This window comes from Gemmata palustris (assembly GCF_017939745.1).
In the GTDB taxonomy this organism is placed as follows: domain Bacteria; phylum Planctomycetota; class Planctomycetia; order Gemmatales; family Gemmataceae; genus Gemmata; species Gemmata palustris.
The window spans coordinates 5,694,420-5,751,417 of record NZ_JAGKQQ010000001.1 but is presented as its reverse complement, the minus strand read 5'-3'; the positions used below and the strand labels follow the sequence as shown (position 1 = coordinate 5,751,417).

Below are 56,998 nucleotides of genomic sequence, written 5' to 3'. Positions count from 1 at the left end.
TGCTGGTCGGCCCGAACGGGAGCGGGAAGACGAGCGTGCTGCAGGGGCTGGAAATTGTCTGTCGAGTTGTTTCAGGTGGCGGTGACGGCTCACTTCCACACCCGCCACGTCCCGGAGGAGTGTTCAGCTCTTCGACATCAATGCCCCAAGTCGGAATCGAAAATCTCACGGAACTGGCCGCTTGTCGGTCCAGTAGTCTCCGTGAGTTTAACTTGACGTTGGGGTGTTGGATGCGTGACGGTCGAGGGGCTGAGGTAACAGCGGGAATCGAATGTTCAAGGAACTCGTCACGGGATGAAGTGCAAAAGAGATTTGTCAACCCGTCGAAACAAGGCGAGATGTTCAGCCGCGCGCTGCTCCTTCGCCTTGATCCCGCGCTACTTGCTTCCCCTTCTATCGTAACCTCAAACCCGCCACTCATGCACCCGAGTGGCGCGGGCCTTCCTTCAACGCTCGCCTACACCGCTCTGAACCAACCCGATGATTTCAAACTCATTTCCGACGCTCTTCGAGTCGTGATCCCCGCAATTGATCGCATTCGCTTTGACAAGAAATTGACCGGCGGCAGCTACGGCGGCAGCTACGGTGACAGCATCATTTTTGACTTCCGGGGAGCACCGAGTATTGGAGCCGCCCACGCGAGTAACGGTACCCTCTGCGCTTTAGGGTTATTGACTAGCATTCTCGGTCCCGATCGCCCGCGCCTCGTGTTACTTGACGACCTCGACCACGGCTTGCACCCGAAAGCGCAAATGGAACTCATCGGGGTTTTACGGGCGTTACTGGCTCGATTCCCTGATCTCCAGATCATCGCGACTTCGCACTCGCCGTACATCTTGAACCAACTTGCGTGGAACGAAGTGCGGGTGACGGGACTGCGCGATGACGGCTCGGCTATTTGTGCGCGGCTCGAAGACCACCCCGAAGTCGAACGGTGGCGGGAAGCGATGACGCCCGGCGAGTTCTGGAGTCACATTGGCGATGATTGGGTGAAGAAACTCGACAAGCCTCAAGTTGAACAGCCACAACCCGCGCCGGTCGCGTTATGAGTTGGTCCATCGCCCTAGTTTGCGAAGCACCGGCCGATCGCCAAACGGCCGCCGCGCTCACGACCCGCGTCGCGTGCAACGCGGTGGACTGGATGGAGCCGGAGTACCTTCAGTTTCGCGGGTACAAGCCGGATGATCCACAACTGCTCTGGCGCGAGGTGAAAACTACGGCCGTCGCGAACAACGTCTCCGTCGTCGGCTTCATCAACGGCCTTCCGGCGTCGCCCGATGCGCACAACGCGATGCGGGCGCTCATCCTCTTCAATCGCCTCGATCCCAAGCCGGATGCGGTGTTGCTCATTCGCGATTCGGATAACGACCTCGACCGGCGCGACGGGCTTCACCAAGCCCGCTCTGCGGAACCGTGGCCGTTTCCCGTCGTCATCGGGTTGGCCCACACCAAGCGCGAGTGCTGGCACATTGCGGGTTTCGAGCCAAAGGACGAGGAAGAGCGCGAGCGATTTGAAAAAGAAAGGCTGTTTCTCGGATTCGATCCGAGAGCGCGCTCGCACGAGTTGACCGCCAAACACGACGAGAACAATGACAAGCGCAGCGCGAAGCGGGTGTTGCGCGTGTTAATCGCTGACGACTTTGTGCGAGAAGCAGAGTGTCTCACTGTGCTCACGATACTCCACGAACGCGGTGAGGAAAATGGGCTTCGAGAGTTCCTCCGAGAGATCGAGGACGCTCTCGTACCCATTTTCACTCGTTGATACTTCGCAGATTACTCTCCACCGGTCCAGCGGCACATGATGTCGGTGTGCATCACGTGCTTGCGCCGCGTCCGGTACCCCGCTGCGATCCGTGCGCCGCGGGAACACGCTTCGCTCACCCCAAGATCAGTTCACCTCGACCATCGCTTTGACGACGCCGGTTTCCGGCTTCAACCACGTCGGGAAGACGCCGATCAGTTCGCTCATCGGGGCGCGGTGCGTGATCCACGGCTGCGTGTCCAGCATCCCGCCCTCAATGAGGCGAATGATCCGCGTGAACTCGTGGCTCAGGGCATTGCGGCTCGCCATGAACGTCATCTCGCGCCGGTGCATCAGCGGTTGCGTGAGCGTTAATGGGTCTTGGGTGATGCCGACCCACACCAGCCGACCGGTGAAGCCGACGAAATTGTACGCGCTCACCATGCTCCGCGCGCTGCCCGTCGCGTCCACCACCACGTTGCCGAGCTTCCCATCGGTCAGGTCGGTGAACGTCTTCACGTCGTCTTCGAGAACGCCCTTCGACAGGATCGTTTCGGTGACGCCCATCTTCTCGCGCACGAACGCGAGCCGCTGTTCGTTCAAATCCATCACGATAATGCGGGCGCCGGCCAGTTTCGCGAACTCGATCACGGAGAGGCCGATCGGACCGGCGCCGATCACGAACACGGTTTCGTCCGCACGCGGGTTCGAGCGGTTGATGGCGTGCAGCCCGATCCCCAACGTTTCCACCAGTGCGAGCTGCTCGAACGTGAGCTTCGTGGAGACGTGCAGCTTCCGAGCCGGCACCGTGAACAGCGGGCGCAATCCGCCGTCCACGTGGACGCCGAGCGTCAGGTGGTTCTCGCAGCAGTTGGTGTGGCCGCGCGCGCACGAATAACACCGCTGGCAGTTGATGTACGGCTCGACGGCGGCCTTATCGCCAGGTTTCACGTTAGTTACGCCGTCGCCCACCGCGACCACTTCGACGCCGAGTTCGTGCCCCGGGATGCGCGGGTAGCTGAAGAACGGCATTTTGCCGAGGTAGCCGCTGTAATCGGTACCGCACACGCCGACGCGGAACACGCGGACGACCGCGTCGCCCGGTCCGGGGTGCGCCGGCTCGGGCAGGTCGATTTCGCGGAAGGCTTTGGGCTGTTCGAGTTGAATGGCTTTCATGTTGGCGGGGGTCGCTGGGAGGGGTGAATGGGCCGCACGGTGCGTGCAGAACAAAGTGGTCCGAATCATAGAGATGATAAGAAAAAAGGCCGGCCCGCAATCGGGTCGGCCTTCGTTCGGGCGCGATTCTCGGTCCCGGCGCGATCAGCCGAACCGCCCGGTGATGTAGTCCTCGGTCTGCTTCTCGCGCGGCTTGCGGAACATCTGCTCCGTCGGGCCGCTCTCGACCAGCTTCCCCTCGAAGAAGAACGCGGTCTGGTCCGAAACGCGGGCCGCCTGCTGCATGTTGTGGGTGACGATGAGGATCGTGTACTCGCGCTTCAGCTCGGCGATCAGGTCTTCGATGGCCTGAGTGCTCTTGGGGTCCAGTGCGCTGGCCGGTTCGTCCATGAGCAGCACTTCGGGATCGGTCGCCAGCGCCCGGGCGATGCACAGGCGCTGCTGCTGCCCGCCGGACAGTTCGAGGGCGCTGGCCCCCAACCGGTCCTTGACCTCGTTCCACAGCGCCGCACGCTTCAGGCACCGGGCCACGATCTCGTCCAGTCGCGCCCGATTCCGGTCCCCGGACACGCGCGGGCCGTAGGCCACGTTCTCGTAGATCGACTTCGGGAACGGGTTCGATTTCTGGAACACCATTCCCACCCGCCGACGGAGTGCTGACACGTCGTGCCCGGAGGCGTTAATGTCCTCTCCGTCGAGCAGAATATTGCCGGTGCGCTGCGTTCCCTCGATCAGGTCGTTCATCCGGTTCACGAGCCGCAGCAGCGTGCTCTTACCGCACCCGCTCGGCCCGATGAGCGCCGTGACCGACCGCTCTGGTACGCTCAGGTTGATGTCGAACAGGGCCTGCTTCGCGCCGTACCAGAAGTTCACCCCGCGGACCGCGAGCTTTTCCGACACGGAGTCGGCCGCCGGGAAGTCCGAATCGTTTGTAACGTGCGGGAGGGCCAAACCGGGAAGTGTCATAGTCACGCTCGGCCCTCGTTCGGCAACGACGGTCATCATGCCAGAGTTCTACCGAACAATTGTGAAGACCGAGAGTAGATGAAGTGAAGACCCGGAGTTTCGTTCTCCGGCCATTCGCCCGAATTGAAGTGGTCGCGCGCATCCCGATACGGCGCCATATGATCGGCGCCCGGTACGCTATCGCAAGTCCGCGCGCAATATCCGCTCGATGTGTGATTTTAGAGCGGCGATCAGCACCCGGGCCTCCTGATCGCGGTACCGTAGTGCGAACACTGCGAGTTTAATGGTGTCACTTGCTTTCAACTCACCCGCAACATCCGTGGTGTCGTAGGACGTGCCACAGTGAACGAGCCAGTGCTGTCGGAACCGCTGCAAGAGCGCGACGTGCTTCTCCTGTAGGTCCGACACGGCGATCTCAAAATACGGCGTGCCCCCGGAGAACGCGGTAATGTCGCGATCGGGGTAGCCGACGGTAGTGAGATAACCCACGTGCGCGCCGCGATCGTGAACGGCGGTGCGCACGCGAACCGGATCGCCCCAAGCCATGTGTGGACCGAGGAACAAAGCGCCGCGGATCAACGCAGATAACACGGATCAAGACAATAGATGATAAGAGAAGGAGGTCGCACCCGAAATAGGGTAAGCGTTCCTGACTTCACTCGATCTTGTCTTGATCTGTGTTATCTGCGTTCATCCGCGGCGGCTTTTCTCTGTCTTCTCCGCTTACTTCAAAATATCCTTGACCACGGTGCCCGCGACGTCCGTGAGGCGGAAGTCGCGCCCGCTGTAGCGGTACGTCAGTTTCTCGTGGTCGATGCCCATCAGATGGAGAATGGTCGCGTGCAGGTCGTGGATGTGGACCTTCTTGTCTACTGCGGCGAACCCGAACTCGTCGGTCGCGCCGTAGGTCATCCCGCCCTTCACCCCACCGCCGGCCATCCACACACTGAACCCGTGGTTGTTGTGGTCGCGCCCACTCGCGCCCTCGCTCGTCGGGGTGCGCCCGAACTCGCCGCCCCACAGCACGAGGGTTTCGTCGAGTAGCCCGGTCTGCTTCAGGTCGCGGAGCAGTGCGGCCACGGCCTTGTCGCTGTCCTTCGCCTTCGCGCGGTGCCCCTTCTCGATCTCGCCGTGGTCGTCCCACGGTTGCCCGCTGCCGTAGAAGACCTGCACCATCCGCACGCCGCGCTCGACCAGGCGCCGGGCCGTGAGGCAGGCGTCCGCAAAATACCCCTTACCGTAGGCGTCGCGGACTTTCACCGGCTCGCGGTTCACGTCGAACGCTTCCTGCGCCTCGGTCTGCATCCGGTACGCGATCTCGAGCGACTGGATGCGCGCTTCGAGCTGGTCGTCGCTGCCGCGCTTGTCCTTGTGCAGCCCGTTGAGCTGGTTGAGGAGGTCGAGCTGCTCGCGCTGGGTGCCCGCCGACACGCTCGTGTTGCGGATGTGCTCGATGACCTTTTTGGGGTCGAGGTTCTGGATGTGGCACCCCTGGAACACGCCGGGCAGGAAGCTGTTGTTCCACAGCGCGGGGCCGACGACGGGCTTCCCGGGGCACATGACCACGAACCCGGGCAGGTTCTGGTTCTCGGTGCCGAGGCCGTAGGTGAGCCAGCTCCCCATACTCGGGCGGATGGGCTGCGTGTTCCCGCACGTCATGAGCAGGAGGCCCGGCTCGTGGTTCGGGATGTTCGTGTGCATCGACCGGACGACGCAGATGTCATCGATGCACGAGCCGACCTCGGGGAAGATCTCGCTGACCTCGATCCCGGACTGGCCGTACTTCTTGAAACTGAACGGAGACTTGTACAGCGGGCCGGTCTTGCGCTCGGTCTTCAGGCCGGCCGCACCGGGCTGCTTGCCGTGCTGCTTGGTGAGTTCGGGCTTGGGGTCGAACGTGTCCACCTGCGACGGGCCGCCGTTCATGAACAGGTGGATGACGTGCTTGGCCTTCGCCGGGAAGTGCGCCACCTTCGGCGCGAGCGGGTTCGCGCTCGCGGCGGGCGCGGACCGGGCCTCGTTCGCGAGAACCCCCGCGAGGCCGAGTACCCCGAGCCCGGTGCCGCTGCTCTTGAGCATGTCGCGGCGCGAAATCCCGAAATCACGCATCGGCGGAATCCTCGGTACCTTCGGTGTCGTCTTCTTCGATCTCGTACAGAAACACTTCGGAGTCCACGAGCGCCTGCTCGAAATACTGCAGGTACTCGGTGCCCGCGAACTCGGCCCGGGTCGCGGCCCGGTGCTCGATCACTTCCGCGACGTACCACCCGTGCTCGGCAATGTTGCCGGCGGCGATGTGCATCGCGTTCCCCTGGGTCTGGTCCTTGATCCAACAGTGGACTTCTGCGGTGCTCCCGTCGGGCTCGTCGCTGTTCGGGGCCGGCACCTTGTTCTCGTCGCCCTCGGGGGCGAAGTCGAGGCGCTCGGCCGCGAGCCGCAGGTACTGCATGGGCAGTCGCACCCAGTCGTTCTCGACCGGGTCTTCGCCCCCGGCCCGCGCCGCGGCCTCGAAAATGCGGCTCGCGAGCTCCTGCGCCTGATCGGAGGTCAGGGTCGCTCCGCCGGCGGGCGCCTTCAGTGTCACCTTGTCACCGTCTTGCGAAACTTCCACGTCGGCCCGGTGGTGGGGAGAGGCTTCCGGTTGACTGCTCATTCGACACCCGCTGGTTGAGATGGTCCCGCCTCCTACGGACGGTCCACCTCAGTCTACGCACACCGGCGGGAGTGTCCGCACCGCTCGGTCGCCCCGCCTAGTGGGAGCGCCCACTCAGGCCCGGTACACTTCGCTCCTTAATCGACGTACAGCAGTTCGTTACTGGCCAGAAGCACCTGGGCGTACTGCTGCCAGCGCGTGAGCTTGTCATCGGCTTTCGGCGGGAGCTTCAGGAACCGGAGCGCCAGCTCCCGTTCGGCTTTCTCCGGGGCGCGGCCGAAGATGGTGCGGTACGCGCCCGTCACGCGCTCCTCGTCCGTCGTGCCGAGCTTCTCGACGCGCGTGGCGAACGCTTTGGCCTGCGAAACCATGAAGTCGCTGTTTAGCGCGAACAACTGTTGCTGCGGGACGGTGGTCACGGTGCGCTTGTCCGCGGTCACGTTCGCGTCGGGGAAGTCGAACAGCCGCAGCAGCCCGTCGAGTTCGTGGCGGCTCACCTTCGCGTAGAGGGTCCGGCGCTTCGCGTTCGCGTCGCGCAGGTCGAACGTCGGGCCGCCGAGCTTCGGGTCGAGGGTTCCGCTAACGGCGAGCAGCGAGTCGCGCCAGTCCTCGATTTCCAGCCGCTTGCGGGTTCCGCGCCACAGGTACACGTTCGCCGCGTCTTCCGAACGCGGATCGCGGGACGCGGAGCGCGGAACGGAAAACCAGAACCATTTCTCCGGTTCCGCGCTCCCCGATCCGGGCTCCGCGTTCGACGAGAGTTGGTACGTAGCCGCGGTCATGATCTGTTTGTGGAGCCACTTCATCGACCAGCCGTTTTTGACGAAGTTCACCGCGAGCCAGTCGAGCAGTTCCGGGTGACTGGGCTTGTCGCCGAGGTTCCCGAAGTTGGACGGCGTGCTCACCAGCCCGCGGCCGAAGTGCCACGCCCAGACGCGGTTCACGATCACGCGCGCGGTCAGCGGGTTGTCCTTCGAGCCGATCGCGTTCGCGAGATCGAGGCGGGTAAAGGTGCTCCCCGCGGGTGTGGGCGAGGGCAGCACTTGCAAGAAGCCCTTGGGCGCGTTTTCGCCGGGGGTCGCGGGGTTCCCGCGAATGTACACTTTCATACCGCTGCCGTTACCGCTGATGACGTGTGCGACCTGCGGGGCCGGCGGCATGTTCTTCTTGATCTTCGCGAGCTCTTCTGACGTCGCTTTTAGCGCGATTAGTTTCGCGACCTGCGTGGCCCACGGATCTTTCTTCGCTTTGAGTTCGGTCTGGGTCTTCTTGAACTTCTCGTTGACCTTCTTGAGTTCGGCTTGCGCCGCGGTGTACGCCTTCACCTCGTCGGGCGGACCGAGCGGGGCGTCGCTCATGGCCGTGCCCATGTAAATGCCGGCGATGGAGTAGTAGTCGCGCGTCGGGATGGGGTCGAACTTGTGGTCGTGGCACCGGGCGCACGAAACGGTGAGGCCGAGGAACCCGCGCGTGAGCGTATCGACGCGGTCGTCGAGTTCTTCCGCGATGGCCTGTGCCGCTGCGGTGTTCTTGTAGTATTCCGCACCCAACCCGAGGAACCCGAGGCCCGCGAACTTGGTGAACGGGTCGCTCGGCGCGTCCGGCAGCATGTCCCCGGCGATCTGGAGCTTCACGAACTTGTCGTAGGGCATGTCGGAGTTGAACGCAGCAACCACCCAATCGCGGTAGCGCCAAGCTTGGGCCTTGGGCTTCACCTCGAACGTGTGGGCCTGGTCTTCCGCGAAGCGGGCGACGTCGAGCCAGTGCCGCGCCCACTTTTCGCCGTATTGCGGCGACGCGAGCAGCGCGTCAATGACCTTCTCGAATGCGTCCGGTGCGGTATCCGCAACGAATGCGTCCACGACTTCCGGCGCGGGGGGCAACCCGGTGAGGTCGTAGTACGCGCGGCGAATCAGCGTGTGCTTGTCGGCTTGGGCAACGGGCTTCAGCCCCTTCTCGGCCCACTTCGCCCGAATGAATCCGTCGATCGCCTGCTTCGCGTTCCCCGGAACCGGCGGTTCTTTGGGTTGCTGGAGCGACCAGAACTGCTTCCCCTTCTCGATGTCGATGCCGGCGGCCTTCGCGATATCGCCCCCGCGCGGATCGGTGGCGCCGTCGGCGATCCACTGCTCGAAGTCCTTGATGACCGCGTCCGGCAATTTGCCCTTCGGCGGCATCTTCAGTTCGTCGTCGTACTTCAGTGAGTGGAGCAGCGTGCCCTTATCGACTTTACCCGGCACCAGTGCGGCGCCGGTTTCGCCACCGGCGAACAAACCGGCCTTCGTATCGAGCTTCAAGCCGCCCTTGAGTTTCTTGTCTTTTGCGGCCTCTTCGGAGTGGCACTTGTAGCACTGCTCGATCAGCACCGGCCGGATCTTCGTCTCGAAGAACTCGACCTTCTTCGCATCGAGCGGTGCGGGGTCCGCGGCCAGCGCGACCGACGGCGCAACGAGCGTGACGACGAGTGCGATTCGCAGCATAGGTAAACTCAGAACGAAGTCCGAACGCGGGTTCGTGACGTTTGGCGGGGTTCTGCGCGGGGCGGGCGGGGAGAGGCCATTCAGCCGTGAATAATATTACCAGAGCCGGACGAATGGAGCTAGCAGGAAATTACTCCCGCGAACCGGCGCGCGGTCCTTTTCGCTTGCTCGCGCCGATGACATCACCTAAACTCAAGTGGATTACCGCTCGCTGCCCGCCTCACTCGGGGTTCGTTCCCCGCTCGCCAACTCATCCGTGAGTTCCCTATGCCCCGGTTCTCGTACCTGCTCACCGCAGCGCTCGTCGGCGTTTCACCCGCCGCGTCGGTTGCGGGAGAAGTACCCTCGTTTACCGCAGATGTAATGCCTCTGCTGACGAAGGCCGGGTGCAACCAGGGCGCGTGCCACGGAAAAGGGGCCGGCCAGAACGGGTTCCGGCTGTCGCTCCGCGGGTTCGCGCCGGACCAGGACTACAAGTGGATCACGCGCGAGTTCAGCGGCCGCCGGCTCGACCGCACGCACCCGGAAGAGAGCTTGCTCCTGCGCAAAGCGACCGCGGAGACGCCGCACGAGGGCGGGCGCCTCTTCTCTACCACGAGCCGCGAATACAAACTCCTGCTCGACTGGCTCCGGGCCGGCTACCCCGGTCCGGACAAGAACGAAGCGAAAATCAGCAAACTCGAACTCACTCCATCGGCCCAGGTACTCAAGCCGGGGGAGGCGGTACAACTCGTCGCGACCGCCACGTTCACCGATGGCACCACCCGCGACGTGACCTGGCTCACCAAGTTCGATTCCAACGATCCGGCTTATCTCGAAGTATCGGCGGCGGGGCGAGCGAAGGCGGTCCGAAACGGCGCGAGCGCGGTGCGCGCGATGTACCTCACCGAAGTGGCCGTCACGGTGTTCAGCATGCCGTTCGATCGCCCCATCGACGAGAAACGGTTCGCCGCGGGCAACAACTTCGTCGATACGCACGTCGCGGCCAAACTCAAGGAACTCCGCATCGAACCGAGCGATCTCTGCACCGACGATGAGTTCATCCGGCGCGCGTTTCTTGACGCGCTGGGCGCCTTGCCCACACCGGCCGAAGTGACCGCGTTCGGCGCGGACCCGGACCCGAAGAAGCGCGAAAAGCTGGTGGACGCGATCCTCGCGCGCTCGGAATTCAACGACTACTGGGCACTGCAACTGGGCGACCTGTTTCAGAACCGCAAGGAGCGCGACCACGACGTGCGCGGAACGAAGGGCGTGCGGCAGTTCCACGACTGGCTGCGGAAGCAGGTCGCGGCGAACCGGGCCTGGGACGATATCGCGCGCGACATCCTGACTGCGACCGGCTCGAACGTCGACAACCCCGCGGTCGGGTACTTCATCGTCACGGTCGGCGAGCAGCGGCACGGCGAAAACTCGGAAGCGCCCGAATCGATCGCCCAAGCGTTCCTCGGGACGCGCATCGGCTGCGCGAAGTGCCACAACCACCCGCTCGAACGGTACACGCAGGACGATTTCTTTCACTTCGCCGCGTACTTCAGTCGCGTGAAGCTCGACCGCACTGAGGCGAAGATGGGGCCGACGCGGTTGAACGTCAGCCACCCGGACCAGAACCAAAACAAGAACCCGGTCGGGGTGAGTCAGCCGCGGACGGGTGCGTTCATGCGCCCGCAACCGCTGGACCGTACCGCGGGCGATGTGAAACCCGGTGACGACCCGCGCGTCGCGCTCGCAAAGTGGATCACCGATCCGAACAACGAGTATTTCGCCGGCGCAATGGTGAACCGCGTCTGGCGGCACTACATGGGCGTGGGGTTAGTGGAGCCGGTTGATGACCTGCGCGCGACCAACCCGCCGACGAACCCGGCGCTGTGGAAGGCGCTCAACAAGGAGTTCGTGGGGAAGAAGTTCGATCTGCGTGCGCTGATGCGCGTGATCCTCACGTCGCGCACCTACCAGCTCTCCAGTTCGACGCGCCCGGGGAACGAAACGGATGCGCGGTTCTATTCCCACTACTACGCCCGCCGGTTGCCCGCAGAGGTACTGCTCGACGCGATCAGCGACGCGACCGGCGTACCCGAGCGCTTCGACGGTTACCCGATCGGCGTGCGAGCCGCACAAGTGCCCGATCCCGGTTCGACATCATACTTCCTCCGCGCGTTCGGGCGGAGTGAGCGCGTGACCGCGTGCGCGTGCGAGCGCGTGGGTGACGTGAACCTGCCGAACGTGCTGCACCTGATTTGCGGTGAAACCGTGACCAACAAGGTGGGCAACGGTAACGGGTGGCTCGCGAAGCGTCTGAAGGATGAGAAGGATGACGCGAAGCTGCTCGACGAACTCTTTCTGCGTGCCTACGCGCGCAAGGCGAGCGCAGAGGAAACAGCGAAGGTCACCGAACTCTTGAAGGACAAGGACACTTCCCGCGACGAACTCTACCGCGACGTGTTCTGGGCGCTGCTCAACAGCAAAGAGTTCTTGTTCAACCGGTGATGGTGAGGTTACGGAAGTTCCCAGTCCTCAAGAGCCAGTCCCTGTATCCGCGCGAAATCGGTCGTGTTGTGGGTTACGAGCGTTAACCCGTTGACGAGGGCGATTGCCGCGATCATCAGGTCGAGGTCCGCAATCGGCAGCCCTTGCGCTTCAAGAATCGCACGGAGTTCGGCGTAGCGGCGAGCTGTGGTGTCATCGAAGGGCAAGCTCTGGTACGGCCCCAAGAACGCATCGACGCGGCTCACTTCCGCAGCGGGATTGCGGCTCTTGGCCGCACCGTAACACAATTCTCCCACAACGATCGAGCAAACTACCACATCGGACGGTGGGTGAGTGCCGAGCCGATGCTTAACAAGCAGACTCCCCTTGGCCCGCAGACACTGGACGCAAGCGTTCGTGTCGAGAAGATACTTCATTCTTGGTCCAGGGCTGAAATCGACTTGGCCGGTTGCCGCGGTGGAGCCGCGAACGTCTCGTCCTCGATCGAACCAACGACTTCATCGAAGTAGTTCGGCGGCCACCCGAGCTCTTCGGATGTTTTTGGTTTTGTGCCGTTCGCGGTCGGTTTCGGAGACACGACAACGGCGACCTCGAAATCGCCCGGTGCCCCGACCGGGATCGTGAGGTGCAGCACCCCGTCGGGTCCGGACGTCGCGGAAAGACGGATCACGTTCACGTGTTCGCTCCGAGGAATCGTGGGCACGTGTGATTCTAGCCTCCCCGACCGCGGCCCGAAATCCCGCTCGGCACAACGAAACACGAATTGGTGTCCGCTTCAAACCGCGATGCCGCTCTCGGTCGGAGCGGGTGCGGTCAAGTAGCCCGCGATGGTGGTCGCGAGGCTCTTGCCGATCCCCGGCACGCGCTCGAGTTCGCGGGGACCGCCGCTCGCGAGGAGCTCGGTCACGTCCGCGGGTAGGCCGAGAACGGCCATCGCTGCCGAGCGGAATGCACGCACGCGGTAGAGGTTGTTCCCCGCCCGCGCCAGTTCGTTGGCGTGTTCGCGCAGTCGTTGGGCAATGTCCTGGTTGGTTAACATCACAATACACCTCCTGTTATAAATATCCCTCAAGGGACATCCGTACACAAGGTCAGTGGCGGATTCGCGACCGGCACGCGCGACACGACTGGACCGCGGCCCCCGGGAGGTGTTAAAAGGGCACTCCTTCACTGACGCACCGAGTTGGCCAAAGGAGGAGCCGTGGCCGGATTTCGCACACACATCACGGTGTCGAGCGCACTGGGCATCGCCTACGGCGGTATCGCCGTGCAGCCGGTGGGGTACACGACCGAGGCCGGTATTCTCGCCGCCGGTGTTACGGCCGTCGGCGGGATGCTGCCGGACCTCGACAGTGATTCGGGGATCCCGGTGCGCGAGATGTTCGGACTGATGGCGGCGGTCGTGCCGCTGATGCTCGTCCCGCGGCTCCTGCACGCGGGCGTCTCGCGCGAGGGCATCCTCGCGACGCTCCTCTTCGGCTACCTCTTCATCCGCTACTTCGTGGCGAACCTGTTCAAGCAGCTCACGGTTCACCGCGGGATGTACCACAGCATCCCGGCGATGCTCATCGCGGGCTTGTGCGCCTACCTCGCCTACCCGGATCGCGGCGTGCGCATCCTCCTGGGCCTCGGCGTGATGGTCGGGTTCCTGTCGCACCTGGTTCTGGACGAAATTTATTCGGTGGACTGGCGCGGGCTGAAGCCGAAGTTGAAGTCCTCGGCGGGAAGTGCCGTGAAGTTCGGCTCGTCGTCGATCCCCGCGACCGCGACGTGTTACCTCATCCTCGGCGGGCTGGTCTACCTCGCGTACCTCGACTTCCAGAAGAAGGGCGGCGACCTGGGGTGGTGAGAAGAGGTCGTTTTTGTAACGACCGGGCGTTGCACGGTCAGTCTTCCACCGCGACCACTTTACCGACCACGGCGGAGCGCGGTACCCAGCCGTTGATCTTGCCGACGTTGTTGCCGATCAACAGTTGATCGCCCTTCGCGTCTTTCACGATGTGCAAGAGGAAGCCGCCGCGCCAGGCGACCAGTACCGCATCGTCAACGTTCACTGCGAGCGGATCGATCGGGGCAATCGTGACGAGTTGGCCGCTCTCGATGCGCCCGCGCATCGACCCGCCGGTGGGTCGCACTTGCACCGTTCGGCCCTCGGCGAGACCGCCGCGCGCATCGTTCACCCAGCCCATTCAGTACCCTCTGCACAAGTACCCCGGCCAGGAATTGAACCCGGAACGTCTCGTTAGAAGCGAGATGTGATGTCCGTTTCACCAACGGGGCAAATAGCGGAAGGGACAGGATTTGAACCTGCAAGGGCTCGCGCCTCGTCCGCTTTCCAAGTGGGTGCCTTCGCCAATTGGCTCGCCCTTCCATGCTCTGTGGGTGTAGACAAGCGAGGCGCGCGAAAGGTTCGCTCGGGCGGAAATGCGCGTGGCGCGGGCCGAATGGCGGCGCCGGCGTTAAAGCATCTCGCGCACGGTCACCTCGCCGCCCGACACCCAGTCGAAGAGCATCAGGGACGCGGGCTGTCCCGCTTCGATTTTCGTTACCGGTAGCCCGAGGAGCTTTCGCGGCTGAGCGGATGCCAGGTCGATCGCGTCCTTCAGGCTCATGCCGGTCATACGAATCACGTTAGACACGCACACGTCGGTGAAGTGCCCGCTGCCGGCCAGGAACGGCGTCCCGGCGACCACGATTTTGCCCGACGGGAGCACTTCCAGGTCCGTGCCCCACTCGCGGTACTTCCCGGGGGGCATCCCGGCCAAACTACCCACATCGGACGTAATCAGTAACCGGTCCGCGCCCTTTACGCGGCTGAAGCACTTCACCAGCGTCGCGGGCAGGTGGTGGCCGTCCGTAATCATGCTCGCCCACAAGTCGTCACACGCGAGCTGTTCCCAGATGTAGTTATCGTGCCGCGGGAGAACCGCGTGGCACCCGTTGCCGAGGTGCGTGCTCGTGCGCGCACCCGCGTTTACTGCATCGCGGATTTGCTGGCCGGACGCGGCCGTGTGGCCGATCGCGACGACCACGTCCGCCGCGGCGAGTTTCTCGATGAGCGCGAGTGCCCCCGCGCGCTCGGGCGCGAGCGTGACCATGCGAATCCGCCCGCCGGCCGCGTCCTGCCAGCGGCGGAACTCGTCCCAGTCCGGGTCGCGTGTGTGCTCCCGGGGGTGCGCGCCGCGCGGGCCGTCTTCGCCGGACAGGTACGGCCCTTCCAGGTGGAAACACGGCATGATTCGCGCGAGTTCGGGGTCCGTGTCGAGTGCCCCGGCGAGGGTGGCGAACCCGTGGTGCAGCGCCTCGAAGCTGTTCGTGACGAGCGTGGGCGCGAACGCGCCGATGCCGTGCTCGCGGCACACGGTCGCCACCGTGCGCACCTGTTCGGGCGCGAGCGCGGGCGAGTTAAAGCTGATGCCGAGGCACCCGTTGATTTGCGGGTCGAAGAGCGCGGGGGCGATCCACGAACTCGGCTCCCGGTCGGACGCACTCACGCCCGCGATGCACCCGCGGGCGACCGTTACGGCGACCGGCTCGTTCGTGGCGTAATGGCGGGCGTGAAGGATCATCGATTTTGCCATTGGTGCGGGCGGACGGGCGCAGGTAGATTAAAAACTTATCGTTCCACACTTCACCACACATCCCGGGTGAACGCCATGCCCCGATGCGCGCTTCCAGTGTCTACAATCGCGATCCTGTTCGCGGTTCCACTGTTCGCTGCGCCGGTGCCGCCGACGAAGGGAGAAGACCCCGTTGTACCGTCCGCCGTCAAGCTCCTCCAGCACCGCAAGGTGCAGAAGGAGCTGAAGATGACGGCCGAACAGCGCATCGTCGTCCTTGACGGCCTGGCCGACCTCGAAGAAGAACACGAAAAGAAAATCGAGCAACTGTCGCGGTCGCCGAACGTGGCCGAGGACGCATACGAAAAGCTGGACAAGGAGCGCAAAAAGGGGATCGACCGGTTGCTCACGGACACGGTCGCGAAGAGCTTGACCAGCGCCCAGAGGAAGCGACTCGCCCAACTCGATCGGCGCGTCCAGGGCATCGGCGCGTTCGGCGACCCCCGGGTACAAGGCGTGCTCCAACTCACCGACGCGCAAAAGAAGAAAGCGGCGGAACTGGTGGAGCGTCAGAAGGGCGAATTGAACCGCTACTTTGAAAACGCCGGCAACGAGGACGACGTGAAGCGGAAGGCCGATCTGATCGCGTTCCGCAAGGACGTGTTGAAACAGATGGAAGACGCGCTGACCGCGGACCAAAAGACCGGTTGGGCCGTGCTGCTCGGCGACGCGGTCACCGGGCTCGCACCCGACGATCTCTGGCTCCGCATCGAGGACGAAATGGATCTGACCTTGCCGGGGCTCGGGAAATAGGCAAAGGCGAAATTCCCGGCGCCCCGCACGATCTCACTTCTCTTCTTCCGTCGGCTCCGATTTCCGGCGAAGCGCGCGGGCCAGACCGTAGCCGATCCCGACCGCGGACAGCACCCCCGTCGCCCCCGCAGCGAGCATGATCCAGTCGCGTCGGTCCGGTTGCCAGAGCGGGCGCACGGGAGGGACCGGCACGGGCCGCGCGAGGGGCGCCCCCATCGGCTCTGTCACGAGTTCGACATCGACTTCTTCAACCGCCGGGATGGGGATAGGAACGGGCAGCGGCAGTGGTGCCGGCACGGGCACGGGGGCCGGGCGCGCGGGAGCGGGCTTGGCCGGAAGCGATGTCGTACCACTCTTGGGAGCGGGTACGGCTTTACCGGGGGACGACTTTGAGGTAGCACTTATTGCGGGGCCGGCGGCTTTCGCGGGGACCGCTGCGTGGGGCCTTACGATCGTGTCCTGAAGAATCTCTTTCGGCATTTCCAATTGCGATTCGCTCGCCAGCCAGTCCTTGTAAGCGGGCGCGATCTTCGACGGTGCGGCCGGGGCGCCGCCGGTGTCGAACGGCTTCAATGCCGCGGCCGCTTCCGCCGGAGTTTGGAACCGCTCGTTCGGCGCTTTGGCCATGAACCGGTCGACCACCTGCTGGAACCCGGCGGGCAGATCGGGCACGATCGAGCCGAGCGGCGCCGGCTTCTCGGTCGCGTGCTTGAGGATCTGCGCCATGATGTTCGCATCGGGGAACGGCGTCCGCCCGGTGACGCAGTGGTACAGCACGCACCCGGCGCTGTAAATGTCCGCCCGGATGTCGGCCGAGCGCGCGTCCTTCGCCTGCTCCGGCGCGAGGTAGTCCGGCGTGCCCAGAACCGACCCTTCTTGTGTGAGTTGCGTATCGATCTGCCCTTCCGGTATCTCGTCGTCGAACAGTTCGCGCCCGAGCCCGACGTCCAGAATCTTCGCGGTCGCGTCCCAGGTGGTGTCGGGCTTCCCCTTCACCGGCTCCGGGACGAGCATAATGTTGGTGGGCTTCAGGTCGCGGTGGACCGTGCGCCGGTCGTGCAAGTGCTGGAGCCCGTCGAGCACCTGGCGCATCAGCCGCGCGGCCTCGGCCCACGGCAACTGTTTCCGGCGCTCCAGCGCCTCGCCGAGCGTCTCGCCCTCCAGGACCTCCATCGCGATGTAGTGAACGCCGGAGCTCTCGCCGACCTGGTAGGCGCGGACCACGTTGGGGTGATCGAGTTGCGTGAGCAGCCGGGCCTCGCGCTGGAACCGCCCCAGCGTGTGCGGGTTCTTCGCCTTCGACGCGGGCAGGATCTTGAGTGCGACGAGTTGCCCGAAGTTGTGAACGGCCTTGTACACGCCGCCCATCTGCCCCTTGCCGATGCGATCGAGGATCTTGTAGCCGCCCAGGAAGAACCCGTCCGAGCGCCCGCGCTGGAGGAGCGCCGCCTGGTAATCCGTGAGGCACTTCCGCGCGACGAGGAACCGGCGGAACGAGTCCACGCGGTCGTCCGATCCGGGGCGCTCCTGCTGCCACTGCCGGTACTGCGCCTCCACCTCCTCCGGCGGGAGCAATTTGCTCTTCGCGAGCAGCGTGCGGTACTCGCGGGCGGTCGTGGCGGGTGTGGCCATGAGTAGAGAGGTGAGTAGGGATCGGGAATCGGAATCGAGGACCGGGCGAAAAGGAGCAGAGATCGTGCCCCTCCGGGTTTCACGCTACCCCATTTTCACTTCTTCCGGGCGTCTTCGACCATCTGACGCACGACCGGGTCGCCCTCGGCGAGCGCGAGCAGCGCGTCCCGGATCGCACGGGCCTCCGCCCCGCGGCCCTGTGTGTCGAGCTCCTTCGCGCGTTCGAGCGCTGCGCGCACCGGCTCGCGGTCGAGCAGCTGGTGCGGCACTTGGGCGCCCGGTTGGGCCAGGAGCGCCAGCCCCGCACGGGCCAGTTCCACCCAGCGCGCCTCACTCTTCACCGGACCGAACGCGGTCACGACCCCGTCCCATGCGGCCCGCGCTTGTGCGTGCTCGCCGATCTGAGCGAGCCGCAACCCGCGCAGGTAGCCGCGTGCGGCATCCGTGCGCGGATCGGCCTTCGCGCCGTCGCCGATCGCGCGCCGGAGCTCGCGCCGGTCCTTGACCTTCCGCCGCGCGTCCGCGACCTCGTCCTTATACCGGTCGGGGTACTTCCGCGCAAGCGGTTCCAGGTACTTCTCCGCCGCGTCCCAGTCGTCCGGGTTCTCCGATTCGATTAGCGGTCGCGCGGAGCTGAACAGCTCGTCGGCCGACGGGGACGGCCACGCGAACGGCAGCACGAGGGCCGCGACCACCAGCAAGAACAACGGGATCACGATCGCCGGGCGCTTGAACAGCGGCCGCGTTTCCGGTTGCGCCTCCGCTCCCTCACCGACCCCGCCGAGGGCCGCGGGCAGTGCCGCCATTTCCGCGGTATCGGGCGTGAGCTTCATGGGCCACGTCAGCTTTTCGCCCTTGCGTTCCAATTTCCCGCGAATCCGCTCGAGTTCTTCGAGAAGTGCCCCCGCGGTACCGGGTCGGCGCGCCGGGTTCTTGTCCAACAGCGTGCAAATGAACTCGTCTACTTCCGGTGGCAGATCGTTCACGAGCAGCGCCGGGCGCTCGGGGAGCGTGTAACACTGCTTGTGCATCAGCTCGACAACGGACCCCGCGGAGAACGGCGGCCGACCGGTGGCGAGAGTGTAAAGCACGCCGCCGAGCGAATACAAATCGCTGCGCCGGGTCAGTGGCTTCCCGCTCGCGGCTTCGGGCGGCAGGTAAGCCGACGACCCGATCGCGGGACTGTGGCCGGGCGGAGGGGGGAACACCTTCGCGAGCCCGAACGCGAGAACCTTCAGCGTACCGTCGTCCGTTAGAACGAGGTGCGCGGGCTTGAGGTCGCGGTGCAACACGTTGCGGTTGTGAGCGTGTTTGAGGGCACGGGCCGCTTGCACCGCGACACTGAGCACCTCGCGCCACGGCAAGCGCCCGGATTCGAGGCGCTTCGCGCAGTCGGTGCCGTCGATGAACTCCGTGGCGACGAACGCCAACCCGCCGTGCGTCCCGCAATCGAGCGCCTTGGCAATGTTCGCGTGGTCCAGGCGCTGGAGCGGCAGCAATTCCGCCGAGATGCGCTGCACCGCGGCCGGGTCGCGGACCTCGGTAAACACCTTGACCGCGGCGAAGCGCTCGGGCTCGTCGAACCCGCGCGCGCGGTACACCACGCCGAGCGGCCCCCGCCCGATCTCCACTTCCACGAACCAGTTGCCGACGCGCGCTCCGAGCATGGGCCTAGTATAGAAGAGACCTATCGCCCCAACCCCTCTTCTAAAAATACGAGGGCCGGGCGCTCCGTTTCGCCCTCTTATTTGGAGAGAGTTCCGTGCCAACCGCGCTCTTACTCATCGCACACGGCAGCCGCCGGCCCGAGGCGAACGCCGATCTGGAGTTCGTCGCGTCCGCTCTGCGCGAGCGCGGGCGGTACCCCGTCGTTCGCGTGTCGTACCTGGAACTGGCCGAACCGAACATCGAAACCGGCGGCACGCACTGCGTGGAAGCCGGCGCAACAGACGTGATCTTGCTGCCGTATTTTCTTTCGCCCGGTATCCACGTCGCCGAAGACCTGACCGAAGCACGCGACACGTTGAGCGCGCGCTTCCCCGACGTGCGGTTCGTGCTCGCGGAACCGCTGGGCCGGCACCCGCTGCTGGTCGACGTGGTGGAACAGCGGGCGGGTGAATCGCTGGGCGGACGGCCGGCGTGAGCCGGCTGGCGGAATGAGGGGAACGACGAGTCGCGTTTGCGATTACCAGCCGACTCACGCCGGCCGTTCGCCCAGGCCGAACGCCCCCCGCACGTCTGCCGCACGCGGGTGCGCGAACCAATCCAACACGGTGCCGCTCGCTTCGCGCAGTTTGAGTGAGTCAATGAGCGGAGCGAACGTGCCGCCGCACAGCCCCTCGGCGATCAGCGCGGCGCCCTGCGCCGCGTGCTTCACCCACGCGCCGGGGAGATCGCCCGCGTAGTGGAATTTGAAAAAGCTTTGCGGCAATTCGCCGAGGGCCTGCTGCACGAGGTCCGAATCGCTGCGGAGCAGACTGCCGCTGTAGTACACGTCCTGACAGCCGTGGACGTTGAGTAGGCCGTACACCGCCTTGCAGAACGATTCGCGGAACGCGGCGCGGCCCGTTTCGCGGTCGGGCACATCAGCCACTCCCCCGCGGAAGAGGTCCGCTTTCTGGAGCGGCGCAAGGAGGTACGCGGTTTCGCCGTCCCACGCCCCACCGCTCCGCGCGCCGAGCGGCCCGCACGTTCCGCCCAGCCCGTCCACGATCTGCTTGCCCTTTAACACCATCAGTGCGGTGAACGCGGACCCGAACTCCACGACGAGGGCCGGCTCGTCGCGATTGTGTTGCGCGAGTGCCAGGGCTGCGACGCACAATTTGTCCGCGGTGCCGAGGTCGATCTTGTTCAATTTCCGGTGAGCGGGCACGGTCGGGAGGTGAATCACGCCGGGCAGGAACGTCACGGGCAGCCCGGAATCGCGCAGCGCGCGGACCATTGCGGAGAACCCGCCGACGCCCTTCGCGCCGCGCTCGTCGGGCCGCACCAGCGTCATCAAATCGAGTTGCGCGTCGGTGCAGTCCGCAGCGCGCACGAGTGGCAGCCCGTAACCCGACGGCCCCGCGATGAGATCGAACGGTCCCTCGGCACGGAGCCACTGGACGGGGACGGTCGGGTCGGCACGCAGTTCGTCCGGTTCGATGCTCACCTGGGCCACGACGCGCCCGCCCTCGAGCGCGATCATGTCGAGCGAGGACGTTCCAGGGTCGCAGCCGGCTACACGTGACATGAGGAGAGTTCTACCAGGTGCGCCGCAATCGGCGCAAACCGAGCGGCGCCAGGCCCAGAACCATGAGTGCGAACGTGCCGGGTTCCGGGGTGAGCGTGGCGGGCGGGTTCGCCCCGACCCAAACCGAGAGCGCCGGCAGTTCGGTCGTGTACAGTCCCTGGCTCCCCGGCCCCCAAATGGTGTAGTCGTTGCCGCCGAGCGTCACCTGTTGGACGCCCCCGAACCAGAAGTACGTCGTCCCGCTCCACTGGCCGTTGCCGTACACGTTGTACATGTGGGCGCGCCCCCACGCCGAGAACTCCGCGGACTCGCCGGAGGCCGCGTCCGTGAGGCTGTAATCGACGCGGAAGTAGCCGTCGTTGTTCCAGTGGGTCGTGCCGTCCGAGTGAACGTCGATCGGCGCCGGTTGCGCCAGCCGGGTGGGATCGTACCCGACCAGGGGTACGACCGACGGGGCACCGGTCGCGGGGTCGAACGTGTGGCACGTCCCGGACGGCAGGAGCGGGTAGAGCGCCGCGGAGATCGCGGGGGTTCCCGGTTGAACCTGCAGGCCGGTGGGGGCCAGTTGGAACTCGATCGGACCGGCCGTACCGAGCGCCGGCGCGCCGAGGAGCCCGAAGAGAACGAACGCGAAGCCTCGAACGCGCATCAGCCGCTCCTGGTGTGGTGGGCGGCAGATGATTCATAATCGGCGCGAACGAGTCAACCCGAATTGCGCACGTTACGGGAGTTGCAGCGCGAGACTGTACACCTCTTCAATGTCCAGCACCGCGTTGTTGGACTCGAAGAGCTTGTTGATCGCGGCGCGGTGGACCTTCATCTTGGTACCGCCGACCCCGAGCGCGCCGTAGCAAACGTGGCCGTCGCGATCCGCGCCCTTGTCCGGGAGTTCGACGCCCTCAATGCCCGCCGGCGGGACGCCGTTCAGGTCGATCGCCACCTTCAGTGACTTGCACGCGAGCCGGAGCTTTTTGGGGAGCAGCACCGCGCCCGCGGCGCCCGCAGCGACCACCAGGTTGCGCCCGTCGAGCGCGGTCGGGGCGTCGGAACTGGAGGCCACGCTCACGGCCTGAATGTCCGCCCCGGGGACGTGCGCGCGGATCACGGCGCACACCGCTTCCGCCCGCTCTTTCTGCCGCGAACCGAGGCGAACGTTCCCGCCCGCCCGCGCCAAAAGGCGCGCGACCCGCTGGCCGACCGGTCCCGTGCCGCCGAGAACGAGCGAACTCGCGCGGCTCAGATCGAGGTGCCGACCGGCCGCGCGCACGGCGGCCGCGGCGGTGGTGTTCGAGCCGTTGGAATCGAGCACCAGTGACACGCTCAGCCCGTACTGCGGGATGAGGTGCTTCTTGACCTCCGCGAGCACCGCTTCGCCCGCGGTCACGTCGGACCCGCCGACGAAGATCGCGGTCCGCCGGAGATCGGCCCCGCCGCGCGTGAAAATGCAGCCGTGAACGAGGGGCATCACGTTCTGTGGGGTCACCCCGCCGTAGCTAAAAATGTGCTGAACCCCCGCGTCCACCGCGACGACGCGGTCGAACACGCTCGGGAGCGGGTCGGTATCGAGTTGAACGAGGATCGTGGGTTTTTCGGACATGGCTGGTGCGAATTGGGGTTCGGCGAACGGCCGGTGTGAGCCGGCTGGTGAGAAGTTCGTGCCACAGGTGGCGCGGAGTTCTCACCAGCCGGCTCACACCGGCCGTTCGTTTGGTCGGGTTACTTCGGGCTGAACGGGTGCTTGACGGTGTCCTTCTTGGCGGTGATGTCGGCGACCTTCGGCTCGCCGGTCATCGCGCACTTGATGGCCAGCTTCGTGGCCTCGTAGTTGTACTGGAAGATCTTGTTGTCGTCGGCCGCGTCCCAGTGGATGAACACGCCGCAGACGATCACGTAGTCCTCGGCCTTGCTCGCGGGGATGACCCCTTCCGCGACGCTGTCCGCGACCGCGCGGGCGACGGCGGCCTGGGCCGGGCCGAACATCTGAACGGCCTGCTTCGCGCCCTTGATGGTCACCTTCGTGATCATCACCGTGGCCGGCTTGCAGATCAGGTTCGGGGCGATGACCGCCAGCAGGCTGGAGTGCCCCTGGCTCTGGGTCGCCAGCGCGTTCGCGAACGCGACGCCGACCGGACCGGTCTTCTCGCCGATCAGCAGGTCGATGTGCGCGATCTCGTTGCCGTCGCCGACCAGACCTTCGCCGATGAACATGGACATGGAAATGCCTCGGTGGTGAGAGAGTGTAATTCGTGGACCGACGGCGTAGATGGTAGCGGCCGAGCGCGCGAAGGCAACCATGAAGGCCGAAGAATGCGGGGGTTCGGCCGGTGCCGACGCGGGACACGGGTGCCGATTCGGGCAAGGAACACGTGCCCCACCCGAACGGCCGCGGCCGTGTTTACGCGAGCACCTCGCGGATGGGGTTCCCCCACGGGCACAGCACGAACGGCCGGGCGAGGCGGTCGCGCAGTTCCAGATCGTGCGGCACGCCGAGGCACTCGTACACCGTGGCGATCACGTCCGCGGGGGTGACCGGGTTGCGGCTCGGCTTCGCGCCGATCTTGTCGCTCGCGCCGTGAACGTACCCGCCCTTCACCCCTCCACCAGCCAGAACCAGCGAGTAGCAGAAGTTCCAGTGGTCGCGCCCGCCCCCGTTGGTGTTGATCTTCGGCGTGCGGCCGAAGTCCCCCACGACCACGACGAGCGTGCGCTCGAGCATCCCGCGTGCGTCGAGGTCGTCGAGCAGGGTCGAGAACGCGGAATCGAGTTGCGGGAGCAGTTCGCCCTTGAGCTTCGTGAAGTTGTTGCCGTGCGTGTCCCAGGTGGCGTTCGCGTCCGGTGCCCACGACACGCACGCGACACGGGTGCCGGCCTCAATCAGCCGGCGCGAGAGCAGAACGCTCTGGCCGTAAATGTTGCGCCCGTAAGCGTCACGGAGCTTGGCCGGTTCGCGATCGATGCGAACCGCCTCGCGCATCGCCGGCGCAGTGAGCAAGTCGTAAGCCTTCGCGCGGATACCTTCCAGGTCGGGGTCGGAATTCGTGGCGCGCGCGGCGCTCAACTTCTCCGAGAGCAACTTGCGTGCGTTGAACCGCGACGGATCGATGTCCGGCCCCAGCGTGAGTTCGGGGAGCGCAAAATCGGCCGCGTTCGGGTCGCGGAGGATGACGAGCGGGTCGCGCGTCTTGCCCAGCCAGCCGCCGAAGAAACCGGGTTGCGGCGGCCCCCCGGCACCTTCTTTCGTGATGTACGGCATGAGCACGTGGGGCGGGACCGCGTTCGCGGGCGGGCGCTGCGTCCCCACCACCGAGCCGATGCACGGGAAATCGTCGGGGCTCGCCCCGCCGCCGATTTCACCGCGATCGTGCCCCGTGAGGGCACAGTACACGGCCGCCGCGTGTGCGTTGTTCACGCTGTGGTGCGCGGAGCGGATGAGCGAACAGCGGTGCATCTGGCGCGCGAACTTGGGCAGGTGCTCGCCGAACATCACGCCGGGAACGCTCGTCTGGATCGGCTTGAACTCCCCTCGCACCTCGGCCGGCGCATCGGGCTTCGGGTCCCACATATCGAGGTGGCTCGGTCCGCCGTCCAGGAAGATCACGATGCACGCATCCGCGGTCGCCGAGGTGCTCTTCCGCGTGTCCTTCGCGCGAAGTAACTGGGGGAGCGAGAGCCCGAGGTACGATGCGGCCCCGGCCTGGATCATCTGGCGGCGGGAGATGCGCGGACCGGGGCAGCGCGATTGCATGATGGGCCTACTCTGGCGGAAGGAGATTTCGGCGGGTGCTTGAATTGTGCGGCAACGCAGGGCGAAACGCAAGCGCGAGGGCGTGGAAGAAATGAGTGCCCAAACTCGGGGCGAGCCACGGTCAGGAAGAAGTGCCGCCACCGGGGTCGTTCTTTCGACCGAGCCGCATGGCCCCGCCGAGGAGCACCACCACAGCCACGGCGCCCGTGTAGGCGGCTTCGCACACATTCCCACGCGCCGCGCTGAGGACCGCGACAAACGCGGCCCCCAACCCTCCGAATAACATCAACCCCGCGAGTGGTGAGCCGGATCGGGCTTCAGTGCCCTCCGAAATCGAACGGCCGGCCCCGATAGGCGGGGGCGGAGGGTCGTCGAGTCGCCTGTCACAACCGGGACAATATGCGTCAACGATCCAGGGCAATTTCTCTCCGCAGTGCGGGCAGACTTCAAGTTTCTCGCTCACCCGTGCTCACCGAAGTGGGGTATTCGGTCTCGATCTCGGTCATCGTCAAATACGGTTCGGCCGTGCGGCACCTCTGCAACCAGCATCTCACGTACCGGGACCGGGGCCGAGCGCCCGCGCCTACGGGATCTGCACTTCGGCCGGTTGCAGCACGAACTCGTCCGCGCCCTCGGCCGGGGCCGCGAGTTTCATCTCTTTCACGCGCCACCCCGGGTGCTGGATCGCGCCCTTAAACGGCGGTTCGCCGGTCACATTCCCAACCACGCGGATCGCCGACGGATCGAACCCCTTCGGCACGGTCACCTGGTCGTCTTCGTTGCCGGGCAGGACCGGTTCGAGAACCAGGTGCTGTTTCAGCGCCGCTTGTGCTTTCTTGTGAACTTCCCGGACCGCCTGACCGATTTGTTCGTCGCCCGCGCCCTGGATGTCTTCGAGCAGGAAGTCCACCAGCCGCGACTCCGCCTGCAGCAGCGCGAGCAACCGCAGCGGCGCGCCACTCGGTTTCACCGGCTTGGGCGGTTCCGCTGGCTTGATTTCCGCGCCGGTCTGAATCGCCTGCAACTTGGCCGCGAACGCCGCGTCCTGGTTCGCCCGCCCCGCGAGTGAGAGGCCCGCGATCGCCTTGCCCAAACTCCCCGCGCGCGCGATCGCGAGCCCCAGAGCGGCCAGGAACCCGACCGGCAAACCGATCGCTAACCCGATAATAATGTCCATTTTTCCCCTTCGTACTTCTGCGGAACGCGGACGTGTTCCGCCCGCATTCGTTTCAAAATTACAACGAGCAATCACTTGAGTGCGCAGGGCGAAAAGGCGCTCGCGGCCCCAAATGGTGCGAATCGCGGCTGTTATACGGATGGGTGAGCTAGGCGAACTGCGTCGGCGCCACCGGTTATTAAGGCGGGTCGGGAGGAACGAGGGGCCGTGCGGCGCTGGCGAACCGGACCGATAACACTAAAATGCCCGGATGGATTTGATGTGCCGGGTGTGCCGGAGACGATGAAAGGTGAACATGCGCCGGGACGTGCGCGGGCGGGTCGTACTGGTCACCGGGGCTTCGCGGGGCATCGGGCGCCGCGCCGCGGAACGGCTCGCAAAACTCGGCGCAATTCTCGCCCTGACCGCGCGATCAACGGACGATTTGGCCAAGCTCGTCGGCGAGCTCCGGGCGACCGGGGCGCGGGCCGAAGCGTTCGCGGGCGACATCACGAAGCCGGAAGACCGCGAGCGGATCGTCGCCGAGACCGTTGACCGTTTCGGCCAACTGGACGTGCTGATTAACTGCGCCGGAGTGTGCAGTTTCGGCGAATTCAGTTCGTCGAGCGAAGAAATCGTGCGGAAGGTGCTGGAGGTGAACTTTTTCGCCCCCATCGAGATGATCCGGGTGGCGGCCCCGCACCTCACGCGCAGTTTCGAGACCGCCCGCGGTGACTGGCGCCCGGCCATTGTGAACGTCGCGAGCATCTGCGGGCGGTGGGGCATCCCGTCGATGTCCGAACACTGCGCCAGCAAGCACGCATTCGTCGGGCTGACGGAATCCCTGCGCGGCGAGTTCGAGCGGTTCGGGATCGATGTGCTACTCGTGTTGCCCGGACTGGTGCGGAGCGACGATTTACAAAAACACTTGCTCCGAAACGAGGGGAAGATCCATCTCAACTTCGGGGGCGCTCAGCCGTCCGACGAAGTTGCCGATTCGGTGGTGCGGAGCCTGCTTAAGAACCGCGTGGAGGCGGCGGTCGGGTTCGCGTCGTGGTGGGTATGGTTCGGCAAGCGCATGTTCCCGCGCGGGGTGCGGTTCTTCATGCAGCGCAAGGTGTGGAAATACGCGAGGCGGGAGCGGGCCAAAACGGTGTAGTGCGATGGGAATGGGATTCGAGATCGTTGACGTCACGTTCACGGACCCCGCCTTCCTCGCGCTCACCGATGACGAGCGGGCGGACGTCGTGCGGCGGCTACTGGCCGATCCGGTGATGGCCGAGTTCAGCCGGGTGTCGAAACGGCGCGGCCGGCGGATTTTTTGGCGGAGTTTCGGTGTACTCCTGGCGCTGTTCTTCGGACTCGATTTCGTTCGCCGCGAGGTACCGTTCTCCTCAACGATCTATGCCGTGAGCGTACTCGGGCTCAGCACACTGTGGGCCGCGGGCGAGGTGGGTTTGTGGGTTCGGTGGATGAAACGGGAGTCGGCCCGGCGTATGCAGTCGCTCCTCCGGGTAGAACTCAGCCGGGTGCGTATCAAGAACCGACTGCCGAAGGACTAACAGCGAGGCGTTTTGCATGTGTGGGATCGCGGGGATGTTCGACCTGAGCGGCCAGCGGCCGGCGCCGGCGGGCGTTGTGCATGCCATGGCGCGGGCCATCTACCACCGCGGCCCGGACGAAGACGGATACCTCGAGCGCCCCGGGTTGCACATCGCGAACCGCCGGCTGTCGATCGTGGGGCTCGCGGACGGGCACCAGCCCATCGCGAACGAAGACCAGAGCGTGTGGACCGTTTTCAACGGCGAGTTCTTCGACTATAAGGAGAAGCGCGCGGCCCTCGAATCGAAGGGCCACGTTTTCCGCACGCACACCGACACGGAACTGATTCCGCACACCTGGGAGGATCACGGCGCGGACCTGCTGCAACACCTGAAGGGGCAGTTCGCGATCTGCGTGTGGGACAGTCGAACCAATGAGGTTTTACTCGCCCGCGATCGCAGCGGAATCTGCCCGCTGTTCTACACGGTGGTGAAGCACGACGGTTCCGACTGGCTCCTGTTCGCCTCCGAGATGAAGGGGCTGTTCGCCTCCGGTCTCGTCGAGCGCAAGGCGGATTTGCAGGGGCTGAACCACGTCTTCACGTTCATGGCGATGCCGGGACCGACCACGGTCTTTCAGGGCATCCAGTGCCTCGTGCCGGGCCGGTACCTGCACTTCAAGCTCGGTCAAACGACGGTCGAGCACGCGACGGCCCAGAAGACCTACTGGCAGATCACGTACCCGGACCGCGGGCACGAGGACTACGGCGCGGACGAGAAGAAGCTCGTGGACGGGTTCGAGGAAGTGCTGTTTAAGGCCGTGCAGCGCCGGGTGTGGGCCGACGTGCCCGTGGTGTCGTATCTCAGCGGCGGGGTCGATTCGAGCCTCGTCGTCGCGATGGCGAACAAGGTGATGGGGCGCCCCATCCCGACGTTCACCATCTCCGTGACCGACAAGAAGCTCAACGAGAAATCGGAAGCGCTGCAGGTCGCGAAACACCTCGGGTGCGAGCCGGTCGTGGTGGATTGCGGCCACGACGAGTTGCGCACGGGCTACCCGGAACTGATCGCGGCGGCCGAGTTCCCGGTCATCGACACGTCGTGCGTGGGGCTGCTCCACCTCGCGCGCTCGGTCCACCAACAGGGGTACAAGGTCGCGCTGACCGGCGAGGGCGCGGACGAGTGGCTCGCCGGGTACTCGTGGTTCAAGATCCGCAAACTCGTTGGCTGGATGGACAAGATCCCGGGCGTGCCGCTCGGGTTCGCGGTACGCCAGCTCTTCCAGATGGTGAACGGCCAGCCGCGGTTCCCGTACTCCTCGTACCGCAACACGATGCGGCACATGGGCGGCTCGAACGGCTGGCTCGACGTGTACGGACTCGTCAGCACGAACAAGTTGCGGTTCTTCACGGGCGCGGCGCGCGACGCGATCCTGGCGCGGTCCCCGCTCGACGACCTCGGAATTTCCCCGGACCTGAACCGGTGGCACCCGTTCAACCGACAAATGTACTTCGGCGGGCGCGTGATGCTGCCCGGTCACCTGCTCGCGAGCAAGGGCGACCGCATCGCGATGCACTCGTCCGTCGAGACGCGGTACGCCTTCCTTGATGAAGACGTGATCGCGTACATGGCGAAGATCCACCCGCGCTGGAAGCTCCGCGGCGTGATGAACGACAAGTACATCGAGCGCAAGGTCGCGGAGCGCTGGCTGCCCAAAGAGATCGCGTGGCGGCGCAAGAAGATGTTCCGGGCCCCGATGGACAGTTGGGCGGACAAGGGGCCGGGGGGCAACAACCAGCAGCCGAACGCGCGCCCCTCGGAATCGTGGATCGACCAGGTGCTCTCGCCGGAATCGGTCCGCAAGGCCGGGTACTTCGACCCGAACGCCGTCGCGAGTGCGCGGCAGAAGCTCGCGAAGCCCGGCGGCGGGTTCGCCCGCACCAGCGTCGAGATGGGGCTCACCGGGGTGCTCGCCACGCAGTTGTGGCACCACCTCTATCTCTCGGGCGATCTCTGCTCTTTGGAGTCGAAAATCGCAAGGTCGTAAAGCTCCCTCGCGGGACGACCGGCGGCCCGATTGCTTTTGACCTTACGACTTTTGACCTTACGACTTGTGACAGACTATGTCCTACGCCCTTCAAACCCTGTGGCACGAGCGCTCGCGGTACGCATCCGGCGTGCTGGCGGTGACGTTCTCGGCGGTGCTCATCGCGCTCCAGTGCGGGCTGCTCCTGGGTTTGTTCAAGGTCACCTCGACGCCGGTGGACAACACCAGAGCGGACCTGTGGGTCGGGTCCACGGAGGTGCCCAGCGTGGACCTGGGGAAACCGATCCCCGCCTCTTACGTGTCGCGCGTCGCGGGGGTTCCCGGGGTGACCGACGTCGAACTCTACATCGCCCACTTCGCGAACTTCACCAAGCCGGTCGGTGGTACCGAGTTGTGCTACCTGCTGGGCAGCAGTTTGGACGAGGGCGCGGTCGGGGCGCCCGGCGTTCTCACCCGCGAACAGCGCGACGCCCTGACCCTGCCGGACAGCATCATCGTGGACCAGTCCGACGTGGAGCGCCTCGGGCTCGATAATTCCGAGGGCAAAGCGAAGATCAACGGCAAGGAAGTGAAGCTGGTCGGCACCGTGCGCGGGCTGAAGAGCATCGCGGCGCCGTGGGTGCTGTGCAGCACCCACACCGCCCGGCACCTGCTCGGGTTCCTCATCCCCGCGGACAACGTGACGTACCTGTTGGCCAAGTGCGAGTCCCCGCAGCGCGCGAAGGAAGTGGCGGCCGAACTGCAGGCGCAGTACGGCTCCGAAATGGGCGCGTACACCTCCGAAGGGTTCTCGCTGCGGTCGCGGAAGTATTGGCTCATCCGCACGAAGGCCGGCATCGCCATCGGCTACGCGGCCCTGCTCGGGCTGTTCGTGGGGGCCGTCATCACGGCTCAAACGCTCTACTCCGCGACCACCGCCAGCGCCCGGGAGTTCGCCATCCTGTTGGCACTGGGCATCCCGCGGTGGCGGATCTCGCTGATGGTGCTGGCCCAATCGTTCTGGGTCGGGCTGATCGGTATCGTGCTGGCGTACCCGACGTGTCAGGGGTTGCGCTACGCGGCGCGCCAGGTCGGCGCGGAGGTGGACCTGCGCTGGGAAGTGCTCCTGGGGACCACGGTCGTAACGATCGGCATGGCCCTGCTCTCCGGCGTCTTCGCGCTCAGGAGCGTGCGGCAGATCGAGCCGATGACGTTGCTGCGTTAGTACGTGGCCCCGGTTCGCGGGGCGAGCCGGGGGCGCGCGTGACGCGCCCCAAAAAGGACGACGGGGTTGGTGACCAGTGACCGCGACGAGGACGCGCGATGCCCGGTTCCGGTAGCAGTGCGACGCCGAGCTTAAAAGGGGTGAACCTGGTTCGCACCTACGGCGACGGTACGGCCCGGCGCGCGGCCCTCCGGGAAGTGTCGATCGACCTGTTCCCCGGCCAAATCGTGCTGCTGATGGGGCCGTCGGGGAGCGGCAAATCGACGCTCCTCGCGATCCTGTCGGGGCTGCTCGAGCCGGACTCCGGGCAGGTGCTCGCGGACGACGACGGCGTGCTGCGCGACGTGTGGCAAATGACCGCCAAGGAGCGCGAACAGTACCGCCGCGGGCACACGGGGTTCATCTTCCAGGGGTATAATTTGTTCCCGGCCCTCACCGCGCGCCAGCAACTGGAGATCGTGCTGAAGTGGGGCGAGGGCGCTAGCCCCGGCGACGCCCGCCGGCGCGCCGACGAGATGCTCGACAAGCTCGGGCTGGCGAAGAACAAGCACAAGAAGCCGGCTCAGTTGTCCGGTGGGGAGAAACAGCGGGTCGCCATCGGGCGGGCGCTGGTGAAGAACCCGAGCTTCATGTTCGCCGACGAGCCGACGAGCGCGCTGGACTGGGAGAACGGCCAGAAGGTGATCGAGCTGCTCCGCGACGCGGCCCACCAGCGCGGCGCCTCGGTGCTGTGCGTGTCCCACGACTCCCGCATCCTGCCGTTCGTGGACGTGTACTACCACCTGGACGACGGGCACCTGGAGCGGCGGGAACTGCCGCGCGAATAGCGAATCGCTGTTGGCCGTTGGTCATCAGCCGAGCGACAGCCGAGGGGCACGCGGGTGCCGCCCGGCTGTCGACCAACGGCTCACACCGGAGGAACCCCATGAATTGGCTTCGCAAGGCACGGCCGGTATTAATCATCACCGGCCTGGCGCTGGTGATCGGTAGCCTGGTCGGTGCGCGCGAGTTGACTCACGGCGCCAGCACCGACGCGCCGGCCAAGGGCGACGCTCCGCGCGCGGCTGGCGGAACGATCGTCCTCGCGACGGTGGACACGGACCCGGGACCGGTTTCTTACGGCCTCCCGCCCGTGCTCCCGTCGGGCACGGTAATCAAGGTCTTTGTCAAGGACCGCGAGGAGGTGAAGGCCGATCAGCCACTCTACGCTTTCGACGCGACGCTTCCGCAAGCGACCGTCGAAAGCGCGAAGGCCGCCGTTGCTCTCGCCGAGACGAAGGTCGCCGAGGCCAAAGAGGGGAAGAAGCGGCACGCCAAGAGCATTGAGGTCATGAAGAAGGGCGTCGAGGCGCTCGATGATCGGGCCCGCGACGTGCTGGGGTACCGCAACCTCATCAAGAAGAATTTGGAGGACTCCTACAAGCGAAACGGGTTCCCGGCCGAAGAGTGGGAGGTGAAGTTGAGCATCGACCCGACCTACGCCGACGCCCAGATCAAGTACAGAGGGGCTTACAACGAACTGGAAGTGGAAAAAGCGAAACTCGGCGCGCTCGAAGCGGTCAACGCCCAACTCCCGATCGATCAGGCCGAGGCCGCTGTGAAGCAGGCCGAGGCGGAGAAGGCCAAAGCTCAGGTCGCAGTAGACATGTGCGTGGTGAAGGCGAAGACGGCCGGGACCGTGGAGCAGGTGTCGATCAGTCAAGGGACCACGCTCGGTATCAGCACGCGGGCACCGGCACTGTGGCTCATTCCGGCCGGTCCGCGTGTGGTTCGCGCCGAGGTGGAGGCCGAGTTCGCCCACCGCATCGGCAACGACCGCATCGGCAAGCAGGTCACCATTTCGGACCACAGCGACTCGAAGTTGACGTACACCGGGACCGTGCGCGGCATCGGGAGCACGTTCCTACCGAAGCGCTCCACCGCGGAGAACCTCCTCGGTAGTGACACGCGCGTGATCGAGGCCGTGATCGATGTGACCGACCCCGCCCCGGCCGGTAAGCCGCCGCTCCTCATCGGCCAGCGCGTCCGGGTGAACTTTGGCCAGTAACTCGGCACGGACGGCCGGAAGAACGAAGGGCCACGGATGAGGGATGAAACCGACACGTTTGAAGCCGGGCCGGGCGTTCTGGCTTCATCCCGCCCCCTTCCTCCCTCGTCCCTGCGAGCGTCTTTTGCCGCGTGCCGCGCGATCACGTCCGCGGCGAACAGTTCCTTTCCGTTCGCGTTTCGGCTACTCCCTCCGGCCAAGCGCGCCGCGATGTACGCTCTGTACGCCTACATGCGCGTGACGGACGACCTCGCGGACGAACCGGCCGACACCGCACAGAAGACCGGCGCGTGCTGTAAGCGGGCCGGCGCTGCAGCGCGAGGTAAGCTCGCGGCGTGGCGCGGGAGCCTGCGCGCCGCACTCGCGGGGCACTTCACGCACCCCATTCACCCGGCGCTCGTGCGGACCGTGGACCGGTTCGACATCCCGCCCCAATACTTGTTCGACGCCATTGACGGCATGGAGACCGACACCGAGCCGGTGCGGATGCGCACGTTCACAGAGCTGTACCCGTATTGTTACCGCGTCGCGTCGGCCGTCGGGTTGGCGTGCGTGCGCATTTGGGGGAACCGCCCCGGCGTGGCGCCCGTCGCGTCCGATCCGAGCGCGGAAGCGGCCGGGATCGCGTTCCAGCTCACGAACATTCTGCGCGACCTCGCCGAAGACGGCACCCGCGACCGCGTGTACCTGCCCGCCGACGAACTCGCGCGGTTCGGGTGCCCGCCGGACCGGTGGCGAGATCCTACGGCGGCCGAAAACTTCCGCGCGCTGATGCGGTTCCAAATCGCCCGCGCGCGCGACTACTACCGGCGCGGCGCGGGGCTCCTCCCGCTCCTCTCGACGGAGGGGCGCGCGATCTTCCACGTGATGCACGCCACGTACCGCGGACTGCTGGACGAGATCGAGCGGCACGACTACGACGTGTTCACCCGGCGGGTGCGCGTGCCCAAGTGGCGCAAGGTGCTCGTCTGCGGGTCCGGGTACTTCGTGAAATGGGGCTGGCTGTAATGGCGACAGCGTCCGCGGTGGTGGTGGGCGGCGGCCTCGCGGGTCTGGCCGCGGCCGTGGGACTGGCCGGGCAGGGGGTCCGGGTCACGGTGCTCGAGTCACGGGGGCGGCTCGGCGGGCGCGCCGGGTCGTTCACCGATCCGACGACCGGGCAGATGGTGGATGCGTGCCAGCACGTCAGCATGGGGTGCTGCACGAACCTCGCGCACTTCCTCCGCACCGCCGGCGTCGATCACCTGCTCGCGCCGCAACCGAAGCTCTACTTCGTCACGCCGGACCGCCGGACGAGCGTGTTCAAAGCGGACCCGTGGCCGGCCCCCTTTCACCTGGGCCGCGCGCTAATGGGCGCGCACTACCTCACGCCGCTGGACAAGCTCCGGGTGGGCTACGGTCTGGTGCGGATGCTCGCGGAGCACCCGGACGCGGACCCGCCGCTGTTGCCGTGGTTAAAAGCGCACCGCCAGAACGCGCGCACCATCGAGCGCTTCTGGGCGATCGTGCTGACGAGCGCGCTGAACGAAACGGTGGACCGCGTGGGCCTGAAGTACGCGCGGAAGGTGTTCCGCGACGGGTTCGTGCGCCACCGCGACGGCTTCACCGTCCACGTTCCGACGGTGCCGCTCGGCCGGCTCTACGGCGACGAACTGCGCGCGTGGCTGTCAGCGCATAATGTTGAAGTGCGCGAGAACGCGGGCGTGAAGCGCTTGGCGATGGGGGAAAAGGGGCTTCGGGGCGTCGAACTGCGCGACGGTTCCACGCTCTCCGCCGACTGGTACGTTCTGGCGGTGCCGTTCGATCGCGTGATTGATGTGCTGCCCGAAGAACTGGTCGCACGCGAGCCGTATTTCGCCAACGTGAAGAACCTCACGGCGTCCCCGATTACCAGCGTTCACCTGTGGTTCGACCGGCCCGTGATGAAGTTGCCGCACGCGGTCCTGATCGACTGCTTGGGGCAGTGGGTGTTCGATCGCGGAGAGGTCGCGCCGGGCGAGTTCTACTTGCAAGTCGTGGTGAGCGCCGCGCGCGACCTGAAGGGGCTCGGGCGCGACGAGATTCAACGGCGGATCGTGGACGAACTCGCGCGCGTGTTTCCACCGGTCGGGTTGGCGAAGTTACTTCGCGCGAAGGTGGTCACCGAGCACACCGCGACGTTCAGTGCGGTGCCGGGCATCGACCAGTGGCGGCCGGTACAGGCGTCCCCGGTGGCGAACCTCGCGGTGGCCGGCGACTGGACCGCGACCGGGTGGCCCGCGACGATGGAGGGCGCGGTGCGCAGCGGGTACCTCGCGGCGGAAGCGATCCTCGCGCGGGCCGGGCGGCCGGCAAAATTGGTACAGCCCGAACTCGGCGCATAACCGCTCGCGCGCCGGGGCGGGACCGAGAACCGAAGGCGCCACTCGGATTGGTTGTTTCGCAACTCCGGGGCCGAACCCACCGGGTCCGCGCGGGCAGTTCCGTTGACCCGCCCCCTTCGCGCCGGTTAAACTCACTGGGTACAAACCTTTGCACACGCCCCGCCGATGTCGCGGGTCAGGAGCTTCAGATGAGCTTCGGCGATGAAGCCAACGTAGAATTTGACACCGCGAAGGGCCGCAGTTGGCCGAGCGTGCGCCAGTTCAACGTGTTCCTCGCGAACCGCATGGGCGCGCTGCTCGATCTCGTTCGGCGCTTCGAGCAGACCGACGTGCGCGTCGTTTCGCTGACCGTGGTGGAAACGGCCGACTGCGCGATCATCCGGCTCGTGCCGAGTGACTACGAGCGCGGGTACGAGATCCTCACGTCCGCGAAGTTCGCGTTCACCGAGAGCGACCTGCTCGTGGTGAAACTGCCCGACGACGACCGCCCGCTGCTGACGATCACCAAAGCGCTCCTCAGCGCGGAGATCAACATCTGCTATATGTACCCGCTGCTCATCGGGGTCGGGCCGCTGGGCAACACGGCCATCGCGGTGTATGTGAACGATTTCGAGAGCGCGGCCCCCGCACTAGAGGGCCAGGGGTTCACGCTCTTCACCGAAGACGACTTGAGCGAGTAAGCTTCCCCCAAGACCGCGGGCGTCCCGCCCGCGGTCCCTGGAAAGGCCGTCCGTCACCACCCCATGCAGCACCCCGCGCCGCTCCCGCCCCCGATGAGCGGCAGAATGCGGCGCTCGAACGGCAGCTTCAGGTAGTCGGCGCGATCGTAGACGACCTTCCCGCGCATGATCGTCTGCGTGACGTGCGTCGCGTGCTCGAACGGGTCGCCGTCGTACAGCACCAGGTCCGCGACCTTCCCCACCTCGATGCTGCCGTACTCCTTCTCGATCCCGAGCAGTTTCGCCGCGTTGATGGTGATCGCACGCAGTGCCCGTTCTTCGCGCATCCCGGCGGCGACGGCCATCGCCGCTTCGTGACGCAGCACGCGCGTTTTGGGCACGTACCCCTCGAAGCCGGTGCAGATCGTGACCGGGACGCCCGCCTCCTCCAGCACGCGCGCGGTCCCGGTGTACGAGTGGAGCGTTTCCATGCTGCCGCCCGCGCGCTGCATCGTCGGGTGAACCACGACCGGCACGCCGGCCTTCTTGAGTTCTTCTACCATGCGGTAGCCCTCGGTGCCGAGCGCGATCACGGGTTTCAACTTGAACTCGGACGCGAGGCGCAGCGCGGTCTGGATGTCGTCCTTGCGGTGCGCGGCGAAGTACACGGGCACTTTGCCTTCGAGCGCGGGGATCAGTGCGTCGTGCTTCGCGTTCTTCACCGCTCCCGCTTGTTTCTGGTAGCTCTGAGCGTCCGCGAACGCCTTCCGCACGAGCGCCGCCACGCCCATGCGCGACGTCGGCGTCTTGCCCTTCGACGACTCGCCGAGGTTCACAACCAGTGAGCCGACCGGGACAATCGCCGCGCTATCGACCGTGGCGCCGTCCGCCCGGAACACCCCGCCGCGCCCGCCGATCGGGTTCTGCCGGCCCGGGGTCGCGTGAACGACCGTGGTGCCGTTCGCCTGGAGAAAGTCGAGCAGCGGTTCGCGCGGGTTGAAGCCGTCCAGCGCCCGGAGGTCGGACTGGTTGGGGTCGCTCGATTCGTCCTGGTCCTGGTCCGCCGGGATGTTCCACGCGCCGCTCAACCCGACCGAGCAGAACGGGTCGATCAACCCCGGCGTCACGTGCTTCGCCTTATACACCGGCATGTTCTTGAACGTGTGCTCGCCGCGGAGGACGTGCAGCACCTTCCCGTCTTTCGCGATGACCGTGCCCGCGAACGCGCCGACCGGCCCCGCGGTGTGGATGTGGTCCGCTTGGACTGCGATGGCGCCTTTCAGTTCGGCCGTGTTCCCGTCGAACGTGCGGTTCTCGGTTTTCGCAACGGGCCGGCGCCCCTCCCCGAAACGCACCCCCTCGGAGGGCAATTTCTCGCCCGCGGGCAGCGCGAATCCGCCGTCGCGGTAGGCCCGAGCGGTCGTTTCGTCGAACACCTTCTGACCGTCGATCCAGGTTTGCTGCACGCGCGTGTGGACGCTGAACGGGTCGCCGCTGAGGATCGCGAAGTCCGCGTCCTTGCCCTTTGTCAGCGAACCGAGCCGGTGGTCGAGGTGCAGTAACTTCGCCGCATTGATCGTGACGGCCTTGAGTGCCTCCGCTTCGCTCATCCCACCGCGAAGGGCGATCGCGGCCGAGCGGAGCATGAACCGCGATTCGGTGATGCTGTCGTCGGTGTTGATCGTGACCGTCACGCCGGCTTTGTTCAGAACGGCCGCGTTCTCTTCGAGCAGGCCCATCGTCTCGGCCTTCCCGCCGGGGCTGTCGATGATCGTGAGGGAAACGGGAACCTTCTTCTTCGCGAGCACGTCCGCCACGCGGTACCCCTCGGTCGCGTGTTGGAGCACGATCTCGAAGCCGAATTCCTCGCTGATGCGGACCGCGGTGAGCAAATCGTCGGCGCGGTGGCAGTGGAAGTGGACCGTGCGTTTGCCCTCGAGCACCTCTACGAGCGGTTCGAGCGCCACGTCGCGATCGACCTTGGTACCCGCATCGATTTTGGCCTTGTACTCCTTCGCTTTCTGGAACGTCTCGCGCTGAAGTGCCGCGACCTTCATGCGCGTGAACGGCGCGACGCCTTTCCCGCGCCCGTACCCCTTCGGGTTCTCGCCGTTGGCCATCTTCAAGCCACCGACAATCTCTTTCTCTCCCGCCCGACCCGTGACCCGCATCTCTTCGATGCTCCGCCCGCGGTACTTCACGTACACGGTCTGCCCGCCGATGACGTTGCCGGACCCGGGCATCACGTTTGCCGTGGTGACGCCGCCGGCGGTGGCCATGCGGATGCCGGGATCGTCCGGGTTGAACGAGTCGATCGCCCGCACGCCCGGCTGCACGGGGCCGCTCATTTCGCTGAGGTCGTTGTTGGCGGACACCCCCGGGCGGCTCGCGACGCCGACGTGCGAGTGCGTGTCCACTAACCCCGGAATGATGACCGCGCCTTTGAGGTCGATCACCTCCGCGCCCGCGGGAATATTGACATCGGGCGCGAGCCCGAGATCGACGATCTTGCCGCCCCGAATGACGAGGGTGCCGTTTTGCAGGGGCTTGTCATCGACCGCGGTGTGAACGGTCGCATTTTTGAATGCGATCACCTTTTCGGCGGCCGCGCTCGCGCTAACGGTCGGCATGAATTCGCACGGGGGAACGAAAGGCAGTGACAAGGCAATGACAATTGGAGCGAGTGCAGCGAATCGGCGCATGCGGACCTCATGGGGCGGTGTGCGAGAGATTCAACAACGCTAACCTGTTGCAATGCACCGTGCTAGAGTTATCATCCCGAATGGAAGACCTGTCGCGCAGCACGTCACACCCGCGACATTATTTAGGAGGCAACTCTCATGAGCTTCAAGATGCAGCGTGTCCACCTCTTCCACGCGGAGGTGGAGGACAAGCCGGGCGGAGCGGCGGCGAAGTTGAAGAAACTGGCCGAAGCCGGCGCGCACCTGGAGTACGTGTACAGCCAGCGCTCGATCAGCAAACCGGGCATGGGCGACCTGTACGTGGCCCCGATCCACGGCACCGGCGAGATCGCCGCGGCCCGGGCCGTGGGGCTGCACGAGGTCGGCGAGCCGATCGTCATGCGCGTCGAGGGCGACGACAAGGCCGGTCTGGGCGGGCGCGTGACCCAGGCCTGGGAAATGGCCGGCATCAACCTGCACGGGCTGGTGATGTCCGTTGTCGGCGGTAAGTTCATCGGCTACGCGACCTTCGACACCGTCACGGACGCGAACAAGGCCGCGACCATTCTCGCCGAGTTGGGAACGGCTTGAGCGAGGGTGCGGAGTGCGGGGCGCGAAATGAAAATGGTTAGGTCGTTGAATTTGGGGTGTTTTTCCGTTTCACTTCCGCGCTTTGCACTCCGCGCTTCCAGGTATCCGGCATTGCTCACCCGGCGGGGGACACGTTAAAACAATAATTCTCACACACCGCTCCCCGCCGAGGACGCCCCGGTGCCGGTTGTTACTTGTCCCAAGTGTCCCACCCAATTGAAGATCCCCGACGGGGCGAAGGGCAGCGCGAAGTGCCCCAAATGCGGCACGATCTTCCCCATAATTGAGTCTCAAGCAAACGCATTCGAGGTGGCGGATACCCCCGCACCGAAGGCTCCCGCACCGGGATCACGATCGCTCGCAGTTCCGAAACCCACAAAACCCGTTGTCGCAGACGACGCGGACTTTGAGGTCGTGGACGAGAAGCCGCGGAAGGGGCTCGGGCACTACAAGGACGATGGGGACGAAGACGACTGGTCCCGGAAGAAAAAAACGCGCTCTTACGAAGATGACGAAGACGATCGCCCGCGGAGCAAAAGCCGGCGCCGCGACGAAGACGAAGATGAGGACGATCGGCCCCGGAAGAAAAAGAAGCGCCGCGACGAAGACGAAGAGGACGAGCAACCGCGCTCCGGCAAGCGCGCGGCGTTCGCGAAGGGCAAAGTTGCCGCGCTACTGCTGTCGATTTCTTTTTGGCTGAACCTCGCGGCTTACGGGCTACTCACTCTGTACGCACTGATCGCGTGGGTCGGGGTGGCCGCGGCGACCAGTTCGAGTCCTTCCTCGCGAAGTAGCAGCGGCGGAAGTGGTGGCGGCGGCGGGGCCGGGGTGGAATCGGCCCTGGAGATCCTCGTCGTCCTCCCCGGTCTGATCGGGCTGGGGGCCTGGATCGTGGGGCTGGTCGGGTGCTCGTTCGCCATTGCGGGGCCGGCCAAGGCGCGGGGAATGGCGATCACCTCGACCGTCCTGTCGAGCGTTCACCTGATCTTGTTAGGCGTCACGTTCAGCAACTTGCACGGGGGCAGCGGGATCGGGTTCGCCCGCGGGTTGGGCGGGGTGGGGTCGTTCGCGTGGATGTCGATGGTGTCCGCGCTCCCGTCCGTGGGTGCTTTTTTGCCGGTACTCTTTTACCAATCGCGAGCGATCGGCGGGGAATACATCGTTTCGCTGTTGGCCGGGATTTGCGAGGTGTTGCGCCTGATCTTCGTGCTGATTACACTCAAAGGTCTCGCATCAGCGGCGCGCGATTATGGTGCGGCGGAAAAGGCCCAAACGGGGGTGATGATCTCGGCGTTTGTCCTCGGTGGGACCGTGCTCGGAATCCTGTTCATGACGGTTCTGCTCGCGGAGGCAAAATTCGGACCCTCGACAATGGCCCACCTCGGGATGCTGATGATAGTCGCGACCCTCGCCGCGTACACGTTCATGATGCTCACGCCCGCGCTGGCGGCTCTCCGAACCCGGGACGCCTGCACCCGCCGGTCCTGACCCACACGAGCACGAGAAGCCCACGTGTTACTCACCTGTCCCGACTGTGGTAGCGGACTCGAAGTGCCCGACGGGACCACCGCCCTGGTGCGGTGCCCCGCGTGCAAGACCGTGTTCGCACCGGCCGACGACCCGGCGCCGGAACCAGAGGACGACGAAGACGAGGACCGCGAAGAGCCGAGGGCACGGACCCGCAAATCGGCGCGAGTTGACGACGGGGACGATGACGACCGGCCGCGCAAAAGAGCGAGCGCGAACCGGGATTTCGATCCGCTCACCGAGGAAGACGAGCGAGAGCGCAAGAAAAAGCGCCGAAGGTCGGGCACGCACGAAACCCTCGCCACCCACGAAAAGGCGGCCCGGCGCCGCGCGTTCGAGCGGGCCGCGTGGGGGTGCCGGCTGATCTGGATCTCGTTCGTGCTGTTCATGCTGTCGATGGTGCTGATTATCATTTTCTTCTTCCAGCTCGCGCTGCTCCGGTTCATCTCCCCGAGCATGATGTACATCACGCTCGCGGGCATTCTGGGGCTGATTAACTGGATTCTCGCGGCGGTCGGGATCGGGCTGTGCCTCTCCGGTCCGCGCGCGCCCGGGCACTGGCAGTACGGCATCGCGGCCGCGGTCGCGACCGTGATCCATCTCGTTCTGGTGCTCACCCTCGTCTCTCAGGGCAAGGAAGTGGGACTTCTCGCCGCGGAATCGACGGACGTGTCGCGCTGGGAGTTGCTCCCGACTCGGCTCGATGCCACCATGTTCTACCTCACGATGGCGGTCTACCAAGAACAAGGGTTCACCCCGAAGGGGCAGTTCGTCGTCTCGATGTTCACGGGCGTCGTGGAAATGGTGCGCACCGTCCTCATCATGATGATGCTCTCGTGCTTGGCGCGCGCGGCCCTGGACGAGGAACTGGCCCACAAGTGTACCCGCACGGCCGGGGTCGCGGCCGGCGGACCGGGGTTGATCGCGCTCATCATGTTCCTGGTCGTGGCGTCACTCATCGAAACGAACGCGGGCGTGAACCTGTTCACGCTCGTTCTGATCGTCGCCGTTAAAATGGGGATTTATGCGATCCTCATCGGGGTGCTCTTCCCGGCGTTCATGGCCGCGCGCGAGGTGGACGATGCCTGCGTGGAGCCATTCCAGTCGCTGATCCCGCGGTTGTAATCGTTCCGGCGCGATTCCGTGCATGGGGCGCGCGTTCCCGGTACAATCCGGCGAAGCCCCACCCGCACGGAATCACTCATGATTGCGACCGCACTGCGCGCGTGTGCCATCACACTCGCGCTACTCACACCAACACTTTTCGCGACTGGCGCTGAACCCCAAGCGAAACTCGTCTCCGCGAAGCCCGGCGCGCCCCCCGTAGTCGAAATCGTGGGCGTCGAGAAGGCACACCTCACCACACTCGCGGACGCAAAGTTAACTGCAGCCGAGTGGCCGCAGGTGGCGCGCCTAGTCGTGGACGAGGGTTCGGCGGACGAGGTGGCCAAGAAGCCGCCGGTCGCGGGTTCGTGGAGCGTTACGGCCGACGTATTGAAGTTCGATCCCCTGTTTCCGCTCGTGCCGGGGACCAAATACCGCGTGTTCTGCGATCTCACCGCAGCGCCGCGCACGAAGATCGAGTCCGCGCCATTCGCGCTCGCGGTGCTCATCCCGAAGCCGCCCCCCGGCCCGCGCGTTAGCGTGGTCGGGGTGTTCCCGTCGGCAAATCGGCTGCCCGAGAACACGCTCCGCTTCTATGTGCAGTTTTCGGGTCCGGTCGCACGAGGGGACGTCTACAAGCACGTCAAACTCGTGCGCGCGGACGGCACGCGGGTCGAATTTCCCTTCCTGGAGATCGATGAGGAACTGTGGTCCGCCGACGGGCTGCGGCTCACGCTGCTCTTCGACCCGGGGCGCGTAAAGCGCGGGCTGAAGCCACGGGAGGAAGACGGCCCGATTCTCGAAGAGGGGCACCGGTACACCTTTGAAGTGGACGCGAACTGGCACGATCTCGACGGGCGCCCGCTCACGGCCGCGCACAAGAAAACCTTTGACGTGCTCGCGCCGGACGACCAACCGGTGTGGCCGGACGACTGGTCGGTGGTCGCGCCGCGTGCGCGTTCGGACGCGCCGCTCGTGGTCAAACTGGCCAAGCCGCTCGACCGCGCGTTACTCGGGCGGATGCTGTGGGTGACGGACGCGACCGGCAAGACCGTGGAGGGGACGCTGACCGTGGGTGGAGGAGAGCGTGTGGTCACGTTCGCGCCGAAGAACCCGTGGGCGCGCGGGGAGTACAAACTCGTTGTGGACGCGCGCCTGGAAGACGTGTGCGGGAACCGCGTCGGCGAACCGTTCGAGTTGGACGTGCTGAAGCCGATCCCGTTGCGCCCGGTCACCAAGATCGCCGAGCGCACGTTCGCGGTAAAGTAGGCCGGCGCACCGTTCGTAAATGCCGAAGGGGTTGCCTCTCATGGCTCTGGCCACGAGAGGCAACCCCTTCGGCGCGAAACGCGATCCTCTACTTCTTCTTGTCGGCCGCGAGAATGGTCGTGATCTCACTGTGCAGGTCGTCGATGTGCGCGACCGTCAGCGGGTCTTTGGCTTTGCTCTTCGCGGCCTCGAGTTGACCGGCCAGCGTGCCGAGCGCCTGGCGCCCGACGGCGCGCAACTCACTCGCCGGGCGCGGACCGGCGGCCCCGCCCCCGAGCCCCGCCGGGCCGACCGGCGCTGCGGACCCGGTCGATTGGAACTCCGCCTTCAGCAAATCGACGTACCCGCGCTGGAGTTGCCGACGCAGGGGATCGATCTTCGGCGCGTCGGTCTTCAGTTCCGAGAACAGCCCGGTCTGAACGTCGTTCACCAGTTCCACCGCGGTGTAGGCTTTGTCCGGCGCGAGCAGTTCCGCGTCCGCGAGCCGCGCCAGTCGGCCCGCGCTCAGCAGGCTGCGGAGCATGAGCCGCTGTTGGCCCGAGATGTCGCTGCCCGTGCCCGAGAACTTGAACTGGTTCACGAGGCCCGGGTTGAGCAACTTCGTCGGCGTGGTGAAGGCGTTGTCCAGCAGGAACTTCACGGCTTCCTTCTGCTTGTCCTTCGGCACGCGGACGAACGCTTCGCCCCCGCGCCCGCCGAGCGTGCGGTTCTCCACCACCCCGCCCACCTGCTTCGCCACGGCCATGAACCAGCCCATGCGCGCGTTAAGGAGTTCTTCGTACACCTCTTCGAGCAGCGCGTAGTCCTCGCCCTTTTCGGTCGTCGCGGCGAGCATGTGTTCGAGCACGCGGTCCAAATTCTTCAGGCCGCACGTGGTGACCTGGATCGGGTCGCTCCCGATGTTCTCGGTGAGCACGGTCGGGTCCACCATCGACGGGCCGTCCTCGCCGCCGAACCGCAGGAACGGGTTGTCCAGTTGCTTCGCGGCCCACTCGTCGAGCGTCTTGCGCTCGTCGTCGGGCGTCTTCGCGCTCGCGACCGGCTTGTAGCCCCACTCGATGGCGAAGTTGTCATACGGGGCGATCTTCGGCAGCAGGGTCTTCGGGTCCACCTTGTCTTCGGGCTGCGCGACGTAGTTGCACCGGCCGTAGGACATGATCGACGCGACGCTGCCGTACTCGGCGCAGAACTTCGGGTCGCGCAACTGGCTCACCGAGAACGCCTGGCTCGCGCGGTGGTTGTGGCGCAGCCCGAGCGTGTGGCCCACTTCGTGCGCGCACACGTACCGGATCATCGCGCCGGTGGTGTCGTCCGGGAGCGGGAACTTGCGGGCCTTCGGATCGACCGCCGAGCACTGTACGAAGTACCACGTCTGCGCGGTCTTCACCATGTCGTGCCAGAAAATGATGTGCGCGGAGATGACCTCGCCCGAGCGCGGGTCGTGGACGTTCGGCCCCATCGCGTTCTGCACCGGCTCGGCCACCCAGCGGATGACCGAGTGGCGCGCGTCTTCCGGGTCCCAGTTCGGGTCTTCGGCGCGCGTCGGCGCGTCGCGGCAGATGATCGCGTTCTTGAACCCGGCCTTCTCGAACGCCGGCGCCCAGTCCTCGACGCCCTGCTTCATGAACGGGCGCCACTTCTCGGGGATCTCCTTCGACAGGTAGAACGTGATCGGCTTCACCACTTCGCTGACCGCCGCGGCCGGGTCCTTCTTTTCGAGCCGGAACCGGGTGATGAACTCACGGGCCACGGCCCACTGTTTGGAGTGCGAGTAGTCCACGAATTCTTCGGTGAAGTACCCCACGCGCGGGTCGGCGAGCCGACCCTGCATCGGCGTCTCCGGCAGGATCGCGAGGCTGTGGTGAACGAGCGCCGTTACGCTCTTGGCGCCGCCCAAGCCCCCCGGCCCGCCGAGCCCGCCGCTGGCGCGGAACGTAATCAGCGCCCGCACTTCGATGTTGCCCGGGAACGCTTTCACTTCGGAGAGGTACGACCGCGCCGAGTCCACGCTCGCGCCCGCGGCCCCCGCAGCCCGGGTGATGGGCAGGTCGTTCAACCCGAAGATGAATGCGTCCGACACGTTGATGACCGCGGACCGGTCCTTGCCCTCGCACTCGACGCTGAACACGCCGATGATGGAGTCGGTCGCGCTCGCGTCGATGGAGGCCTGCACCGCCTTCCCGTCGGACCGCTTCGCGAACCCGACTTTCCACAAGTAGAGCTTGTTGGCCCGGCGCTCGAACTTCAGCACCGCGGAGCCGAGGGCCGCGCCGCCCCAACTGCCGAACATGCCGCCGCCCGGTCCCTTCGCGACCTCGGCCTGCCACAGGAACAGGCGCCCCTGCTTGTCCTGGGGCACCTCGAAGTACAGCTTGTCGTCGTGCCGGTGGACCGCGAACACGCCGGTCGTCGTGGTGAAGTCCTTCGTGATAACGTCGTCGTACTTCTTGAGGTCACCGGCCTTCGGTACGGTCTTTGGGGGTGGTTGCTTCGCGCCGACCGGCGCGGCGTGTAAGGAGAGTATCGCGAGCGCGGCGATCAGGCCGGCGCGCAGCAGCAGGCGGGTGCGCATGAGGTGCCTCGGACGGTGGGCAGTCAGGTTGGGATAACTGGGAATATCTTACCGTCTGGGTAAGTAATGGTGACAGTTCCGATTGAAAAGTTATCCGCACCGCGCCGCTACAATCGGTACCATCGGCTCCGAACCCCGAGTGCCTCCCCCGGTTGCAGAGAGAGGAGGAACGCGGTGGGGCGCAGCGATCGATAAATAGAAACGTGGTTCTGCGCCCGCAACGGAGTTCCCGGCATGACGCCGCTCTGTCTGGTAGCCCTGTGTGCCATCGGTAGCGATCCCGCGCCGTACCCCTACCCGAGCCAACCGCCCCTCACCCCTCCTCTGGCGAAGGAACGGCGGGTACCGTTCTACTTGAAGCCCGTCGAGGCCCGCATCCGCGAGAAGGTCGCGAACCTCGCGTTCCCGGGTTCGGGCAAGCCCGAGCCGCCCGGCTCGTACTTGTGGCGGCCGGTCTTCAAGGAAGATCACCTCTTGCGCGGGCCGGCGCGCCCGTATGTGCCCCAACCGGGCGACATCGTACTGAGTGCGGACGGGTCGATTTTCTGGAAGCTGATGCACAACTTCGCGGGGACGAGTCACCCGACGCACTCGATGATCGTGTTCGCGATGCCCGACGGGAAAATGGGCATCCTCGAGGGCGGGCCGCACGACACAATGAAGTGTCGCGTACTTGATACGCTGCCGCACATGTTCAGTTACGAAGCGGAGGGCCGCGTGTGGGTGCGGGCACGCTCGTGCCCCCTGACATCCGAGCAATCCGCCAAGCTCACCGAGTTCGCACTGGCGACCAACGAGCGGGAGTTCGCCATTCGGCGGTTGGCCGGGCAGCTCACGATCTTCCGCACGCGCGGGCCGATCCGCACTGCGTTCGTTGGTAAGCCGCACGGCATCAACCACGAGAGCTACTTTTGCAGTGAACTCGTCGCCGAGGCGTGCGTGTACGCGGGGCTCCTGGACCCGCTCACCACGCGCCCGTCGGCGACCTACCCGCGCGACTTGTTCATGGATCACTCGCTCAACCCGTATTTGAACAAGCACCTCAAACTCGCGCCCGCCTGGGAGCCGCCCGCCCGTTGGACGAGTTGGGCGAACGGGACGAACGCGCCGTGCGGGTCAGCGGTTGAACCGAAGCGATAAATCGGTGACAATGGCGCGACCTCACCCGCCTCGTGGTCGCGCCGAGTTCACCATGCCGCGCACTGTCCTTTCTCTCATCTCCTTCCTGTTCGTTTCCAGCGCCACGGCCGCGCCGCCCGATTTCGACAAGCAGATCGCGCCGCTACTTGCTGCGCGGTGCGTCGATTGCCATAGCGGGCCGAAGCCGAAGGGTAAACTCGATCTCTCGCGCAAGGCCGGGGTGTTTGCCGCGGCCGCGCCAGCCGTTGTGCCCGGCAAGCCCGCGAGCAGCTCACTGTGGGAGCGTGTCGCGGCGGGCGAAATGCCGCCCAAAAAGCCGCTCCCGGAAGCCGAACAGAAGCTGCTCAAGGAGTGGATCGAGAGCGGGGCGAAGTGGGGCACGGACCCGATCGACCCGTTCCGCTTCACGACGGACGCGCGCGCCGGGTACGACTGGTGGGCGCTCCAACCCGTGGTGCGCCCGAAGCTCCCCGAAGCCCCGAACACGAAGCACGAGACGCGAAACGCCATTGATCGCTTCGTGGTCGCGAAGCTGAGCGAGAAGGGGCTATCCCCCTCATCGGAGGCGGACCGGCGGACGCTCATTCGCCGCGTGTACTTCGACCTCATCGGGCTGCCGCCGACCCCGGAAGAAGTCGAAGCGTTCGTAAAAGACAAGGACGCAAACGCTTACGAGAAAGTGGTCGACCGCCTGCTCGCGTCACCGCACTACGGCGAACGGTGGGCGCGCCACTGGCTCGATGTGGTGCGCTACGGCGAAACGGACGGCTTCGAGCGAAACACGCCGCGCGAAAATTCGTGGTACTACCGCGACTGGGTGATTCGTGCCATCAACGCCGATGTGCCCTACACCGAGTTCGCCAAACTGCAACTCGCGGGGGACGTGCTCAAGCCCAACGATCCCGACGCCGTGCGCGCGACGGGATTCCTGGTGGCCGGCGTTCACAACACGGTTCTCGGCAACGATCAGATGCGCGCGGTCGCGCGGCAAGACGAACTCGAAGACATCGTCGGCGGAGTAGCCCAAACGTTCCTCGGGCTGACCGCGAACTGTGCCCGGTGCCACGACCACAAGTTCGATCCCATCTCCCAGGCGGACTTTTACCGGCTCGCATCCGCGCTCGGCGGCGTGGGCTTCGGCGAACGCGCGGTGCCCGATGCGAAGGTGAATGGTGAAATCGCCAAACTCGCCAAAGAACTCGACGCGCTCACGAAGAAGCTCGCAGCCATCGAGGAACCCGCACGCAAGGCGGTTCTGGCCGAGAAGGGCGCGGGGAAGTCCGACAAACTCGCCCCGTCCCCTGTCGCCGCGTGGGATTTCCGAAGGGGTGGTGACGATCTCATCGGTAAACTGCACGCGAAGCCCGCCGGGAACGCGAAATTGACCCCTGATGGCGCGGTACTCGACGGCAAGACCGCGCTCCTGCGCACGCCCGTTTTACCCTTCGACCTGACGGCCAAGACCCTCGAAGCCTGGGTGAAGCTCGATTCCCTCTCGCAACGCGGCGGGGGCATCATCTCCGTGCAGACACCCGACGGGAACGAGTTCGATGCGATCGTGTTCGGCGAAAACGAGCCGGCCCGGTGGATGGCCGGCAGCAACGGGTTCGTGCGCTACAAGTCGTTCGGCGGTTCAGAAGAAAAGAGCGCGACGAACGAGTTCGTTCACTTCGCCATCACGTTCAGCGCGGACGGCACCATCACCGGCTACCGTAACGGCAAGCTTTATGGCACGGGCTACGCACCCAAAGGCCCGCTCGGGTTTCGGGCGGAAAAAGCAGTGATCGTGTTCGGCTGCCGGCACGAACCGGCCGGCGGAAACAAGATGCTCGCCGGCACGGTGAGCACCGCGCGACTCTACGACAAGGCACTCTCACTCGAAGAGATCGAAGCCTCGTTCCGGTCCGGCGGTGGGTTCGTCAGTGAGGCCGAACTCGATGCGAAACTCACCCCCGAAGACCGCACAACGCGGACCACGCTCCGCGCACAACACGACACGCTCACGGGGCAATTGGGCGCGCTCCGTCAGCGCGCCGCGAACGCAAAAATCTACGCGAACATCCCCCAAGCACCGGGCGTGACGCGCCTCCTGATTCGCGGCGACCTCGCGACGCCCAGCGCGGTCGTGGCCCCCGCAGGGCTCGGGGCCGTAACCGGACCGAAAGCGGATTTCGGACTCGCGCCGGACGCGACCGATGCGGACCGGCGCAAGAAGCTCGCGGAGTGGATCACCGCGCCGAACAACCCGCTGTTCGCCCGCGTCATCGTGAATCGCGTGTGGCACTACCACTTCGGTACGGGCATTGTCGAAACGCCGAACGACCTCGGATTCAACGGCGGTCGCCCGTCACACCCCGAACTACTCGACTGGCTCGCGAGCGAGTTCGCGGACCACACCTACAGTCTCAAAACGCTCCACAAGCTCATCGTCACCTCGGCGACGTACCGGCAATCATCCGCCGCCCGAAAAGACGCGAGTGCAAAAGACGCCGACAACCGCTTGTTGTGGCGGTACAAGCCGCACCGACTGGAGGGCGAAGCGGTACGCGACACGATGCTCGCGACCTCGGGGTTGCTCAACCCGGAGGTCGGCGGGAAGGGGTTCAGCGACTACACGATGCGCGACTTCAACGGCACCGCGTACTTCGATCCGTTCGATCCGGTGGGGGCGGAGTTCCACCGGCGGAGCGTGTACCGGTTCACCCCGCGCGGCGCGAATCAGGGCTTGCTCGATACGTTCGACTGCCCCGACCCGGCCGCAGCCGCCCCGCGGCGCGCGGTCACCACGACGCCGCTTCAGGCACTCGCGCTGTGGAACAACGGTTTCGCGCTCCGCACGGCCGATGCGTTCGCAGCTCGCGTCGCGAAAGGCGCCAACGGGGTGGAGGAGCAAGTCACCCGCGCGTGGCTGCTCGCGTACCAGCGCGCCCCGACCGGAGACGAACGGAAACTCGCGGTGAAGTTGGTCAACGATCACGGACTCAAGGCGCTGGGCCGCGTGCTGTTCAACAGCAACGAGTTCGTGACCGTGGAGTGAGTTGAGTCGTTGCACGGGTGCGACGCGACTGTAGTCGAGCAGGCTAACATCGGGCGGTTGCAGAACACAACAAGCCACAACACGGACCCCACATGATGCTCCCCTCTCGACGCGACGTTTTCTCCTGGTCCGCGAACGGCCTCGCGTCTGCCGCTGCGCTGCACCTGCTCGCGCGCGACGGCGCGGTCAGCGCGAAACCGCACCACCCCCCGAAAGCCAAGCGCGCGATTCAGATTTCGCTCGTCGGCGGGATGAGTCACATCGACTCGTTCGACCACAAGCCGGAACTGACGAAGCGGCACGGTAAGTCGCTCGGCAGCGACAGCAAGCCGGACGTGTTCTTCGGGCAGGTCGGGTTGCTGCGAAAGCCCGATTGGGCGTTCAAACAGCGCGGGAAATCCGGCCTGTGGGTGTCGGACCTGTTCCCGCACATTGCCGGGGTCGCGGACGATCTCACCGTCATCAACTCGATGACCGCGGACAGCGCGAACCACACGCCGGCGCTCTTCGTGCTGAACAGCGGGTTCCAGTTCAACGGGTACCCGGCGCTCGGCTCGTGGCTCAGTTACGGACTCGGGACCGAGGCCGACGACCTCCCGGCTTTCGTTGTGCTGCCGGACGGGCGCGGCGAAGCGAACGGCGCCGCGTCGAACTGGTCGAGCGGGTTCCTCCCGGCGCAGCACCAGGGCGTCGTGTTCCGCGGCGGCGATTCGCCCGTGCGCGATCTGTTCCCGGAGCGAGCGATTCCCGCAAACGAAGAGAAAGACGCGCGTGCCGCACTCGACGCGCTCAACGCGATGCACCTGGATCGCAGCGGCAACGAGGGCGACCTCGCGGCCCGCATCAACAGTTACGCTCTCGCGGCGAAGATGCAGCTCGCGGTCCCCGCGGTCGCGGATCTGTCAAAGGAGCCCGCGAAACTGAAGGCGCAGTACGGGCTCGATAACCCGAAGACTGCGGACTGCGGGCGCCGGTGCCTGCTCGCCCGGCGCCTGCTCGAAAAGGGCGTGCGCTTCGTGCAGATTTACAGCGGCGGGCCGATCGCGGGGACGCCGCGCACGAGCTGGGACGCGCACGAGAACGTGCTGGAGAACCACTCCGCAGAGGCCGGGCGCATCGACCGCCCCATCGCGGCCCTGCTTCAAGACTTGAAGCAGAAAGACATGCTGAAGGACACGCTGGTGATTTTCACCACGGAGTTCGGACGCACGCCGTTCACACAGAGCGCCGGGAACGTGGTGGGTACGGGCCGCGACCACAACAAGTACGGCTTCTCGTGCTGGCTGGCCGGTGCGGGGTGCAAGCCCGGTACCGCGTTCGGGAGCACGGACGATATCGGCTGGAAGGTGACCGAACACCCGGTGGCGTGGTACGACTTCCACGCCACGGTGCTGCACCTGCTCGGCATCGATCACGAGAAACTGACGTACTACCACAACGGCATCAAGCGCCGGCTGACCAACGTCCACGGCGAAGTCGTGAAGGGGATACTCTCCTAACCCACTGGTACCGAGACGCTCCTGGTCATCAAAACCGGCACCTCGACGTGCGACGGTTGGCCCCGGAGCGTGAACCGTACCGTCGCTACTACTGTGCCAGCGCGGTTCTGACGCACGTCCGTAATCTCCCCGAGGCAGTTCGCGAGCGCCCCCTCAATAATCCACACCGAATCCGCAGCCGTTCGCTCGGTTACGATTCGTACCCAGATTGGATCAAGGGCGCGGCGAATTTGTGTCAGGCGCCGCTGGTTCGGTTTTTCAGCCGCGACCAACCGCAGGTATTCGGCACGCGGATCGGAGCGTTCGTCGAGCCAATCTGCGTAAACGAGTAACGCAGTTCGATCGTCTGGGGCGGCGAGTATCGCCGCGATGAACGCTGCATCTTCACTCATCTCAGCCGCGCTCTTTAGTGGATTGCAGGTCAGGACGGAGTGGCCACAAAAAGGCACAAAGGGCACAAAAAAGAGAGCAGAGATCAGAAGGCAGAGGACAAAGGACAGAGCAGCATTCAAGAAGGCAGAACCGCGGATCACGCAGATTACGCAGATCAGACAAGAGAATGATTTCCAGCCCCGATCGAGGCTCAATCAATGCTCTCAGTCGTACTGTCTTCCGCGTTTTACTCCTGTCCTCTGCCTTCTGACCTCTGCTCTCTTTTTTGCGCTCTTTGTGCCTTTTTGTGGCCATTCCGTCTTCTGCTTTAATCCGCGTGATCTGCGTTTATCCGGGGCTGTATTTCTCTCGCTGCATTCCTCACTTGATTACGCCAACAGTGATGCGCGACGGGTGTTCTGCGTCCCGATACACCTTGTGCGTTTGCTTCTTGAAGTCGCTCGCGTCCGCCTTGTAGATGTCGCAGAACGTTTGCGGGTTGCGGTCGACCAGCGGGAACCACGTCGATTGCACCTGCACCATCAGTCGGTGCCCGGGACGCAGCGTGTGGAACACGTCCGGCATGGTGAACTTCACCTTCGCCACTTCGCCCGGCTTGAACGGCTCCGGCTTCGAGAAGCTGTTGCGGAACTTGCCGCGGAACGGTTCCCCGCGGATGAGTTGCTGGTAGCCGCCCATCTTCACGCCGGTCGGGTTCGGGTCCGGGTCCGCCAAGTCGTCGGGGTACACGTCGATCACCTTCACGACCCAGTCCGCGTCGGTGCCGGTGGTGGAGACGTACAGTTCCACCTCGATCGGCCCCGCGATGGTGAGGTCGCTCTTGAGCACTTCGCCCTGGTACACGAGCACGTCCGGGCGCGCGGACGCGAACCGTTGGTCGGCGGTCATGTACTCCTTCACCATCCCGATGTCCGTCTTGTTGATGAACGGTACCGGCTTCGCGGGGTCGGATACGAACTCATCGAACGCGGGCGGTGGGGTCGCTGAATCGACCGCATCTTTTCCGAGATGAGCGTTCCCCCACAGAACGCCGCCGGGATGAGGGTAGAAGCTCGTGGCTTTGGCCGTCTTCGGCGGCCACGTATCGTGCTTGCGCCACACGTTCGTGCCGGTCTCGAACACCCACGCTTTCGGATGCTTGCTCTCGCCCACCCCCTTCAAGTGGTACTCGAAGAACGGGAACTCGATCGTCTCGCGGTAGAAGTCGGACGTCTTCGCGTTGAAGCTGACGTCGCCGAGGTGGTCGCCCTCCCCGCGGCTCCACCCGCCGTGGACCCACGGACCCATCACAAGGTGGTTGAATTGGGGCGGGGTGTTCGCCTCCGCGTGCTTGTAGATTTCGAGCGCGCCGAACAGGTTCTCCGCGTCGAACCACCCGCCCACGGTGAGCACGGCCGGCTTGATGTTCTTGACGTGCTGCCGGATGTTGCGGGCCTTCCAGAAGTCGTCGTAGGTGCCGTGTTCCATCACCTCTTTCCAGAACGCGATCTCGCCCTTGTAGTATTTCGCGTCCGCGTTCTTGATCGGCCCCATTTCGAGGAAGAACTTGTAACCGTCGGGCGTGTCGTGCTCGAAGCGGTCGCGCGCCCCCTTCTTGGTCGGCTCCGGGCGGTTCTTGCCGAACCCGTACATGAAGTTGAAGCAGTGCGGCAGGAACAGACAGCCGTTGTGGTGGAAGTCGTCGCCGATGAACCACTCGCTCACGGGCGCTTGCGGCGAGACGGCTTTCACAGCCGGGTGCGCATCAATCATCCCGCACACCGTGTAGAAGCCCGGGTACGAGATGCCAGTGATCCCCACCTTCCCGTTGTGGCCCTTCACGTTCTTGGTGAGCCACTCCACGGTGTCGTAGGTGTCGCTGCTCTCGTCGATTTCCTTCCCCTTCTTCGCGGGGTTGTGCGGCCGGACGTTCACGAACTCGCCCTCCGACATCCACCGCCCGCGCACGTCCTGGTACACGAAGATGTACCCGCTCTTTACGAACTGCGCGCTCGGGCGCAGGGCGTCCGGGTACTTGTCCGCACCGTAGGGCGCGACGCTGTACGGCGTGCGCGTCAGCATCATGGGGTAGGTCTGCGCGTCGTCCTTCGGAACATACACGGCCGTGAACAGCTTCACGCCGTCGCGCATCGGGATCTGGTACTCGTACTTCGTGTAATTCGCACGAATGTATTCCTTCAGTTCCGCGCCCGCGAGCGGCTTCGACGCCGCCGTGGGGCCGGGCTGCGCGAACACTGGCGTAGCGAACGTACCGAGCGCAAATGCGGCGAGCATCAACCAGCGCAACATGAGTCCACCTCGGAATAAGACTACGGGGTAAAAATCGTAACCCGTGCTGCAACTGCGGCGCGGGTGAGAGTGGCGTCAACTGTGGCGAGAGGGAGAGCTGTTCGCAGTACGAGTTCAAATCGGCGGGGCGAATGTCGGGAAGATCATGCGGCGGGCGACTCCGGTTGCGCCCGTTCTCCCGGCGTGCCGGCGGGCGGGAACGGGATGCCGTCTTCTTCGTGCCACTGCGCGATCAGACGGGACAGCGTACCGATTTGCTCCTGGCGCGCGGTTTCCGTTTCCGGTGTCGGGGGCGCGAACGCGGGGAGGGTGAGCGCGGCGAGCGCGATACCGTTTTGAACGATCAGTACGTGCTCGCCCCGGGCCACGAGGCCGATTAGTTCCGGTAGCCGAAGGCACGCATCGGCCAGGGTGACAGTGGTCATTGTTTTGCCTCCTGCGCTCACGCCGGGTTCGCTTTCAAGTACCCATCTATCTCACCGATCTCGGCCGGCGTCAACCGCCAATCGGCCGCGCCGACCAGTTCCTTCAGTTGGCCCGGCTTCCGAGCACCCACGATGGCACCGGTCACGGCCGGGTGGCGCAGCGCCCATGCGATCGCGACCTCGCCCGGCGTGTGCCCGTGTCGCGCACCGATCGTTTTCAGCAGCTCGACGAGGTTCAGGTTCCGCGTCAGCAGCGGTTCCTGGTAGTGCCTGTTCTTCTCCTTGCGCCAATCGTCCGCGGGCATTGCGGCAATGCGCTCGCGCGTCATCGCGCCGGTCAACAGGCCGCTCGCCATTGGCGAGTACGCGATCACCCCGATGTTGTTCGCGAGACAGTACGGCAGCACGCTCGCTTCCACCTCGGGTCGGATCATCGAGTACGGCGGTTGAAGCGAGGTGATCGGCCCGAATTCGGACACCTGCGCCATCTGTTCCGCGCTGAAATTCGACACCCCGGCCCAGCGGATCTTGCCCTCTTCCTTGAGTTTCACAACGGTCTGCCAGCCCTCGTCGATGTCTTCCGGCGGTTCGGGCCAGTGGACCTGGTACAGGTCGATCACGTCCACCTTCAGGCGCTTGAGACTGGCCTCGCACTCCGCGCGGATGCTCGCGGCCTTCAGGCTCTTCCCGATTTGCCGGTGCTCGTCCCACACGCGGGCGCACTTCGTGAACACATACGGGCGATTCTTCACGCCTTCGAGCGCCTTCGCGACCACCTCTTCCGAGTGCCCCAGCCCGTACACCGCGGCGGTATCGATCCAGTTGATGCCGAGGTCCAGCGCGCCGCGGATTGTGGCGATGCTGTCCGCGTCGTCCTGCGGTCCCCAACCGAACGCCCAATCGCCGCCGCCGATGGCCCACGCCCCGAAACCGATCGTAGTGATATTCAGGTCCGAATTGCCGAGTCGTCGCGTCTGCATTTCGTCGCTCCTCGCTCCCGCCCTGACGGACGGGCTTCGCCTCGATACCGTGTTCGTATGCAACCAATCGTACTAATCAACGCGGTCGGTCTTACGCCCCGGCTCCTCGAGCACGCCCCGCGCCTCAAAGCGCTCGCGGCGACCGGCTGGTACACCGACATGCCGGAGGTGCTCCCGGCCGTCACGTGTACCGCACAGGCCACACTTCTCACGGGCGTGATGCCGAACAAGCACGGGGTGGTTGCGAACGGGTGGCGGTTCCACAGCACGAACGAGGTCCGGTTCTGGCAGCAATCCAATCGACTCATCCAGGCCGTGCCCGTGTACGAAACGGCCCGGCAGCGCGCGAAGGAGCGCAACAAGGAGTTCAAGAGCGCGAAGTTGTTCTGGTGGTTCAACCAGGGCGCCGCGGTGGACATTTCCGTGACGCCGAAACCGCACTACGCGGTGGACGGTAACAAGGCGTTCGGCATCACCGGCTCGCCGCCGGAAATCGCCGAGGGCCTGGAGCGCGTGTACGGGAAGTTCCCGTTCCCGTCGTTCTGGGGACCGATGGCCGGGTTGAAGTCCACGCAGTGGATCGCCAATGCCGCCGCCAACGTCATGCAGTTCGAGAAGCCGACTCTGACGCTCGTGTATTTGCCGCACCTCGACTACGACCCGCAGCGGTTCGGGCCGAGCGGCTGTGACATGGCGAAGTGCGTGAAGGAACTCGACGACGCCTGCGCGCCGATACTCGATATGGCCACTCAACTCGGCGCGCAAGTGTGGGTGGTGAGTGAGTACGGGCACTGCGACGTGACGCGCCCGGTGTACCTGAACCGCGCGCTGCGCGAAGCCGAGTTACTGGAAGTGCGCCAGGGGCCGTTCGGTGAGCAGCTCGATCTGTACGGCTCGCGGGCGTTCGCGGTGGTCGATCACCAACTCGCACACGTCTACGTTCGCGATTCCGAAGACCTCGCCCGCGTGCGCGCGGTTCTCGCCGCGGTGCCCGGCGTCGCAAAGTTGTACGTCGGTGAGGAGCGCGCCGAGCTCGGCCTCAACCACCAGCGGAGCGGCGACCTCGTGCTGCTGTCCGAGCCGGACGCCTGGTTCGCGTACCCGTTCTGGCTCGACGACGCGCTCTGCCCGGATTACGCCCACGCGGTGGCCATTCACGCGAAACCGGGCTTCGATCCGTGCGAACTGTTCTTCGACCCGCGGTTGCGGTTCCCCAAGCTCCACAGCGCGCGCCGGCTCCTCCAGAAAAAACTCGGGTTCCGCACGACGTTCGACGTGGTCCCACTCGACGGGGCGATCGTGCGCGGCAGTCACGGCCTCGCGGCGGCCGACCCATTGGACCGGCCCATCCTCATCGGCCACGGCCCGATGCCCGCCGCGAGCGTACCTATGACGCAGGTGAAGGACATGCTGCTGACCGCGCTGGGACTGGAGCAAGGCGAACCCGGCCCGCACGGACCGCAGGTAAGGTGAACCCCGCCCGCAAGGGCGGGGGGTGCCGTTCCACGAGAGCGCCACCCGCCGCCCTTGCGGGCGGGGTTCGCCTACGAGTGGGGCCTGTCACCCAATCAGCTTTCGCAGTTCTTTGACGTGCTTCGGCACGGCGACTTTCGGGTCTTCCTTCCCCTCGTACTCCAGCGCGACGAACCCGTGGAAGTTCGCGTCCTTGAGGATCTTCACGACTCGAGCGAGGTCCGCGTCCTGGACCTTCCCACCGGGGTACACCTCGGTCTTCACCTGCGACACCACGCCGTAGGGGGCGATCTTCGCAATGTCCGCGTAGGGATCGGTGGTTTTGAAGTTGCCCGTGTCGATGTTCACACCGAGGGCCTTGCTCTTCACCGGTTTCACCAGGTCGAGGAGGTGCTCGGGTGTGTCGGTGATGCCGCCGTGGTTCTCCAGCGCGAGTGATATGCCGTGTTTTTCGGCGACTTCACAGCACTCGTTTACCGCCGCGACCACGCGCTTTTGCGCTGCTTCCAGAGTGTCGCC

General features: G+C 65.4%; 49 protein-coding genes and 2 tRNA genes (2 of these 51 only partly in view). 23 read left to right on the top strand and 28 right to left on the bottom strand.

The window, feature by feature from the left end; genetic code table 11:
* Positions 1-1,049 carry the 3' portion of an AAA family ATPase gene (locus J8F10_RS23695; protein ID WP_210658081.1) on the top strand. 76 nt of this gene lie to the left of the window's left edge, so 1,049 of the gene's 1,125 nt are visible here — the last part of the coding sequence; the start codon falls outside the window, past its left edge; its stop codon occupies positions 1,047-1,049.
* Entirely contained in the window at positions 1,046-1,762 is a 717-nt protein-coding gene (locus tag J8F10_RS23690) for a hypothetical protein (protein WP_210658078.1), read from the top strand. The genes J8F10_RS23695 and J8F10_RS23690 overlap by 4 nt, the downstream gene beginning before the upstream one ends.
* A gap of 126 nt (positions 1,763-1,888) precedes the next feature.
* On the opposite strand, the gene J8F10_RS23685 is transcribed toward J8F10_RS23690, so the two are convergent.
* The 6 genes from J8F10_RS23685 to J8F10_RS23660 form a co-directional block, all read right to left on the bottom strand.
* Positions 1,889-2,917, bottom strand: a complete 1,029-nt coding sequence (locus J8F10_RS23685; RefSeq protein WP_210658076.1) for a zinc-binding alcohol dehydrogenase family protein — start codon at positions 2,915-2,917, stop codon at positions 1,889-1,891.
* Positions 2,918-3,061: 144 nt separating this feature from the next.
* Positions 3,062-3,883 carry a phosphate ABC transporter ATP-binding protein PstB gene (pstB, locus tag J8F10_RS23680; RefSeq protein WP_390891148.1) on the bottom strand — a complete coding sequence of 274 codons (822 nt, stop codon included), beginning with the start codon at positions 3,881-3,883 and terminating at the stop codon, positions 3,062-3,064.
* A gap of 177 nt (positions 3,884-4,060) precedes the next feature.
* On the bottom strand, positions 4,061-4,429 hold the full coding sequence (locus tag J8F10_RS23675; protein WP_210658074.1) for a hypothetical protein: 369 nt from the start codon (positions 4,427-4,429) through the stop codon (positions 4,061-4,063).
* A gap of 177 nt (positions 4,430-4,606) precedes the next feature.
* Positions 4,607-5,992: a DUF1501 domain-containing protein gene (locus tag J8F10_RS23670; RefSeq protein WP_210658072.1), complete on the bottom strand. Its 1,386-nt coding sequence runs from the start codon at positions 5,990-5,992 to the stop codon at positions 4,607-4,609.
* Positions 5,985-6,536, bottom strand: coding sequence for a hypothetical protein (locus J8F10_RS23665; protein WP_210658070.1), 552 nt, complete (start codon positions 6,534-6,536; stop codon positions 5,985-5,987). The genes J8F10_RS23670 and J8F10_RS23665 overlap by 8 nt, the downstream gene beginning before the upstream one ends.
* A 137-nt stretch (positions 6,537-6,673) precedes the next feature.
* Positions 6,674-9,016 (bottom strand): PSD1 and planctomycete cytochrome C domain-containing protein, encoded by a 2,343-nt coding sequence (locus tag J8F10_RS23660; RefSeq protein WP_210658067.1) that lies wholly within the window; start codon positions 9,014-9,016, stop codon positions 6,674-6,676.
* 267 nt (positions 9,017-9,283) lie between these two features.
* Here J8F10_RS23660 and J8F10_RS23655 point away from each other — a divergent pair, with 267 nt between their 5' ends.
* A complete protein-coding gene (locus J8F10_RS23655; RefSeq protein WP_210658065.1) occupies positions 9,284-11,500 on the top strand; it encodes a DUF1549 domain-containing protein in 2,217 nt (738 codons plus the stop codon).
* An 8-nt stretch (positions 11,501-11,508) separates the two neighbouring features.
* On the opposite strand, the gene J8F10_RS23650 is transcribed toward J8F10_RS23655, so the two are convergent.
* The 3 genes from J8F10_RS23650 to J8F10_RS23640 all read right to left on the bottom strand — a co-directional run bounded on the left by J8F10_RS23650 (position 11,509) and on the right by J8F10_RS23640 (position 12,539).
* A complete protein-coding gene (locus J8F10_RS23650) occupies positions 11,509-11,916 on the bottom strand; it encodes a type II toxin-antitoxin system VapC family toxin (RefSeq protein ID WP_210658063.1) in 408 nt (135 codons plus the stop codon).
* Positions 11,913-12,176 carry a hypothetical protein gene (locus J8F10_RS23645; protein ID WP_210658061.1) on the bottom strand — a complete coding sequence of 88 codons (264 nt, stop codon included), beginning with the start codon at positions 12,174-12,176 and terminating at the stop codon, positions 11,913-11,915. The genes J8F10_RS23650 and J8F10_RS23645 overlap by 4 nt, the downstream gene beginning before the upstream one ends.
* Positions 12,177-12,275: 99 nt before the next feature.
* Complete coding sequence (locus J8F10_RS23640) at positions 12,276-12,539, bottom strand: helix-hairpin-helix domain-containing protein (protein ID WP_246524431.1); 264 nt, start codon at positions 12,537-12,539, stop codon at positions 12,276-12,278.
* A 162-nt stretch (positions 12,540-12,701) separates the two neighbouring features.
* On the opposite strand from J8F10_RS23640, the gene J8F10_RS23635 reads away from it, so the two are divergent.
* On the top strand, positions 12,702-13,349 hold the full coding sequence (locus tag J8F10_RS23635; protein WP_210658057.1) for a metal-dependent hydrolase: 648 nt from the start codon (positions 12,702-12,704) through the stop codon (positions 13,347-13,349).
* Positions 13,350-13,386: 37 nt separating this feature from the next.
* Here the strand turns inward: J8F10_RS23635 and J8F10_RS23630 are convergent, their stop codons facing one another.
* The 4 genes from J8F10_RS23630 to J8F10_RS23615 form a co-directional block, all read right to left on the bottom strand.
* Positions 13,387-13,689, bottom strand: coding sequence for a hypothetical protein (locus J8F10_RS23630; RefSeq protein WP_246523542.1), 303 nt, complete (start codon positions 13,687-13,689; stop codon positions 13,387-13,389).
* 19 nt (positions 13,690-13,708) lie between these two features.
* A tRNA-Arg gene (locus J8F10_RS23625) sits at positions 13,709-13,780 on the bottom strand.
* Between the two features lie 6 nt (positions 13,781-13,786).
* Positions 13,787-13,871 (bottom strand) — tRNA-Ser (locus J8F10_RS23620).
* Between the two features lie 88 nt (positions 13,872-13,959).
* The gene (locus tag J8F10_RS23615) at positions 13,960-15,069 is read right to left on the bottom strand and encodes an N-acetylglucosamine-6-phosphate deacetylase (protein WP_210658054.1); all 1,110 of its coding nucleotides are present in this window, start codon (positions 15,067-15,069) and stop codon (positions 13,960-13,962) included.
* Positions 15,070-15,177: 108 nt separating this feature from the next.
* Between J8F10_RS23615 and J8F10_RS23610 the strand changes: the two genes are divergently transcribed.
* Positions 15,178-15,873 carry a hypothetical protein gene (locus tag J8F10_RS23610; protein WP_210658052.1) on the top strand — a complete coding sequence of 232 codons (696 nt, stop codon included), beginning with the start codon at positions 15,178-15,180 and terminating at the stop codon, positions 15,871-15,873.
* 33 nt (positions 15,874-15,906) lie between these two features.
* Here J8F10_RS23610 and J8F10_RS23605 read toward each other — a convergent pair whose 3' ends face one another.
* Positions 15,907-17,505 carry a serine/threonine-protein kinase gene (locus J8F10_RS23605; RefSeq protein WP_210658050.1) on the bottom strand — a complete coding sequence of 533 codons (1,599 nt, stop codon included), beginning with the start codon at positions 17,503-17,505 and terminating at the stop codon, positions 15,907-15,909.
* 95 nt (positions 17,506-17,600) lie between these two features.
* On the bottom strand, positions 17,601-19,172 hold the full coding sequence (locus J8F10_RS23600; RefSeq protein WP_210658048.1) for a serine/threonine-protein kinase: 1,572 nt from the start codon (positions 19,170-19,172) through the stop codon (positions 17,601-17,603).
* A gap of 95 nt (positions 19,173-19,267) precedes the next feature.
* Between J8F10_RS23600 and J8F10_RS23595 the strand changes: the two genes are divergently transcribed.
* Positions 19,268-19,648 carry a sirohydrochlorin chelatase gene (locus J8F10_RS23595; protein ID WP_210658045.1) on the top strand — a complete coding sequence of 127 codons (381 nt, stop codon included), beginning with the start codon at positions 19,268-19,270 and terminating at the stop codon, positions 19,646-19,648.
* 54 nt (positions 19,649-19,702) lie between these two features.
* Here the strand turns inward: J8F10_RS23595 and J8F10_RS23590 are convergent, their stop codons facing one another.
* The 6 genes from J8F10_RS23590 to J8F10_RS23565 all read right to left on the bottom strand — a co-directional run bounded on the left by J8F10_RS23590 (position 19,703) and on the right by J8F10_RS23565 (position 25,659).
* A complete protein-coding gene (locus J8F10_RS23590; protein WP_210658043.1) occupies positions 19,703-20,737 on the bottom strand; it encodes a DUF1464 family protein in 1,035 nt (344 codons plus the stop codon).
* Positions 20,738-20,747: 10 nt separating this feature from the next.
* Complete coding sequence (locus J8F10_RS23585) at positions 20,748-21,386, bottom strand: hypothetical protein (protein WP_210658041.1); 639 nt, start codon at positions 21,384-21,386, stop codon at positions 20,748-20,750.
* Between the two features lie 72 nt (positions 21,387-21,458).
* Positions 21,459-22,334, bottom strand: a complete 876-nt coding sequence (locus tag J8F10_RS23580) for an NADP-dependent methylenetetrahydromethanopterin/methylenetetrahydrofolate dehydrogenase (RefSeq protein ID WP_210658039.1) — start codon at positions 22,332-22,334, stop codon at positions 21,459-21,461.
* A 119-nt stretch (positions 22,335-22,453) separates the two neighbouring features.
* Positions 22,454-22,951, bottom strand: a complete 498-nt coding sequence (fae, locus tag J8F10_RS23575; protein WP_210658037.1) for a formaldehyde-activating enzyme — start codon at positions 22,949-22,951, stop codon at positions 22,454-22,456.
* A gap of 181 nt (positions 22,952-23,132) precedes the next feature.
* Positions 23,133-24,482, bottom strand: coding sequence for a DUF1501 domain-containing protein (locus tag J8F10_RS23570; RefSeq protein WP_246523539.1), 1,350 nt, complete (start codon positions 24,480-24,482; stop codon positions 23,133-23,135).
* A gap of 583 nt (positions 24,483-25,065) precedes the next feature.
* Positions 25,066-25,659, bottom strand: a complete 594-nt coding sequence (locus tag J8F10_RS23565) for a DUF2760 domain-containing protein (protein ID WP_210658036.1) — start codon at positions 25,657-25,659, stop codon at positions 25,066-25,068.
* 295 nt (positions 25,660-25,954) lie between these two features.
* On the opposite strand from J8F10_RS23565, the gene J8F10_RS23560 reads away from it, so the two are divergent.
* The 9 genes from J8F10_RS23560 to J8F10_RS23520 all read left to right on the top strand — a co-directional run bounded on the left by J8F10_RS23560 (position 25,955) and on the right by J8F10_RS23520 (position 35,520).
* Positions 25,955-26,797 (top strand): SDR family NAD(P)-dependent oxidoreductase, encoded by an 843-nt coding sequence (locus J8F10_RS23560; protein WP_246524429.1) that lies wholly within the window; start codon positions 25,955-25,957, stop codon positions 26,795-26,797.
* Positions 26,798-26,801: 4 nt separating this feature from the next.
* Positions 26,802-27,200 (top strand): hypothetical protein, encoded by a 399-nt coding sequence (locus J8F10_RS23555; protein WP_210658032.1) that lies wholly within the window; start codon positions 26,802-26,804, stop codon positions 27,198-27,200.
* A gap of 16 nt (positions 27,201-27,216) precedes the next feature.
* Positions 27,217-29,226 carry an asparagine synthase (glutamine-hydrolyzing) gene (asnB, locus tag J8F10_RS23550; protein WP_210658029.1) on the top strand — a complete coding sequence of 670 codons (2,010 nt, stop codon included), beginning with the start codon at positions 27,217-27,219 and terminating at the stop codon, positions 29,224-29,226.
* 76 nt (positions 29,227-29,302) lie between these two features.
* Positions 29,303-30,430, top strand: coding sequence for an ABC transporter permease (locus J8F10_RS23545; RefSeq protein ID WP_210658027.1), 1,128 nt, complete (start codon positions 29,303-29,305; stop codon positions 30,428-30,430).
* A 98-nt stretch (positions 30,431-30,528) separates the two neighbouring features.
* Positions 30,529-31,257: an ABC transporter ATP-binding protein gene (locus J8F10_RS23540; protein ID WP_210658025.1), complete on the top strand. Its 729-nt coding sequence runs from the start codon at positions 30,529-30,531 to the stop codon at positions 31,255-31,257.
* 98 nt (positions 31,258-31,355) lie between these two features.
* Positions 31,356-32,477 (top strand): HlyD family secretion protein, encoded by a 1,122-nt coding sequence (locus J8F10_RS23535; protein ID WP_210658022.1) that lies wholly within the window; start codon positions 31,356-31,358, stop codon positions 32,475-32,477.
* A 36-nt stretch (positions 32,478-32,513) separates the two neighbouring features.
* Positions 32,514-33,485, top strand: a complete 972-nt coding sequence (locus J8F10_RS23530; protein ID WP_210658020.1) for a phytoene/squalene synthase family protein — start codon at positions 32,514-32,516, stop codon at positions 33,483-33,485.
* Positions 33,485-34,840, top strand: a complete 1,356-nt coding sequence (hpnE, locus tag J8F10_RS23525; protein ID WP_246523538.1) for a hydroxysqualene dehydroxylase HpnE — start codon at positions 33,485-33,487, stop codon at positions 34,838-34,840. Before J8F10_RS23530 ends, hpnE begins: the two co-directional genes overlap by 1 nt.
* Before the next feature lie 188 nt (positions 34,841-35,028).
* A complete protein-coding gene (locus J8F10_RS23520) occupies positions 35,029-35,520 on the top strand; it encodes an acetolactate synthase (protein ID WP_210658015.1) in 492 nt (163 codons plus the stop codon).
* Positions 35,521-35,573: 53 nt separating this feature from the next.
* Here J8F10_RS23520 and J8F10_RS23515 read toward each other — a convergent pair whose 3' ends face one another.
* Positions 35,574-38,129, bottom strand: coding sequence for an amidohydrolase family protein (locus J8F10_RS23515; RefSeq protein ID WP_246523536.1), 2,556 nt, complete (start codon positions 38,127-38,129; stop codon positions 35,574-35,576).
* Between the two features lie 210 nt (positions 38,130-38,339).
* Here J8F10_RS23515 and J8F10_RS23510 point away from each other — a divergent pair, with 210 nt between their 5' ends.
* From J8F10_RS23510 to J8F10_RS23495, 4 genes are all read left to right on the top strand, one after another.
* Positions 38,340-38,771 carry an amino acid-binding ACT gene (locus J8F10_RS23510; protein WP_210658011.1) on the top strand — a complete coding sequence of 144 codons (432 nt, stop codon included), beginning with the start codon at positions 38,340-38,342 and terminating at the stop codon, positions 38,769-38,771.
* A 414-nt stretch (positions 38,772-39,185) separates the two neighbouring features.
* Complete coding sequence (locus J8F10_RS23505) at positions 39,186-40,259, top strand: hypothetical protein (protein WP_210658009.1); 1,074 nt, start codon at positions 39,186-39,188, stop codon at positions 40,257-40,259.
* 24 nt (positions 40,260-40,283) lie between these two features.
* On the top strand, positions 40,284-41,423 hold the full coding sequence (locus J8F10_RS23500; RefSeq protein ID WP_210658007.1) for a hypothetical protein: 1,140 nt from the start codon (positions 40,284-40,286) through the stop codon (positions 41,421-41,423).
* Positions 41,424-41,501: 78 nt separating this feature from the next.
* Positions 41,502-42,671: a hypothetical protein gene (locus tag J8F10_RS23495; protein WP_210658005.1), complete on the top strand. Its 1,170-nt coding sequence runs from the start codon at positions 41,502-41,504 to the stop codon at positions 42,669-42,671.
* A gap of 88 nt (positions 42,672-42,759) precedes the next feature.
* Here the strand turns inward: J8F10_RS23495 and J8F10_RS23490 are convergent, their stop codons facing one another.
* A complete protein-coding gene (locus J8F10_RS23490) occupies positions 42,760-45,243 on the bottom strand; it encodes a zinc-dependent metalloprotease (protein ID WP_210658003.1) in 2,484 nt (827 codons plus the stop codon).
* A gap of 234 nt (positions 45,244-45,477) precedes the next feature.
* On the opposite strand from J8F10_RS23490, the gene J8F10_RS23485 reads away from it, so the two are divergent.
* From J8F10_RS23485 to J8F10_RS23475, 3 genes are all read left to right on the top strand, one after another.
* Positions 45,478-46,383 carry a hypothetical protein gene (locus tag J8F10_RS23485; RefSeq protein WP_210658001.1) on the top strand — a complete coding sequence of 302 codons (906 nt, stop codon included), beginning with the start codon at positions 45,478-45,480 and terminating at the stop codon, positions 46,381-46,383.
* Between the two features lie 52 nt (positions 46,384-46,435).
* Positions 46,436-49,420: a DUF1553 domain-containing protein gene (locus tag J8F10_RS23480; RefSeq protein WP_210657998.1), complete on the top strand. Its 2,985-nt coding sequence runs from the start codon at positions 46,436-46,438 to the stop codon at positions 49,418-49,420.
* 92 nt (positions 49,421-49,512) lie between these two features.
* The gene (locus J8F10_RS23475) at positions 49,513-50,919 is read left to right on the top strand and encodes a DUF1501 domain-containing protein (protein ID WP_210657996.1); all 1,407 of its coding nucleotides are present in this window, start codon (positions 49,513-49,515) and stop codon (positions 50,917-50,919) included.
* Here J8F10_RS23475 and J8F10_RS23470 read toward each other — a convergent pair.
* The 4 genes from J8F10_RS23470 to J8F10_RS23455 form a co-directional block, all read right to left on the bottom strand.
* Positions 50,916-51,506: a TIGR02996 domain-containing protein gene (locus tag J8F10_RS23470; RefSeq protein WP_210657994.1), complete on the bottom strand. Its 591-nt coding sequence runs from the start codon at positions 51,504-51,506 to the stop codon at positions 50,916-50,918. The genes J8F10_RS23475 and J8F10_RS23470 overlap by 4 nt on opposite strands.
* Positions 51,507-51,672: 166 nt before the next feature.
* A complete protein-coding gene (locus J8F10_RS23465) occupies positions 51,673-53,601 on the bottom strand; it encodes a CocE/NonD family hydrolase (RefSeq protein WP_246523535.1) in 1,929 nt (642 codons plus the stop codon).
* 143 nt (positions 53,602-53,744) lie between these two features.
* Positions 53,745-54,026: a type II toxin-antitoxin system Phd/YefM family antitoxin gene (locus J8F10_RS23460; protein WP_210657992.1), complete on the bottom strand. Its 282-nt coding sequence runs from the start codon at positions 54,024-54,026 to the stop codon at positions 53,745-53,747.
* Positions 54,027-54,043: 17 nt separating this feature from the next.
* On the bottom strand, positions 54,044-55,006 hold the full coding sequence (locus J8F10_RS23455) for an aldo/keto reductase (RefSeq protein WP_210657990.1): 963 nt from the start codon (positions 55,004-55,006) through the stop codon (positions 54,044-54,046).
* A 57-nt stretch (positions 55,007-55,063) separates the two neighbouring features.
* Here J8F10_RS23455 and J8F10_RS23450 point away from each other — a divergent pair, with 57 nt between their 5' ends.
* Positions 55,064-56,479: an alkaline phosphatase family protein gene (locus J8F10_RS23450; protein WP_210657988.1), complete on the top strand. Its 1,416-nt coding sequence runs from the start codon at positions 55,064-55,066 to the stop codon at positions 56,477-56,479.
* An 87-nt stretch (positions 56,480-56,566) separates the two neighbouring features.
* Here the strand turns inward: J8F10_RS23450 and J8F10_RS23445 are convergent, their stop codons facing one another.
* On the bottom strand, positions 56,567-56,998 hold the 3' end of the coding sequence (locus tag J8F10_RS23445; protein WP_210657986.1) for a sugar phosphate isomerase/epimerase family protein. 450 nt of this gene lie beyond the right edge of the window; 432 of the gene's 882 nt are visible here — the last part of the coding sequence; its start codon lies beyond the right edge, outside the window; it ends in the stop codon at positions 56,567-56,569.

Bases quoted from the DNA above. Each gene is read 5' to 3' on its own strand.
- J8F10_RS23690 (WP_210658078.1), top strand. From the start codon at position 1,046: ATGAGTTGGTCCATCGCCCTAGTTTGCGAAGCACCGGCCGATCGCCAA.
- J8F10_RS23685 (WP_210658076.1), bottom strand. From the start codon at position 2,917: ATGAAAGCCATTCAACTCGAACAGCCCAAAGCCTTCCGCGAAATCGAC.
- pstB (WP_390891148.1), bottom strand. From the start codon at position 3,883: ATGACACTTCCCGGTTTGGCCCTCCCGCACGTTACAAACGATTCGGAC.
- J8F10_RS23675 (WP_210658074.1), bottom strand. From the start codon at position 4,429: ATGGCTTGGGGCGATCCGGTTCGCGTGCGCACCGCCGTTCACGATCGC.
- J8F10_RS23670 (WP_210658072.1), bottom strand. From the start codon at position 5,992: ATGCGTGATTTCGGGATTTCGCGCCGCGACATGCTCAAGAGCAGCGGC.
- J8F10_RS23665 (WP_210658070.1), bottom strand. From the start codon at position 6,536: ATGAGCAGTCAACCGGAAGCCTCTCCCCACCACCGGGCCGACGTGGAA.
- J8F10_RS23660 (WP_210658067.1), bottom strand. From the start codon at position 9,016: ATGCTGCGAATCGCACTCGTCGTCACGCTCGTTGCGCCGTCGGTCGCG.
- J8F10_RS23655 (WP_210658065.1), top strand. From the start codon at position 9,284: ATGCCCCGGTTCTCGTACCTGCTCACCGCAGCGCTCGTCGGCGTTTCA.
- J8F10_RS23650 (WP_210658063.1), bottom strand. From the start codon at position 11,916: ATGAAGTATCTTCTCGACACGAACGCTTGCGTCCAGTGTCTGCGGGCC.
- J8F10_RS23640 (WP_246524431.1), bottom strand. From the start codon at position 12,539: ATGTTAACCAACCAGGACATTGCCCAACGACTGCGCGAACACGCCAAC.
- J8F10_RS23630 (WP_246523542.1), bottom strand. From the start codon at position 13,689: ATGGGCTGGGTGAACGATGCGCGCGGCGGTCTCGCCGAGGGCCGAACG.
- J8F10_RS23615 (WP_210658054.1), bottom strand. From the start codon at position 15,069: ATGATCCTTCACGCCCGCCATTACGCCACGAACGAGCCGGTCGCCGTA.
- J8F10_RS23605 (WP_210658050.1), bottom strand. From the start codon at position 17,505: ATGGCCACACCCGCCACGACCGCCCGCGAGTACCGCACGCTGCTCGCG.
- J8F10_RS23600 (WP_210658048.1), bottom strand. From the start codon at position 19,172: ATGCTCGGAGCGCGCGTCGGCAACTGGTTCGTGGAAGTGGAGATCGGG.
- J8F10_RS23590 (WP_210658043.1), bottom strand. From the start codon at position 20,737: ATGTCACGTGTAGCCGGCTGCGACCCTGGAACGTCCTCGCTCGACATG.
- J8F10_RS23585 (WP_210658041.1), bottom strand. From the start codon at position 21,386: ATGCGCGTTCGAGGCTTCGCGTTCGTTCTCTTCGGGCTCCTCGGCGCG.
- J8F10_RS23580 (WP_210658039.1), bottom strand. From the start codon at position 22,334: ATGTCCGAAAAACCCACGATCCTCGTTCAACTCGATACCGACCCGCTC.
- fae (WP_210658037.1), bottom strand. From the start codon at position 22,951: ATGTCCATGTTCATCGGCGAAGGTCTGGTCGGCGACGGCAACGAGATC.
- J8F10_RS23570 (WP_246523539.1), bottom strand. From the start codon at position 24,482: ATGCAATCGCGCTGCCCCGGTCCGCGCATCTCCCGCCGCCAGATGATC.
- J8F10_RS23565 (WP_210658036.1), bottom strand. From the start codon at position 25,659: ATGGACATTATTATCGGGTTAGCGATCGGTTTGCCGGTCGGGTTCCTG.
- J8F10_RS23560 (WP_246524429.1), top strand. From the start codon at position 25,955: ATGCGCCGGGACGTGCGCGGGCGGGTCGTACTGGTCACCGGGGCTTCG.
- J8F10_RS23555 (WP_210658032.1), top strand. From the start codon at position 26,802: ATGGGAATGGGATTCGAGATCGTTGACGTCACGTTCACGGACCCCGCC.
- asnB (WP_210658029.1), top strand. From the start codon at position 27,217: ATGTGTGGGATCGCGGGGATGTTCGACCTGAGCGGCCAGCGGCCGGCG.
- J8F10_RS23545 (WP_210658027.1), top strand. From the start codon at position 29,303: ATGTCCTACGCCCTTCAAACCCTGTGGCACGAGCGCTCGCGGTACGCA.
- J8F10_RS23540 (WP_210658025.1), top strand. From the start codon at position 30,529: ATGCCCGGTTCCGGTAGCAGTGCGACGCCGAGCTTAAAAGGGGTGAAC.
- J8F10_RS23535 (WP_210658022.1), top strand. From the start codon at position 31,356: ATGAATTGGCTTCGCAAGGCACGGCCGGTATTAATCATCACCGGCCTG.
- J8F10_RS23530 (WP_210658020.1), top strand. From the start codon at position 32,514: ATGAGGGATGAAACCGACACGTTTGAAGCCGGGCCGGGCGTTCTGGCT.
- hpnE (WP_246523538.1), top strand. From the start codon at position 33,485: ATGGCGACAGCGTCCGCGGTGGTGGTGGGCGGCGGCCTCGCGGGTCTG.
- J8F10_RS23520 (WP_210658015.1), top strand. From the start codon at position 35,029: ATGAGCTTCGGCGATGAAGCCAACGTAGAATTTGACACCGCGAAGGGC.
- J8F10_RS23515 (WP_246523536.1), bottom strand. From the start codon at position 38,129: ATGCCGACCGTTAGCGCGAGCGCGGCCGCCGAAAAGGTGATCGCATTC.
- J8F10_RS23510 (WP_210658011.1), top strand. From the start codon at position 38,340: ATGAGCTTCAAGATGCAGCGTGTCCACCTCTTCCACGCGGAGGTGGAG.
- J8F10_RS23495 (WP_210658005.1), top strand. From the start codon at position 41,502: ATGATTGCGACCGCACTGCGCGCGTGTGCCATCACACTCGCGCTACTC.
- J8F10_RS23490 (WP_210658003.1), bottom strand. From the start codon at position 45,243: ATGCGCACCCGCCTGCTGCTGCGCGCCGGCCTGATCGCCGCGCTCGCG.
- J8F10_RS23485 (WP_210658001.1), top strand. From the start codon at position 45,478: ATGACGCCGCTCTGTCTGGTAGCCCTGTGTGCCATCGGTAGCGATCCC.
- J8F10_RS23480 (WP_210657998.1), top strand. From the start codon at position 46,436: ATGCCGCGCACTGTCCTTTCTCTCATCTCCTTCCTGTTCGTTTCCAGC.
- J8F10_RS23475 (WP_210657996.1), top strand. From the start codon at position 49,513: ATGATGCTCCCCTCTCGACGCGACGTTTTCTCCTGGTCCGCGAACGGC.
- J8F10_RS23465 (WP_246523535.1), bottom strand. From the start codon at position 53,601: ATGTTGCGCTGGTTGATGCTCGCCGCATTTGCGCTCGGTACGTTCGCT.
- J8F10_RS23460 (WP_210657992.1), bottom strand. From the start codon at position 54,026: ATGACCACTGTCACCCTGGCCGATGCGTGCCTTCGGCTACCGGAACTA.
- J8F10_RS23455 (WP_210657990.1), bottom strand. From the start codon at position 55,006: ATGCAGACGCGACGACTCGGCAATTCGGACCTGAATATCACTACGATC.
- J8F10_RS23450 (WP_210657988.1), top strand. From the start codon at position 55,064: ATGCAACCAATCGTACTAATCAACGCGGTCGGTCTTACGCCCCGGCTC.